Source organism: Actinomadura gamaensis (assembly GCF_042652125.1).
GTDB lineage: Bacteria > Actinomycetota > Actinomycetes > Streptosporangiales > Streptosporangiaceae > Spirillospora > Spirillospora gamaensis.
Genome location: NZ_JBHSIT010000010.1, coordinates 224,319 through 280,919, shown reverse-complemented (window position 1 = coordinate 280,919; position 56,601 = coordinate 224,319). Strand labels below are relative to the sequence as shown.

The window sequence follows — 56,601 nt, the reverse complement described above, 5'->3', positions numbered from 1 at the left end:
CTCCGCCAATCCTATTCGCACGCGGAACTCTGATCCCTGATGACAGGGGAGTTTCGGTAGTCGGCTCCCGTGCTGCTTCAGCGCGAGGCGTCGAAATTGCTACGGCTGTCGCGCGTGAACTCGTCCGGCGGAACATTACGGTCATCGCGGGCCTGGCCCAGGGGATCGATACTGCAGCACATCGCTCCGCGTTGGACTCGGGCGGTCGCACGGTGGCGGTAATCGGCACGGGAATTAATAAGTCTTATCCTGCCGCCAATCGCGATCTACATTACGAGATATCCATGGCTGGACTGCTGCTATCTCAGTTTTGGCCGGATGCTCCTCCTCAGAAGCACACGTTTTTGCGGAGGAACGAGACGATGTCCGGTTATGGGATTGCCACGGTCGTCGTAGAGGCAGGAGAGGCTAGCGGTACTCGCTATCAGGCCAGAAAGGCGATCGAACATGGGCGACCGGTGATCCTTACTGATCTCGTGGTCGAGCGGAATGAGTGGGCTAAGGCACTGGTGGGTCGTCCAGGTGTCCGAGTCGCGACTGGCCTGGATGACGTCATGGATGCTGTTGACGGTCTCATCAAAACACACGACGCTGTCGGCGGTGCTCTTCAAAGGCTGGCTTCGACTTGACCTCGTATTCGCCGCTAACCCTCGCGCAGCTAAAAAATACCCTGGTCTCTCATGCGGGCGGCTTCCTGAAAAATCCTGTTCGCATGGAAGGGGTGACATGCCGTGTCTGTAGTACCCCGTGGCCTTCAGGTCCCTACTGTGATAGGTGCTCGGCGCACCGGCAGGTTCCAGGGGTCGCTGACCTTGTCTGCTCGGTAACTTATGCACTGGGTGGGCAGCAATCGGGATACCTGATGCGGCAATATAAGAGCCAGATCAGGGTGCCTGAGCATGCAGCGACCATGGCGGCTCTGGCGGTTATCGCTAGCATGCACCGTCAGTGCTGTGAGCGGAGAATTCAAGCTTCGATCACGCATTGGGCATGCGTTCCTTCGCTTCCGGCCAAGCCGGGCGTACATCCTTTTAGAAGGTATGCTGAAATCATCGCTGGCGGACTGGGTGAAGTGGGACTGAGGGCGGCGGCCGGGGTGAAGGAGCCACGCGCACTCAACGCTGATCACTTCCGGGCGGAACGGCAGCTTGCACGTGATTCTCACGTATTGCTCCTGGACGACACCTGGGCTGCGGGCGGTCACTCTCAGTCCGCTGCGCTAGCACTGCGTCGCGTGGGCGCCCGCCGAGTTTCGATTCTTACCATTTCCCGTTGGATAAATCCTGGATATGGCATCAATGGGCGGTTTATCAAAGACTATCTCCAAAGAGATTTCGATCCAGATGTCTGTCCTTGGACCGGTGAATCATGTCCTTCATGATCTACTGCGATCCATGCCTTCTTGACCATCCCTCCTCTGCTGCTGACCTGTTCTGGCATCTCATCCGGGGTCATGCTTCGAGGTAGGCGAGGATGTGGCGAACCCGTGGGGGCGTTCCAGTAGGGGCGAAGTTTCAGCTCCGTCCAGATGACGTAGCCGGACGTCGAGGAAGAAGTTGTCGACCGCTGTGGCGCTCTGGGCGCTCCCGTTCCCGTTGGGTTGCTTGGTCAGTCCAGGGACGTGTCTCCGAGGGCTTCCAGCAGGCCGCGGAGGGTGGCGGCCAGGTGGTCGCGTTCTTCCGGGGGAAGGGACGCGAGGAGGCGTTCGCCTTGGCGGATGTGGGCGGGGAAGACCTCGTCCACGACCTCGTGGCCGCGCGGGGTGAGGCGGGCCTTGACGGAGCGGCGGTCGGCGTCGTCGCGGATGCGTTCGATCAGGCCGCGCTTCTCCAGCCGGTCCATCCGCTTGGTGATCGCGCCGGAGCTGACGAGGGCCGCCTTGATCAGTGCGCCGGCCGTCAGCTCGTAGGGCGGGCCGGAGCGGCGCAGGGTCGCCAGGACGTCGAACTCCCACACCTCCAGGTCGTGTTCGGCCAGGTAGGCGCGCTGCTCGCGGTCCAGCACGCGGGCCAGCCGCCCGATCCGTCCCACGATGCCGGTCGGCCAGGGGTCCAGGTCGGGACGTTCGGCGCGCCACAGCTCCAGCACCGCGTCGACGGCGTCCGCCATCCTGCCTCCAATTAGTACACTGGTAAGAGACTTGACAGTAAGAGAATAGCAGGGCAGAGTCTCGCGGTACTTGTGATCTTGGAGGTCTGCGATGTCCCTGTTCGTTCCCGACTACCCCGCACCCCGCTACCAGCGCGAGACCGGCGAGCTCAGCGCCACCTTCCGCCGCGCCGACAGCGCCCCCGACTTCCACGCCGCGCCCGCCGGCGGCGAGGGCACCGGAACCGACTACCGCTACCTCGCCACCCAGCAGTCCACGGACGGCGACTACGGCCTCTACCGCGTCGACATGGGCCCCGAGCCCGGCGGCCCGGGCATGCACTTCCACAAGGCCATGTCGGAGTCGTTCTTCATCCTGTCCGGCGAGATGCGCGTCCACGACGGCGACAAGTGGATCACCGCCACGTCCGGCGACTTCCTGTACGTCCCGCCGGGCGGGCTGCACGCCTTCCGCAACGAGTCCGGCGAGCCCGCGTCCATGCTGATGATCTTCGCGCCGGGCGCCCCGCGCGAGCGCTACTTCGAGGACATCTCCGAGATCGGCGACCTCACCGACGCCGAACGCGCCGAATGGTTCGTCCGCCACGACAGCTTCTTCGTGAACTGACGTGCCGGAACGCTCCTGGCGATGCTGACCGGGTGCGGCGGCTCGGGCGGGCATCCGGCCGCCGCGTCACCCTCTCTTCCGGAAGGTTGCGATGTCCACCGATCTGTACGGCGTGCGCGTTCTCGATGTCAGGCCGGACGAGGCGCGGGTCCGGTTCCGGGTCTTCGTCGTGTACTACGACACGGGCTCGCGCACCCATGCGCCGCTGTCCGACGACCCGAGCCTGTTCTTCCAGTTTCTGTGGGAGGCGGCCCGTCACGCGGACGGCGGGACGGCGCCGAACGCGCTGCGGGACGTCACCACCGAGCAGCGCCTCGACCGAAACTGGGTCGAGACATACGCCCACCGGTACGTGCGGCGGGTCGTGCGGGTCGCCGCCCGTAACGATCCGGTGAGCGACTGGTCCGGCCTCATGGACTTCTACTACGACCGCGGCGGCCGGTGGGCCGACGAGGAACGCCTCGTCCAGGGGGACTTCGACGTCGAGGTCACCGACGCCCGGCTCCTCGACCCGCTGGTTCCCGGGCTGGCGTGGGGCAGCGCGGCGTACCCGCTGGAAGCCGACCAGGTACTCGAAGCGGACGCGCCGACCGTTCTCGACCTGCGCACGCCCGCGGTGGTCCTCGAACCCTTCGACGGCGCCTACGATGCGGGCACGCCCAGCGACCTGGCGTTCTCGGACGACGGCGAGTACCTCGCGGTCACCAGCCAGGAGTGCGAGCTGGTGGTGTTCCGCACCGCCGACTGGAGCGAGCAGGCGCGCGTCTCCGACAGCCCGCTGTGGGGCCAGGACATCCAGTGGGTGCCGGGGCGCCACGTGATCACCAAGCGCGTCATCGAGGGCGGCGGCGACCTGGACGACGAGGCGGCGGTCGAGGCGTACGACCTCCGCACCGGCGCGACCGTCCCGATCGATCCGCAGCCGCGCGAGTACCGCTCGCGCACCGGGAGATACCGGGCGGACGGCTCGTCCGGCGGCACGGTCCATCTGCTGACCCGGGACGCCGGGCCGCGGCGGGTGCACGTCCCCGGCTGGGCCTCGGGCATCTCGTTCACCGGGGACGAGACGCGGATGTTCGTCGGCGGGGGAACCGAGATCCACGCCGTCGATCCGGAGAGCGGGACCCTGCTGCGCACCCTCACCGGTGTCGAGGGCGCGAGCGGTCTGGCCGTCCGGCCGGACGGGGCGTACCTGACGACCTTCAGCGGGGCGGACGGCGTCGGCGAGCGCGACCGGCTCGACCTGTGGCGGGTCTCGGACGGGGCGCTGCTCATGCGCTGCCGCTCCGGCGGCTACTACGTGGCCGGACGGTCCTGGTCGCCCGACGGCACGATGTTCGCCGCCGCCGTCATCACGGGAAACGACGGCTACGACGGCGAAGTCCGCATCTACCGGCCCGGCCCGCCGATGGACGCCTGACCCGTCCGCTGTTGAACTCCTGAGTCCGCCGCCGTCGAACACCTGACCCGTCCGCCGTTGGACGCTTGAACCGTCCGCCGTTGGATGCTTGAACCGTCCGCGCGCGCCGGGCGGACGCGCGTCAACGACGCAACCGCTCCGCCGCAGGTCGGGGCTCGGGTCCGGGGAGTGTCGGAGGGGTGGGTTAGCGTGCCGTCATGGCCTCGCCTTACATCGAGATCCCGGTCGGAGAGCGGCTCGTCAAGGTATCCAATCCGGACAAGGTCTACTTTCCGGAGCACGGGTACACCAAGCGGCAGCTCGTGGAGTACTTCATCGCGGTCGGGGACGGCATCCTGCGCGCCACGCGCGACCGTCCCACGACGCTCGAACGCTGGCCGGGCGGCGTGTTCGAGGGCGCGAAGATGGCCACCCGCGAGGACTACGCGCGCGGCCAGGCGGGGTTCGGCGCGGGCAAGTCCGACGCGTTCTACCAGAAGCGCATCCCGAAGGGCGCGCCCGAATGGGTGCAGACCGCCCGGATCGCCTTTCCGAGCGGACGGTCCGCCGACGAGGTCAAGCCGACCGAGGTCGCCACGATCGCGTGGGCGGCGAACCTCGGCACGCTGACCTTCCACCCCTGGCCCGTCCGCGGCGACGACGTCGACCACCCGGACGAGCTGCGCATCGACCTCGACCCGCAGCCCGGCACCGACTTCGCCGACGCCGTCCGGGTCGCGCTCGGCCCGGCCCGCGACCTGCTCGGCGAGCTCGGCTACACCGGCTACGTCAAGACGTCCGGCAAGGGCGGCGTGCACATCTACGTCCGGATCGAGCCGCGCTGGACGTTCACCGAGGTCAGGCGGGCCGCGCTCGCGTTCGGACGCGAGATCGAGCGGCGCGTCCCCGCCGAGGTCACCACCAGGTGGTGGAAGGAGGAGCGCGGCGAGCAGGTCTTCATCGACTTCAACCAGAACGCCCGCGACCGGACGATCGCGTCCGCCTACAGCGTCCGCCCGCTGCCGTACGCGCCGGTGTCGGCCCCGCTGACCTGGGACGAGCTGCCCGACGCCGACCCGCACGACTTCACCATCGCCACCATGCCCGAGCGCTTCGCCAAGGTCGGCGACCCGCACGCCGACATGGACGCCGCGTCCTTCTCCCTAGAACCCCTCCTGGAGATGGCCGACCGCGACGAGCACGACCACGGCCTCGGCGACGCCCCCTACCCGCCCAACTACCCGAAGATGGAAGGTGAGCCCAAGCGCGTCCAGCCCAGCAAGGCCCGCGACGACTGAACCTGCCGGAAGTGGAGGTCAGGCGGCGGCCGCGGCGGTGAGCAGGGCCAGTTTCGCGGCGCTGTCGGTGCCCGGATCGGGGTGGTAGATGACGAGTTTCTGGCCCCTCCCGCCGCTGACGCCGAGCCGTTCCCGGTTGAGGACGAGCCCGCCCACGCGCGGGTGGTCCAGCCGGACCGGCGCGCCCTCGCAGACCGACACGTCGTGCCGCGCCCAGAGCCGGACGAAGTCGGGGCTGACCTCGGCGAGCCCGTCCACGAGCTCGGCGAAGCGCGGGTCGTCGGTCGCCGTGCCGACGGTCTCGCGGAACCCGGCGACGAGGCTCGCGACGGACCTCTCCCAGTCCGGGTAGAGCGTCCGCTCGGCGGGGTCGAGGAACGCGGCGCGCAGCCGGTTCACCCCGACCGCGAGGCGCGGTGACAGCGCGGTCGCCAGCGGGTTGGCGGCCAGCACGTCGAGGTGGCGGCTCTCGACGAACGCCGGAAGCGGCAGCGTCGCGACGAGCTTGACCATGCCCTCGGGCACGTCCTCCGCGCGAGGACGGCGGCGTCTCGGACGGTCGGCGGCGAGGCTCAGCAGGTAGGCGGTCGCGTCGTCGTCCAGCCGCAGCGCGCGGGCGATCGCCTCCAGCACCTGCGGGGACGGGTTGCGGTCGCGGCCCTGCTCCAGCCGCAGGTAGTAGTCGGCGCTGATCCCGGCGAGCAGCGCGACCTCCTCGCGCCGCAGCCCCGGGACGCGCCGCACCCCCGACACCGGCAGGCCCACCTGGTCCGGGGTGACGAGATCCCGGCGGGCCCGGACGTACTCGCCCAGCGCGTTCCGTTCGCCGATCACCGCTCCACTGTATGCGCCGGGCCGTACCGCGAGCCTGGTCCTGTCACCCCCAGGATCGGCCGGGTCCTGGCTGGTGCGGGCCCCGGAACGCAGCGTGGTGCCCGAGCCGCGGCCCCCGTCGCGGACGAGCACACTCGGGAGTTCTTTCATGACCACATACCTGCTGGTGCACGGCGCCTGGCACGGCGGACGGGCCTGGGAGCGGGTCGTCCCGCTGCTGGAGGACGCCGGGCACCGCGTGTTCGCGCCGTCCCTGACCGGGCTCGGCGACCGCGCCCACCTGGCGTCCCCGGACGTCGGCCTCGACACCCACGTGGACGACATCGCGGACGAGATCGTCCGGAACGACCTGTCCGGCGTCGTCCTGGTCGGCCACAGCTACGGCGGGATGGTGATCTCCGGCGCGGCCCACCGCGTCCCGGACCGGATCGGCCGCCTCGTCTTCCTCGACGCGATGGTCCCGGTCGACGGCGAGACCGTGATCGACGTGATGCCCGAGACCCGGAAGGCGGTCGAGCAGGCCGTGGACGGCTGGCGCGTCCCGCCGCTGCCCGAACTGCCCCCGCCGCTCGGCCTGTTCGGCGTCACCGACCCGGCGGACGTCGCGTGGCTGCGCGGCCTGCTGTCCGACCAGCCGGTCCGCTGCCTCGACCGGCCGGTGCGGATGGACGACCCGGCCGCGGACGCGATCCCGCGCACGCACATCCACTGCGTCGGCCCCCGGCCCGCCAAGATCGTCCGCCGTCCGCTCCCCGAGGTCGAGCCCGACGGGACCCCGCCTCAGGTCTGGACTCTCGACACCGGCCACGACTGCATGGTCACCGAACCGGCCGCGCTCGCCGACCTCCTCCTCAAGCTCGCCTGAGCCGCAGCGGCGCCGAGGTTCGGGCGAGGGGCGCGAGAACACCGGGCGCCCGTCTCCGGCGCCCCTTGCGGGCCCCGGTCCCGCCCCTTGCGGGCCCCGGGTCCGCCCCTTGCGGGCCCCGGGTCCGCCGCTCGCCTGGACGTTTCGCGGCGGTTTCGGAGGTAACTGGGGCTTGACATGGGCGTTCGCGCTTTCCTAGCCTTCGGGCATTGTTTGACAGGCACAGACGAAGACCACCTGTCGGTGGCTTCGCCGTGCCCTCCCAGCGCTGACGTACCCCCGACGGGCAGTGACCCCGAAGGCAGGTCGTATGGCGCACCACCCCCTCGTCCGCGGCGTCCGTGACGTCGCAGCGCTCATCGACGGACACGGCAGGATCACCGGGCGCGCCCGGCTGGTCTGGATCCTCGTGTTCGGCGGCCTCTTCCTGGACGCCTACTCCAACGCCGCGCTCAGCGCCGGCCTGGCGCCCATGACCAAGCAGATGCACCTGAGCAGCGACCAGGTGTCCCTGCTGACCGCGACCGCGCCCGCGCTCGCCATCGTCTTCAACCCGGTCGGCGGCTGGCTGGCCAGCCGGATCGGGCGCGTCCCGCCGCTGCTCGCCGCCAAGCTGTTCGCGCTCGGCGGCGCCCTGCTCGCCGCGTTCGCGGGCGACTTCACGACGGTCTGGTTCGGTCGCGTGCTGGTCGGCGTCGCCTACGGCATCGACTTCGCCGTCGCGATGGCGCTGCTCGCCGAGTACACCCCCGCGAGCCTGAGCGGACGGCTGAACCTCTGGCAGGGCGTCTGGTACATCGCCTCGACCGGGAACCTCGCGCTGACGCTGATCTTCTTCGAGTTCGACACCGGCGCGGACATCTGGCGCTGGTCGGTCGGGTCGGCGGGCGTGTTCGCCGCGGCGCTGTTCGTCCTCCAGCTCAGGTTCCTGGTGGAGAGCCCGTCGTGGCTGGCCACCCGGGGACGCGTCGCCGACGCCGTCCGGAACCTGGACCGGCTGTACGGGATCAAGGCCGAGGCGGGCGAGCCGGAGGACCCGGCGGACGCCCCTGCGGCGGCGAAGCCGGTGGGGTTCCGGCAGGCGGGGGTGCTGTTCCGGGGCCGCTACCTGAGCCGGACGGTGCTGTCCTCGGTCATCTCGCTCGACCAGGCCATGCAGTACTTCGCGGTGGGCTGGTACCTGCCGGTGATCAGCCTGGCGATCTTCGGGGAGTCGTTCGAGAAGGCCACCCTCGGCTCGATGACCTTCAACGCGTTCGGCATCGCGGGCGGGCTCCTGTCGGCCTACGCCGGCCGCCGGATGGGCCTGCGGCTCAGCTCGGCGGCGGGGTTCGCGGTCGTGCTCGTCGTGCTCGTCGTCATGGGCCTCACCTTCGGGCACGTGCCGACCTGGTTCGCCTTCATCCTGCCGGTGCTGTTCATCTTCGGGCACTCCGCCGGGCCGGGCGCGAACGGCAAGTCGATCGCCGCGCTGTCCTACCGCAGCGAGGTGCGCGCGCTCGGCACCGGCGTCACCGGCATGATCGGCAGCTTCGGCAGCGTCGTCGGCCTGTACCTGTTCCCGCAGATCAAGGACGGTCTCGGGCTCGGGCACACCTTTCTTGTCCTCGCCGTGGTGCCGCTCAGCGGGCTCATTACCTGCCTTCTGATCAAGTGGGAGCCGACCAGGGCCGCCGCCGAGGACGAGCAGCCCCTCGTCGGCGGCGCCGCCGCGGCGCCCGCCGCGCGCTGAGCCCGCTCGCCCGCCCTTCAGAGCTGCTCGCCCGCTTCAGAGCCGCTCGCTCGAGAACCGCCGCCGGCCCAGCCGGGGCCGGCGGCCCCACCCCACGAAGGAGGGGTCCGATGACGTCGCACACCACCGCGGGACCGGGCCGCCGGCCCGGCGTGCTGGCCGTCGACGAGGGCACCACCGGGACCCGGGCGGGGGTCGTCCGGCCGGACGGCTCGGTGGCGCACGTCGCCTACCGCCCGATCGGCGTGGACCATCCGGACCGCGACTCGGTCGAGCAGGACGCCGCCGAGATCTGGACCGCGACCCTCGCGGTCTGCCGGGACGCCCTGGCCGCCGCGCACGCCGACGGGACCGAGGTCACCGCCGTCGCGCTGTCCACCCAGCGCGCGACCGCCGTGCTCTGGGACCGCGAGTCGGGCCGCCCGCTCACCCCGGCCGTCGTCTGGCAGGACCGCCGCCACGCGGGCGACCTGCTCGCGCTGGAGGCCGAGTGGGACGCCGACCTGCTGGCCCGGACGGGCCGTCCGGTCGGCAGCCGCTCGCCGTTCCTGTGGGCGGCGCGGCAGATCGCCGCGAACCCGCGGGTCGCTGAGGCCGCGAAGGACGGCCGCCTGCTGTTCGGCACCGTCGACACCTGGCTCGCCTGGAACCTCACCGGCGGCCGGGTCTACGCGACGACCGCCACGAACGCCTGCTCCACCGGCGGCTACCTGCTGCGCGAGCACGCCTGGCACACCGGCTGGATCGAGCGGCTCGGCTTCCCGGTCGAGCTGCTGCCCGAGCTGCGCGCCGACGACGAGGGCATGGGCGTGACCGACGCGTCCGTGCTCGGGCTGGCCGTGCCGGTCGCGGCGTCCATGGGCGACCAGCACGCGGCGCTGATCGCGCTCGGCGGCCTGGACGCGGGCGACGCCATGTGCATGTACGGCACGGGCACGTTCGCCGACGCCGCGACCGGCACCGGGATCTTCCCGCCCGTCCCCGGCGTGGACGGCGTCCTCGCCCAGGTCGGACGGCGCGAGGGCGGCACGTCCCAGTTCAGCCTGGAGGCGTACTGCTCCACGACCGGCTCGGCGCTGCGCTGGCTCTGCGAGGACCTCCGGTTCTTCCGGACCCCGGCGGAGATCGGCGAGCTGGCCGCGAAGGCGGAGTCGTCCGCGGGCGCGTGGTTCGTGCCCGCGCTCGCCGGGGTCCGCACCCCGGCGTGGCGGCCCAACGCGACGGCCGCGCTGACCGGCCTGACCCTCGCGACCGGGCGCGCCGAGCTGGCGCGGGCCGTCCTGGAGGGCATCGCGCACTCGGTGTGCGACCTCGTGGACGGCGTGACCGCCACCACCGGCTCGCCGCTGCGCCGCATCCGCGTCGGCGGCGGCGTCGCCGGAAGCGACACGCTCATGCGGATCCAGGCCGACCTGATCGGGCTGCCGCTGGAGCGCGTCGCGGACTCGGCGACGGCGAGCCTGCGCGGCACCGCCTACCTGGCCGGGGCCCGGCAGGGCCTCTGGCCGTCGCTCCAGACCATCGTGGAGGCGCAGCCGGTCGGCCGCGTCTTCGAACCCTCGCTCGACCCGGCGGAGCGGGAGGCGAGGCGGGCCGCGTGGCGCGCCGTCCTCGCCCCGCGCCTCGCCGGGCCGGGCGGCGAGCAGCAGACCGGCTGACGCGCCTCCCGAGCGTCCCCCGGCACCACGGAACCACCAGGAGTCAATGTGATCACCATGCCCGCCCGCAGGCCGAGCCGGAAGGCGGCGGCCACCCGCGCCCGCCCGCTGGCGCTGGACCGCGCGTCCGCGCTGCGCCGGCTGGCCGACGAACGCTTCGACCTGCTGGTCGTCGGCGGCGGCGTGACCGGCGCCTACACCGCGCTGGACGCGGTGTCGCGCGGGCTGCGGGTCGCGCTGGTCGAGAAGGACGACTTCGCGTCCGGCACCTCGTCCAAGTCGTCGAAGATGGTGCACGGCGGCCTGCGCTACATCGAGCAGGGCAACCTGGGGCTCGTCCGGCACTCGCTGCTGGAGCGGCAGCGGTTCCGGAAGAACGCGCCGCACCTGGTGCACCGGCTGCCGTTCCTGTTCCCGCTGCTCAAGCAGGACGGCGTGTTCGACCCGCGGCTGGCCAAGGCGTTCGAGGGCCTGCTGTGGACCTACGACCTGCTCGGCGGCTGGCGGATCGGGAGGCTGCACCAGCGGCTGACCGTGAACGAGGTGCTCGCGCACGCGCCGACGCTGCGCGCCGACCACCTGACCGGTGGCCTGATGTACTTCGACAGCCGCGCCGACGACGCCCGGCTGACGCTGACGATCGTCCGGACGGCCGCCGCGCTCGGCGCGACCGTGCTGAACGGCACGAAGGTCGAGCGGATCACGACCGACGCGTCCGGGCGGGTGACCGGCGCGCGCGTCGCCGCGGACGGCGAGGAGTTCGACATCCGCGCCTCGGCGGTCGTGAACGCGACCGGCGTGTGGAGCGACACCCTCGACGCGATGGCCGAGTCCGGGCACGCGCCGCAGGTCCGGCCCGCCAAGGGCGTCCACATCGTGGTGCCGTGGTCGAAGCTGCGCATCGACTGCACGGTGACCGTGCCGATCCCGGGCCGCGCGCGCCGCGCCACCTGCACCCGCTGGGGCGACTCCGTCGTCCTCGGCACGACCGACAACGACTACAAGGGCTCGGTCGAGGACGTCCTGTGCACCCGGGAGGAGATGGACTTCCTCCTGGACGGCGCGAACACCGCCTTCGACGTCCGGCTCACCCCGGACGACGTGGTCGGCAGCATCGGCGGCCTCCGCCCGCTGGTCGGCGGCAAGGAGGGCGCGACCCTCGACATGAGCCGCGACCACCGGATCACGGTCGGCGCGGGCGGCATGGTCACCGTCACCGGCGGCAAGCTCACCACCAGCCGCCACATGGGCGAGCTCGTCGTGGACCGGGTCATGGAGGTGCTCGGCCGCAAGGGCCGCAGCCGCACCGTGAACCTGCCGCTGCTCGGCGGCGCGGGCTACGACGCCGAGGCGGTCGCCGCGTCCGGCGGGATCGCCGCGCACCTCGGCGAGCGGTACGGCACCGAGGCGCGGTTCGTGCACGACCTGATCGCCGACGACGCCGCGCTCGCCGAGCCGGTCGTCCCCGGCATGCCCTACACGAAGGCCGAGGTCGTGTACGCGGCCCGCTGCGAGCTGGCCCGGTCGGTGGACGACGTCCTGTCCCGCCGCACCCGCGCCCGCCTGTTCGGCCGGGACGCCTCCGCCGAGGCCGCGCCGGTCGTCGGCGAGCTGCTCGGCGCCGAGCTCGGCCTCACCCCGCAGCAGATCGACGCGCAGGTGGCGGAGTACCGCGCCGCCGTCGCCCACGAGAAGTCCGTCCTCCTCGAAGGAGTCGCAGCATGATCAGCCGTCAGACCATCACCCACCCGTTCAACCGCGGCGACTACGTGGTGGGCGCGCCGAGCCCGTCCAGGTGGGCGCGGAACACCGAGGTCGGCGACGGCCCGGCGGCGCTCCAGGGCGAGGTCGTGACCGTCCCCGAGGACGTGCTGGCCGAGCTGCGCGGCGCGGCCGAGTGCGTGCACACCGCGCGGGACGAGGTCGTGCGCCGCACCCGCGACTGGTGGGCCGGATCCATGATCGGCGAGACCGAGGGCCGCCCCGCGACCCCGGACGCGGTGATCGTGGAGGCCGCCGACGCGGACCAGGTCGCGGCCGTCCTGCGGATCTGCCACGAGCACGGCATCCCGGTCACGCCGTCCGCCGGACGCAGCAACGTCACCGGCGCGGCCCTGCCCGTCTTCGGCGGCGTCGTGCTGGACCTGTGCGGCCTCAACCGGATCACCGGCTTCGACCGGGAGTCGATGATCGTCGAGGTCGAGGCCGGCATGTTCGGCGACCTGTTCGAGAAGCAGTTGCAGGAGGAGTTCGGGGCGACCACGGGGCACTGGCCGTCCGCGTTCGCGATCTCCACGGTCGGCGGCTGGATCGCCTGCCGGGGCGCGGGCCAGCTCTCCACCCGCTACGGCAAGATCGAGGACATGGTCGTCGGCGTGGACGTCGTGCACGCCGACGGCACCCGCGCCACCTACGGCGACTACCCGCGCGCCGCGACCGGCCCGGACCTGCGGCAGCTGTTCATCGGCTCCGAGGGCACGCTCGGCGTGATCGTGTCGGCGCGGCTGCGCGTCCACCCGCTGCCCGAGTACGCGAACGCGGTCGCCTACGGGTTCGCGACGTTCGCCGAAGGCCTGGACGCCTGCCGCAAGATCCTCCAGCGCGGCGCGACCCCGGCCGTCCTGCGGCTCTACGACAGGCTGGAGAGCGGCGTCCACTTCGGCCACCCGGACACGAACCTGCTGCTCATCGCGGACGAGGGCGACCCCGAGCTGATCGACGCCGGGCTCCGGATCAGCGCCGAGGTCTGCCGGGACACCGGCGGCGCCGAGCTGGACGGCAAGGCCGTGTTCGAGCGCTGGCTGGACGAGCGGATGCTGGTCGGCAAGTCCGCCGACGGCTTCACGCCCGGGCCGGGCTTCGTCGCCGACACGCTGGAGATGGCCGCGTCCTGGACGGCCCTCCCGGCCGTCTACGACGACGTGGTGGCCGCGATCCAGGGCGTTCCGGGCACGCTCGCCGCGTCCGCGCACCAGTCCCACGCCTACACCGACGGCGCGTGCGTGTACTTCTCGCTGCGCGGCGACGTGGACCCGGACAAGCGCCGCGACTGGTACCGCGCGGTCTGGGACGCCGCCAACGAGGTGCTGATCCGGCACGGCAGCGCGATCAGCCACCACCACGGCTGCGGGCTGCTCCGCGGCCCCTACCTGGCGGACGCCCTGGGCGCGGGTTTCGCGACGTTCACCGCGGTCAAGGCCGCCCTGGACCCGGCCGGGATCCTCAACCCTGGCAAGCTGGGACTTCCCAGCCGTTTCGGCACCTCACCGCTGAGCTGATGTGCTGACCGATATCCGCCACGGGGGCAGATCATGAACTCCAGCAGGCCGGCCGCCTCGTCCGTCGTCGCCCGGACGCTGCCCCGGCTCGCCGCGGCCCTGCACGAGGTGCCGGTGATCGCGTCCGTCGTCGGCACCCAGCGGGTGCGCGGCTTCCTGGACGCCCCCGCGCGCGTGTGCATCCTCGCGTCCGTCCCGGTCGGGCAGCTCGGCGGGGTGCTCGCCACGCTGCGCGGCGCGGACAAGACCGTCTTCGTCAACGTGGACAGCTGCCCCGGTCTCGCCCAGGACCGGGGCGCCCTGGAGTTCCTGCGCGACAACGGCGCGCAGGGCGCGGTCAGCACCCGCCTCTCGCTGGTCGAGAAGGGCCACTCGCTGGACCTGTTCACGATGATGAAGGTCTTCGTCACCGACCGGTCCAACCTGCGGCGCAGCCTCGACGCGGTCGCCCGCGGCAAGCCGGACCTGGTCGAGGTCATGCCCGCGCCGATCGCGGCGCGGCTCGACCCGGAGGCCAAGCGCCTGCTCAGCCCGTACGTCGCGGCCGGCTTCGTGGAGACCGAGCGCGACGCCGCCGCCGCGCTCGCGCTCGGCGCGGCGGCCGTGGCGACCTCCGATCCCCGCCTCTGGCAGCTGCGCCGCGACCGGCTCGCGGCCGCTGTCGCTCCTACCGAGAAAGCCTCCCCATGACCTTCGTCGTCGTCGCCCGCTACCGCACCGGCCCCGGAGAGCGGGACGCCCTGCTCCCGCTGCTGGACGAGATGGCCCGCGAGTCCCGGAAGGAACCCGGCAACCTCGCCTACCGCGTCCACACCGGCACCCAGGAACCGGACCTCATCGTCCTCTACGAGGAGTACGAGTCCGAGGACGCCTTCCAGGCCCACTGCGACTCCGAGCACTTCAAGCGCATCGTCCTGGACCAGGTCGCCCCGCGGCTCGAAAGCCGCGAGGTCCACCGCCTGGCCCCGCGCGAGGAGGGCCGATGAGGACGAAGGCCGCGGTCCTGCGGGAGGTTTCGCGTCCGCGCCCTTACTCCGGGAGCGCCCCGCTGGGGATCGAGGAGATCGAGGTCGGGGAGCCGCGCGGGGGAGAGGTGCTCGTGCGGATCGCGGCGGCCGGGCTCTGCCACTCCGACCTCTCGGTCGTGAACGGCGACCGCGTGCGTCCACTGCCGATGGCGCTCGGGCACGAGGCGGTCGGCGTGGTCGAGCGCGTCGGGCCGGGCGTGCGCGGGCTGACCGAGGGGCAGCACGTCTGCCTGGTGTTCGTGCCGAGCTGCGGACGCTGCAAGCGCTGCGACGAGGGGCGTCCGGCGCTGTGCGCGAGCGCGGCGGCGGCGAACGGCTCGGGCGGGCTGCTGCACGGGCCGTCCCTGCTGCGGGACGCGTCGGGCGGCCTCGTCCACCATCACCTGGGCGTCTCGGCGTTCGCGCAGCACGCCGTCGTCGCGGAGGAGTCGGCCGTGCCGATCCCGGACGACGTGCCGTTCGAGGTGGCGGCGCTGTTCGGCTGCGCCGTCCTCACCGGGGCGGGCGCGGTCGTGAACACCGCGGCCGTCCGGCCCGGCCAGTCCGCGGCGGTCTACGGCCTCGGCGGCGTGGGCCTCTCGGCCGTGCTCGGCGCGGTCGCGGCCGGCGCGTTCCCGATCATCGCCGTGGACCCGGTGCCCGCCAAGCGCGAGCTGGCGCTGAAGCTCGGCGCGCACCACGCCTACGCCCCGGACGAGGCGGAGGCCGCGGTCCGCGACCTCACCGGCGGCGGCGCGGACGTCGCGGTCGAGGCCGTCGGCAGCGCGCGGGTCATGGCGGACGCCCTGCGCGCCGTGGACCGGGGCGGCAGGGTCGTCTCGGTCGGCCTGCCCGCGCCCGACCGCACCCTGGACGCCGTCCAGGCGCTCGCGTTCGCGGGGGAGGGCAAGTCGCTGCTCGGCTCGTACATGGGCGACGCCGTCCCGCGCCGCGACATCCCGCGCTTCATCGACCTGTGGCGCGCGGGACGGATGCCGGTGGACCTCCTGCACAGCGGTTCGCTCCCGCTGGCCGACATCAACGGGGCCTTGGAGGCGCTGGCTGCGGGGGACGCCGTCCGGCAGATCGTCCTTCCGTGACCGGCGGGGCCGCCGCGCCGCCGCACTGCCCGGAGAAGCCGGGTGAGCGGTCACCCGGCGCGACGGTACGGACGGCACGCCGCGGGACGGTCGGCACGCCGCGGGACGGTCGGCTACCGGGCGGGGCGGTACCGCGCGCCGAGGACGCCGGAGCTGTAGGCGCCCGAGCCGGTCAGCTCCAGCGCCATCCCGCCGGGGACGCCGTCGAACAGCCGCGCCCCGTGCCCCCGGACGACCGGGAAGATCATCAGCGACAGCTCGTCCAGCACCCCGGCGGCCAGCAGCGACCGGACGAGCCGGGGGCTGCCGGGCACCTGGATGTTCCTCCCCGGACGCGCCTTCAGCTCCCGCACGGCCTCGACCACGTCCCCGCCGACCAGCTCGGACCCGCTCCACTCGACCGTGTCGAGCGTCGAGGACGCCACGTACTTCGGCGTGCGGTTGAGGAACGCCGCCATCGGGTTGCCGTCGCCCTGCGGCGGCCACAGCTCGGCGAACTCCAGGTAGGTGCGGCGGCCGAGCAGGACGGCGTCGGCCTCCGCGATCCCCTCGGCCATCACCGCGCCCATCTCGGGCACGAAGTAGGGGCCGGACCACTCCGACGGTGCGTCCGTCACGCCGTCCAGGGTCGTCATCAGTCCGGCAGTGACCTTGCGCATGGGAGTCTCCTCCGTCGGCGGACGCTGGACACGCCCTGGCAACGTACCCGCGCGCCGTCCGGAGGCCGGGGAGAACACGCCAGATGTCCGGAAGGGCCGCATCCGGGCCCCGGCCCGCGGGGCGCGGGGCGCGGCGGCGGAGAATGGGCGGGTGAGTGATCGACAGCGGGTCCTGTATCTGATGTGCTTCGGTTCGCCCGGCTCGCGGTACGCGCCCGAGGGGGTGCGGGCCGCGCAGGACGCGGGCTGGACGGTGTGCGTGATGACCAGCCCCAAGGGACGCGAGTTCGTGGACGTCGAGCGCGTCGAGGCCATGACCGGGTTCCCCGTCCGGTCGGAGTACAAGCAGCCGGACGAACCCGACGCCTTCCCGAGCGCCGACGCCTTCCTCGCGGCGCCCATCACCGTCACGTCCGTGAACAAGTGGGCCGCGGGCATCGGCGACACCGTCCCGCTCGGCTACCTGATCGAGGGCTACGGCCTGAACATCCCCACGGTGGCGATGCCCTACAGCAACCACGCGCACATGGCGCATCCGGTCTTCAACCGCTCCCTGCGAGCGCTCGAATCCTTCAACGTGACCGTCCTGCTGGGCGACGGCACGGAGGACGACCGGGGCCGCCCGAACCTCCTGCCGCCCGACCGCTTCCCCTGGCGGGCCGGCCTGGCCGCCCTCGAACACGCCATGCGTCCCTAGCGCTTCCGGAGCGTCTCGGACGGCGACTCCCCGAACCGTTCCTTGTAGTGGGTCGCGAAGCGGCTCTTGTGCAGGTAGCCGGCCGACGTCGCGACCGCCGCGACGACGCCGGGCTTGGGCTCGGCGGCGAGGAGCGCGGCGCGCGCGTGGTCGAGCCGGACGTCCCGCAGGAACTGGACCGGCGTGACGCCCCACTCGGCGCGGCAGACGGCCTGGAGCTGGCGGACCCCGATGCCCGCCGCGGCGGCGATGTCGGTCACGCCGATCGGCTCGCGGTGGTGCGCCCGCACCCAGTCCTCGATGAAGGCGGCGAGGTGGTGGCGGCGGCGTCCGCGCGGGGGCTGCGCCAGGGCGCCCGTCGCGCCGTGCGGCAGGCCGAGCAGGACGGCGTTGAGCAGCGACTCCTCCAGCGCGCGGGCCAGCAGCGGATGCGGCGGCCCGGCGGCGGCGATCTCGTCCAGGATGTGGCAGACGTGCCGCCACGTCCGCGCGACGAGCGGCGCCGGCATGACCGGCTCGCCGTCGTCCGGGTGGATCTCCAGGGCGGGCTGGTCGGGACGGCCGAGGAAGGCGGCCAGGTGCCGGGTGAGCCGGGCGGTGCTGGTGGCCATGACGAGGCAGCCCCGCCACGGGTGCGGGCTCATCCGCATGCCCTCGTCCCGGGACAGGACGAGGAGCCCGTCGGCGGTCTCCTTCCGGCCGGACCGGCGGTACTCCACGTCCATCGGGGCCTGCGGGGCGCACATCGCGAACTCGGCCTCGACGGGCGGGGTGTCGACGATCACCCCGCCGCCGCCGTAGCGGACCCACACGAGGTTGACCTCGCCGACGCCGACGGCGTTGACCATCCCGTCCAGGGGCGCTCCGGGCTCCCTGAGCTGGAGGTCGTGGCCGACGGCGTACGGCTCGACCCGGTCGTGCAGGACCTCGGCGCTGGAACTCACGACGCGCCGGTAGCGCGACAGCGGGGGACTGTACGGCTGGGGACCGGACGGCGAGGGAGGGGCGGCGGCGGTCGGGCTCATGTCGGGTCGCTCCCGGGGCTGGACGCGGCGGCGGACGGACGGACGCCGAGGTCGGCCAGGCGCGGCAGCACCTCGGCGGCGAAGTAGCCGAGCTCGTCGGCGTAGTCGAGGAAGGACAGGGCGATCCCGTCGAATCCGGCGGCGGCGAACTCCGCGAGGGCCGCGGCGACGTCGTCCGGGTCGCCCACCAGCGGGCAGCTGCCGTGGCCCGCGGCGAACCGGCTGCGGTAGGTGGCGAGCATCTCGGGCGTGAAGGACCGGGCGTGCAGCCCCTGAAGGCGCATCACCTCGTCCACGGCGGGCCAGTCGGCGTTCTCGTCGGCGTAGTAGGCCAGCCGGTCCTCGGCCTCCGCGCGCGTGGGACGGCACACCACGTGCCCGAGGGTGAAGACGCCCACGGACCGTCCGAGGGAGGCGGCGTCGGCCTTGATGGCCTTGACGACGTCCGCGCCGTCCTCCGGTCCGCCGACGACGGTGAACGCGTGGTCGGCGTTGCGCGCGGCGAACGACCGTCCCTGCGGGGACGACCCGGCGTTCATCGTGAGGACCCGCCGTCCGTCGTGCGGCTTGGGCGCGCCGACCACGCCGCGGAGCCGGAAGAAGCGGCCGTCGTGGTCGAACGGCTCCTCGCTCGTCCAGATGCGCTGGACGATCTCCCACCATTCCTGCGCGTAGGCGTACCGCGTGTCGTGGTCGGCGGGGAGGGTGAGGCCGAACATCTCGTATTCGGGGGCGTGCCAGCCGGCGACGATGTTCAGCCCGGCGCGTCCCTTTCCGAGCTGGTCGAGCGTGGCCAGCTGCTTGGCCGCGACGACCGGGTGGTGGAAAGCGGTGTGGACCGTGCTGAAAACCCGGATTCGCTTCGTGCCGGCGAGCAACCCTGAAGCCCACACCAGCGGGTCCAGGACGCTGCGGTGAAAAGCCGTTTCCGATCCCCAGTCGGTCCAGCGCGCGACGGGAAGGAGGAAATCGAGTCCCGCCCGGTCGGCGAGGGTCGCGAGACGCAGATTGTTGTCCCAGGTCGCGTGCCACCGTTCGGGAACGGTGGTGATGGCAAGCCCGGACTCGGTGTTGGGAGAGAACAGCCCCAGCTGGAATCGCATGACGTCCCGCCTTCCTCCACTCATGGAGCCTCCAGTATCGGAAGCGGACACGGGTGGGGAAGGCGGGACGCACTGGCCGGAAGGTGTCAGCGCCGGCGCGTTTGAAATCCGGCGGTGCGGACCGTCCGATTCATCCGGGCACGGAAAAGGTGCCCAGCGCGAGTTCGTCGATTCGCGCGTCAGGGCCGTCGCCGCCGGAGGGATGCGCCTCCGCTGTGGCGTACACGGTGACATGGGCGGGTTCGCGCCTCCGTTCGTGTGCCCTGCTCGTCAACCGCTGGATGGTGTCGACGAGATGGGTTCCGCAACTTCCCGAGGTCCAGGAGTCCGCGCCGTCGAGGCCCGGCTCCGTGCTGACCTGGACCCGGAACCGCGACGGGTGGCCGCACCCGCGTTCCGGGCAGGTCCGGTCCTCGGCGGGCCGGAACGCGCCGCCGGACATCAGCGGGCCCCCTTCCGCGTGCGGGCCCTTCTCGCGCGGACGGGCGCCTTCGCCTGGTCGAGGCCGCCGCGCCACGGCAGCACGCGGATCAGGATCTCCAGGATCCGCAGGTTGCGCTCGACATCGCCGCGGACGTGGGTCCGCCACGCGATCAGTCCGATCAGGAAGATCAGTCCCAGGTAGACGATGACGGGGCCGGCGGCGGTCCAGACCAGGATCGTCGTCGTCGGGGCGCCGGCGCGGGCGTCGGGCATCCCGAAAAGCGTTTCGGATCCGGCGGAGAAGGGGTGGGCCGTGACCATGAGGACGTGACTAGTACACTCGCGCACGAACGTGCCTCCGTGACGTACTCGTAAAAGACTCCAGTCGCGGCGGTGCGTGGAGGGTCGGCACTCCTCGACGGCGCCTGTTGCAGCAGGGGCCGGAGTGCCGGCCCTTCGACGTCGGGGCCGCGGAGGCCGCTCTCGTTGGGAGCGACGGAGTTGATAATGCCGTACGAGGCCCGCCAGATCAATCTGGAAAGCGAAGTCGGTCCGCGCGTTACGGATATGACATGCCCGCCCGGTTTATGCAATATGTGTAACTAGTTCTATTTGTCGTGCGTGGCGGGATTACCGGCTGGTCAGAACCCGCGGCGGGCACTAGTCCCATCGGGCCAGTGAATTGCCGGGATGTAGCTAGATCTAGCCTCCTGTGTCCGGTTTGCTCGGTGTCCGGTTTGCTCGGTGTTCGGTTCGCCTGCGTCCCGTCCACGCGAGGAGGCCCCGGCGTTGTCCGCCGGGGCCTCGCACGCAGAAGGGTCAGTCGGTCAGCCGATCAGAAGAACTTCTTCTCCTGGTGGGGGAGGTTCGCCTTCGGGCCGCGCCAGGGGGCCGTCGGGGCGGGGGCGAGCTGCGAGGTCACGCCGTTCGGGGCCAGGACGACCGGGACGGTGATGGAGCTGCCCGCGAGGTCCACGGTCACGTTCGCGCCCGTGGGCGTCTCGGTCGTGTTGTCGACGTCGGTGCCCGCGATGACCAGGCCGAGGCGGTGGCCCGGCTTGAGGACGTACTCCTGGCTGAGCGTCTTCCAGCCGATGGAGTAGTACTTCCCGGACGTCAGCGGCGTCGGGTGGCTCAGCGACGTGCGGTTCCAGGCGTCCATCCAGCCGCGCGCGACCACGTTCAGCGGGGTGGTGGCCGTGGTGGTCCGCGTGTCGAGGTAGCAGGCGCTGTCGTCGGCGGTGCTCTCGCCGAAGCAGCTCCGGGTGGTGAGCGTCTTGATGCCCGAGCCGGCGCCGAGGTAGTCGACGCGCGTGTCGGTGCCGTAGTCGACCAGCAGGACGGTCAGGTCGGACGTCGGCTTGTCCGTCTTGACGCGGAGGCGCGCCTGCGGCGTGCCCGAGATGCGGACGGCCTTGGGCACCGGACCCGACACGTACGCCAGGCGGTACGGCTTGGCGGTCGTCGGGTCGGACGCCAGGTCGGACTCGGTGTACCCGCCGTTGTCCGGGCCGGGCAGGTCGGTGAAGGTGCCGGTGCCGCCGGGCTTGGCCGGCTTCAGGCCGAGCGAGCCGTCCTTGCCGGGACGCAGCGGGACGGTCCGCGCGCCGGGCGCGGGCCAGTCGGCCTGCGTGATCCACTGGTCCGGGCCGACCTCGACGTCCGCGCGCGGCTGCTTGAGCACGTCGTTCGGGATCTTCTGCAGCTCGTGGTCGAACCACTTGTGCAGCGTGTTCACCCAGTCCTGGCGGCGGATGTCGAACGGGTCGACGTGGCCGCGCTGGTGGAGCCAGACCTTGCGGGCGACGCCCTGCTTCTTCAGCCCCTGCCACCACTCGGCGAACTGGTTGTCCTTCACGTTGAAGTCGTTCACGCCGTGGATCGCGAACACGCTGGCGTGGACGTTCCGGACGTCCGCGAACGAGCCGTGCCGGTAGTTCGTCGTGTTCCAGTACGCGTTGTAGTTGCCGGTCTCGTCGTCCTGCGCCTTCGCCAGGTAGTCGCGGACGGCCGCGCACTTGGCGGGCGGGTCGGTGTCGACGGTCTGGGCCAGGCCGTCCTGCTCGCCGGTCCAGTACTTGGTGCCGTTCATCCGGCTGTAGTCGTACCAGCTGCTGATCGCCGAGATCGGGACGATCGTGTCGAGGCCCTTCACGCCGGTCGCCGCCACGCCGTTGGCGAGCGTCCCGTCGTAGGACTTGCCGATCATGCCGGTGTGGCCCGTCGTCCAGGACGCCTTGACGGGCTTGCCGTCGGCCGTGAACGCCTTCGCCCGGCCGTTCAGCCAGTCGACGACGGCCTTGCCGCCGAGGACGTCGGTCGGGCCGCCGCTGGTCGGGCAGCCGTCCGAGCGGGTCGTCCCGACCATGTCCACGGCGAGGAACGCGTACCCGCGCGGCACGAAGTAGTTGTCGTAGAAGAGCGGGAAGGAGATCGGGTTCCCGTTCGCGTCGTACTTCTTCTTCTGACCCTCGTTGCCGCGCCCGAGGTTGTCGTAGTAGGGGCTCTCGTCCATGATGACCGGCACCTTGAGCCCGTGGTCGGACTCGCGCGGCCGGACGATGTCCACGTTCACCCGGTCGGGCCTGCCGTCGTGGTCGGAGTCGAGACCCGTCTGCACGTACACGTGCTCGCGGATCGCGTCCTTGTACGAGAACACCGGCTGCGTCACGCCGTTCCTCACCACGATCCGCGGCGTGGTCGTGCGCGTCGCCGCGTCCGCCGCGTTCGCGGCGGGCAGCGCGCCCGCCGCGACGACGGCTGCGCCGGTCAGCGCCGCGATCGTCGCGCTCCGGCGCGTCCTTGCGAGGGGCCGCCTGGCCAATCCGCACCTCCGTGATCAACGGTGATCTCTTCGGTGCCACACGTTCCTCGCGGTGGACGCGCCGGTAAACGTCGCGGTCCGACGACTTCCGGCGGGTTTTGGGCACTAGTTGCCCTTGCGTGCCGCCGAATCGGCGCCCTCGCCTCAGGGCCGGCCGCTCGGCGCCGGCGGGCCGGCGGGCCGGCGCCGCCGGGCCGGTGCCGTCCGGTCAGTGGTGCCCGTGGCGGCGGCCCGGTCTGCCGAGCCGGCCGGCGTGCACCGGACGGGGCGGGCGGCGTGGATACTCAGGGGGCCGGCCGTCGATGTGCCGGGCTGCGGGAGGGTGGGCGGAGTGCGCGGCCAGACCGGGTGACTCGGAGACCGCTTTTCCCGCCCGGCCCGCCGAGGACAGCGGGGTCGTGACGTCCTCCAGCGACCTGCCCTCGGCGTCCACGCCCAGCGTCAGCTCGATGAACGCGCCGGTGCACATGATCAGCGCGGCGAGGAGGTAGCCGACGAACAGCCGCCCCCGGCTGGTGCCGTCCCCGATCAGCGCGCCGTACAGGACCGGGCCGAGCGCGCCGACGCTCTGCGCGATCGCGAAGAACACCGCGATCGCCTGCGCCCGCACCTCCACCGGGAACAGCTCGCTCACCGTCAGGTAGGCCGAGCTCGCGCCCGCCGAGGCGAAGAAGAAGATGACGCACCACATGATCGTCTGCGTGGTCGCGTTCAGCACGCCGATGTAGAACAGCCACGCCGAGGCCGCCAGCAGCAGCCCGGACAGCAGGTACGTGCCCGAGATCATCTTCCTGCGGCCGACCGTGTCGAACAGCGGGCCGAGCACCAGCGGGCCGGTCAGGTTCCCGATCGCGAACGCGATCAGGTACCACGGCGCGGCGGACGCGGCGACCCCGTAGATCTTGGTGAGCACCAGCGTGTAGGTGAAGAAGATCGCGTTGTACAGGAAGGACTGCGTGATCATCAGGCTCGCGCCGAGCACCGACCGCGACGGGTACTGCGAGAACAGCACCTTCAGCAGCGCCAGGTAGCCGTGGTGCGTGGTCGGGTGGATCTCGATCGCGCGGTCGGCGGGCACGTTCGCCAGCTTCCGTCCCGATTGCCGGACCTCGCCCTCGATGTAGGCGATGGACGCCTCGGCCTCCCGCTCCCGCCCGTGCATCACCTGCCACCGCGGGCTCTCCGGCAGGTGCCGCCGGACGAACAGGATCACGATCGCGAGCACGGGGCCGAGCAGGAACCCGAGCCGCCAGCCGACGTCGGTCGGCAGCGCGTTGAGGAACAGCAGCGTGCCGAGCGTGCCGAGGATCGCTCCGCCCCAGTAGGTGCCGCTGATCCCGATGTCCACCCGGCCCCGGTACCGGGCCGGGATCAGCTCGTCGATGGCCGAGTGCATCGCGGAGTACTCGCCCCCGATGCCCATGCCCGCGACGAACCGCGTGGCGTACATGTAGGCCAGCCAGCCGATGTTCGAGCCGAGCGTCAGCGCGGTCAGGCCGCTGCCCGTCAGGTAGACCGCCAGCGTCACCATGAACAGCTTCCGGCGGCCCATCCGGTCGGCGAGGCTGCCGAAGAACAGCGCCCCGACCACCTCGCCGACCAGGTAGACCGTGGCGAGCGCGCCCACCTGGGTGGACGACATGCCGAGCGCGGCGGACTCGCTGAGCGTGCCCGCCACCGCGCTGGCGACCGTGATCTCCAGCCCCTCCAGCACCCAGGCGGTGCCGAGCGCGATCACCATCCGGGTGTGGAAGGGCGACCACGGCAGCCGGTCGATCCGCGCCGGGATCAGGCTGCGGATCGTGCGCGGCCGCTCCGAGTATGTCGGCGTCCCCATGCGATTCCCCCCGTTCTCAGCACTTTTCGGGGGGTTATGCCTTTACGTACCCAAGGTGCGAAGCCTCTCACTCACTGTCATGGATCTTGAAGGTCTGGATCATCCGTTGGGGGTGGCGCCTTCGGCGGTGCCCTCGGCGGTTCGGGCGGATGAGGCGGATGGGGCGGTTCCGGCGGTTCGGGCGGTGAGGGCGCGGTTGACGCCGGAGAGGACGGCATGGACGGACGCCGTCAGCACCGAGGTGTCGCGGCCCGCCCCCCAGCAGACCGCGTCTCCCACCTTGACCTGCGCGTACGCGACGGCGTGCGCGCGCTGGCCGGGCTCGACCGCGTGCTCGACGTAGTGCAGGACGTCCAGCTCGACGCCCGCCCGGGAGAGCGCCGCGGCCAGCGCGTCCAGGGGGCCGAGGCCGGAACCGGTGTGCTCGCGGCCGTCGATCGCGCAGGTGAAGGCGTGGAAGCCGGGGCCGGTGCTCTCCGTCCGCCAGTCGGAGAGGCGGACCGGGCCGTCCTCGTGCCGGTCGAGGTAGGCGGCGCGGAACAGCTCCCACAGGTCCTTGGACGTGGCCTCCTCGCCGGTCGCGTCCGTGTGCCGCTGGACGATCCGGGAGAACTCCGCCTGCATCGGACGCGGCAGGTCGAGCCCGTGGTCGGCCTTCAGCAGGTAGGCGATCCCGCCCTTCCCGGACTGGCTGTTGACCCGGATGACCGCCTCGTAGTCGCGTCCCACGTCCTTCGGGTCGATCGGCAGGTACGGGACGTCCCAGCGCTCGGGGTCGGCGCCCGCCGCGCGGCGCTCGAAACCCTTCTTGATCGCGTCCTGGTGGGTGCCGGAGAACGCCGTGTAGACCAGGTCGCCGCCGTACGGGTGCCGCTCGTGCACGCGGATCCGGTTGCAGTGCTCGACCGTCGCGCGGATCTCGTCGATGTCGGAGAAGTCGATCATCGGGTCCACGCCCTGCGCGTGCAGGTTCAGCGCGAGCGTGACGAGGTCGACGTTGCCGGTGCGCTCGCCGTTGCCGAACAGGCAGCCCTCGACGCGCTGCGCCCCGGCCAGCATCGCCAGCTCCGCGCACGCCACGCCGGTGCCGCGGTCGTTGTGCGGGTGGACCGACAGGATCACCCCGTCCCGCCGGGCCAGGTTGAGGTGCATGTACTCGATCTGGTCGGCGTACACGTTCGGGGTGGCGATCTCCACGGTCGCGGGCAGGTTCAGCGTGACGGGGCGCTCCGGGGCGGCGTCCCAGCGCTCGGACACCGCGTCGCAGATCTCCAGCGCGTAGTCGATCTCGGTCAGGTTGAACGTCTCGGGGGAGAACTGAAGCCGCACGCCGGGCCGGTCGCCGACCAGGCGCGCCAGGTGGTCCGCGGCGTCCAGGATGAGCGCGCGCAGCTCGCCCCGGTCCCGGCCGAGCACGACGTTCCGCCAGGTGGGCGCGGTCGCGGTGTACAGGTGGACGACCGCCCGCGGCATCCCCTCGATGGACGCGACGGTCCGCTCGATCAGGTCGCGCCGCGCCGGGGTGAACACGACGGGCGTGACGTCGGCCGGCACGGCGTCGTGCTCCACCAGGTGCCGGACGAACGCGAAGTCGGTCTCGCTGGCCGACGGGTACCCGATCTCGATCTCCTTGAAGCCCATCGCCACCAGGAGGTCGAAGAACCGCCGCTTGCGGCCCGGATCCATGGGCTCGGCGAGCGCCTGGTTGCCGTCCCGCAGGTCGACGGGCACCCACAGGGGCGCCGCCTCCAGGCGCCGGGTGGGCCAGAGGCGCTCGGCGGGCTCGGGCAGCGCCACGCGCTCGTGCGCGGGCCGGTACCGGTGCGATCGCATCGCGCTGCGCCGCTGCGGGTTCCAGGCGGGCGCGCCCTCGGGGACGTCCCCGGCAGGCGTGCGCAGCGAGGCGAACCGGGTCGTCGTTTCGGAAGATGTCTCACCCGCGACGTTCTCGGACGAGACGGTCTCATCGGGTTCGGAGTTCAGGGGGACGTTCACGAAGCTTCCTCGGGCCGTTGCGAGACGACCGGCACGGCGGAACCCCGCGGCGGGGGCGCCGGTCTCGGTCAGGCCCCGCCGCGGCGGCCGAGAAGAAGCGGCTTCCGCGGGAGCATGCCGGTAGGCTAACCACACCTCAGCTCCTCAGACAACCTGACAGGTGGCCCTCCCGATGACGCTCGGCCCGCTCCGTCCCAGCCCGCTCGTCGAACAGGCGGCCGCTCACCTGCGCGAACAGATCGCGGACGGGCAGTGGCCGGTCGGGACGAAACTCCCCGGTGAGACGACGCTCGCCAAGGAGCTGGGCGTGGGGCGCTCGACCGTCCGCGAGGCGATCCGCGCCCTCGCGGGGGCGGGCCTCGTGCGCGCGCGTCAGGGCGCGGGCGTCTTCGTCATCGCCACCGAGCCCGACGAGGACTGGACGGCCCGACTGCGCCGCGCGTCCGTCGCCGACGTCTACGAGATCCGCATGATGATCGAGGTCCGCGCCGCCGAACTGGCCGCCGTCCGCCGCACCGCCGGCGACCTGGCCGATCTCGACGCCGCGCTCGCCGCCCGCAACGCCGCCGTCGCGTCCGCGCCCGACGAGGAACTCGTCGACAGCGACATCGCCCTGCACCGCACCGCCGTCCGCGCCGCCCACAACCCGCTGCTGACCGACCTGTTCGACCAGTTCGTCCCCGTCCTGCGCGAGGGGCTGCTCGACCTGGTCCGGCTCATCGACGTCCGCACCGCCGACGCCGACCACGGCCGCGAGGCGCACGGCGCCCTCGTGGACGCCATCCGCGACCGCGACCCCGCCGCGGCGGGCGCCGTCATCGCCGCCGAGCTCGACCGCACCGTCGCCCGCCTCGGCGCCGGCTCGTGACATCCTGAAGATCATGCCCGACCGGGAGAACCATGCGGAAAAGGAGTTGCCCGAGGTCAGGGGGCGCCGCGTAAGGTGATCGGCATGGCGACGCGCCTCATTGTCTAGCTGACGACACCGCTTCCACGCCACACGTGTGTCCTCAGCCAGTCTCGGAGCGTCCTTCCCATGATCACCCTTCGCGGTGTCGAGCTGCGCGCCGGTGCGCGCACGCTGCTCGCCGATGTCAGCGCCCACGTCTCTGCCGCTGACCGGATCGGCCTGGTCGGCCGGAACGGCGCCGGCAAGACCACCCTGCTCAGGGCCCTCGCCGGGGCCGCCGCCCCCGCCGCCGGGACCATCACCCGCACCGGTCCCGCCGGCTACCTGCCGCAGGACCCGGCCGCCGCCGATCCCGCGCAGTCCGTCACCGGCCGCATCCTGTCGGCGCGGCGGCTCGACGAGGCCGTCCGGGCGCTGCGCGCGGCCGAGGACGCCATGGCGTCCGGCGACGCCGGGGCCCTCGACCGGTACGCGCGGGCGGAGGCCGAGTTCGTCGCGCGCGGCGGGTACGCGGCCGAGGCCGAGGCGGCGCGCATCGCCGCGGGCCTCGGGATCGGCGACCGGCTCCTCGCGCAGCCGCTCGGCACCCTGTCCGGCGGGCAGCGCCGCCGCGTGGAGCTCGCGCGGGTGCTGTTCGGCGAGGACGGCGTCCTCCTGCTGGACGAGCCGACCAACCACCTGGACGCCGACTCGGTGACGTGGCTGCGCGGGTTCCTGGCGTCCCACGCGGGCGGCCTGGTCCTGATCAGCCACGACACCGGCCTGCTCGCGGCGACCGTGAACCGCGTCTGGCGGATCGACCCGGACGCCGCGTCCCTGGAGGTCCACAACACCGGCTGGGACACCTACCTCGCCGACGCGGACGCCGAGGAGCGCCGCCGCGCCCGGCTCCGCGCCGCCGCCGAGCGCAAGGCCGCCGCGCTGCACGCGCAGGCCGACCGGATGCGCGCCCGCTCGTCCACCGCGACCCGCGCCAAGGACATGGCCCGCCGCGCCGACCGGATGCTCGCGGCCGTCGAACCCGCCCGGCGCGCCGAGAGGGTCGCGCGGATCAGGCTGCCCGAGCCCGCCCCCTCCGGCCGGACGCCGCTCGGCGCGATCAGCCTGACCAGGTCCTACGGCGACCTGCGCGTGCTGAGCGGCGTCGATCTCGCCGTGGACCGGGGGAGCAGGCTGGTCGTCCTCGGCCTGAACGGGGCGGGGAAGACGACGCTGCTGAAGATCCTCGCGGGCCGGGAGCGCCCCGACTCCGGACGGGTCGTCCACGGTCACGGCCTGCGGCTCGGCTACTTCGCGCAGGAGCACGACACGCTCGACCCGGCGCTCTCGGTCGCGTCCAACCTGGCCGCCGCCGCGCCGCACCTGAGCGACGCCGAGGCGCGCGGCATCCTCGGCTCGTTCCTGTTCAGCGGCGACGACACGGACAAACCGGCGGGCGTCCTGTCGGGCGGCGAGAAGACCCGGCTCGCGCTGGCGGGGCTGGTCGCCTCGTCCGCCAACGTGCTCCTGCTGGACGAGCCGACCAACAACCTGGACCCGGAGTCCCGCGCCGAGGTCCTGCGCGCCGTCGCCGGGTACCGGGGCGCGATCGTCATGGTCACGCACGACCCGGCGGCGGTCGAGGCCCTGCGTCCCGACCGCGTCCTCGTCCTCCCGGACGCCACCGAGGACCTCTGGACGCCCGACTACGCCGACCTGGTCACCCTCGCCTGACCCGGCGCGCGCGCCCGCGCGGTGGACGCGGCCGTCCACCGCGCGGGCGGGCGGATACCGCGGGCGGGCGGATCCTGCGCGGGCGGGCGGATCAGGTCTCGATCAGGCAGGCCTTCTCGCGGGTGTAGGCGAGGACGGAGTCGTGGCCGTAGCCGCTGTCCTTGACGCCCTCCAGGGGGAACATGACCTTGCGGAAGGTGTTCACCCAGACCGTCCCGGTCTCCAGGCGGCGGAACATGCGCTGGGCGGTGCCGAGGTCGGTCGTCCAGACGCCCGCCGCGAGCCCGTAGGACGAGTCGTTGGCGATCGCGACGGCCTCGTCCTCGGTGTCGAAGGGCAGCACGACGGCGACCGGGCCGAAGATCTCCTCCTGGCAGATGCGCAGGCCGTTGTCCTCGGTCGCGAACAGCGTCGGCTCGACCCAGTAGCCGCCCGCGAACCGCTCGTCCCCGACCGCCTCGGGCCCGGAGCGTCCGCCGAACACCAGTTCCGCGCCCTCCTTCTGGCCGATCTCCAGGTAGGACGTGACGCGCTCGAACTGCTCCCGCGACACGATCGGCCCCATGGTCGTCTCGGCGGACATCGGGTCGCCGAGCCTGATCGTGGCCGCGATCTCCTTCATCCGGCGCAGCATCTCGGCGTACACCGGCCGCTGGACGAGGATGCGCGAGCCGCCGTAGCAGATCTGCCCGGCGTTCGCGGTGAAGATCGCCTGCGTCGTGACGCCGGTGGCGGCCTTGTCCAGGTCGGCGTCCGCGAACACGATGTTGGGGGACTTGCCGCCGAGTTCGAGCGCGAGCGGCTTCAGCGCGTCCGCCGACGCCTTGGTGATCAGCTGCGCGGTGCCGACCGACCCGGTCAGGCTGATCTTGTTGACCCCGCGGTGCCGGACGAGCGGGTCGCCGATCTCCTCGCCGAGCCCGGACACCACGTTCAGCGTTCCGGCGGGCAGCACGTCCTTGAGCAGCTCGGCCAGCCGCAGCGACGACACCGTGGCCTGCTCGGCGGGCTTGATGATCACCGTGTTCCCGGCCGCCAGCGCGAACGCCGCCTTGGCGGAGAACGTCGAGATGGGGGAGTTCCACGGGATGATCCCGAGCGTCACCCCGTACGGCTCGCGGCGCGTCAGCCCGAGGCTGCCCGGCCCGAAGTCGACCGAGCGCCCCTCGACGGCGGCGGCGCACTCGGCCGCCGCGTTCGTCCACAGGTACGCCATGCCGGGCAGGTCGCGCCTGGCGGTCTCGTTGATCGTCCGGCCGTTGTCGCGCGTCTCCAGCTCGGCCAGCTCCCGCGCGTGCTCGGCGAACACCCCGGCGACCTTCCGCAGGTAGTGCGCCCGGCCCGCGGCGGGCAGCCCCGACCATTTCGGGAACGCCGCGCGCGCCGCGGCGACGGCGGCCTCCGCGTCCTCGCTCCCGCTGCGCGGGATCCGGGCCCACACCTCCCCGGTCGCCGGGTCCACGCTGTCGAGCGTCCGCCCGTCCGCCGCCGCGCGCAGCTCCCCGCCGATCAGGTTCCGGTACTCCCGCAAGCCGTCCACCATCGCCGTCCCTCCCGGTCGTCGGCAAACAAGCGTACGCTTGGTAGCTCGCGGAAGGGAACCCCGCCCCTCCGGTCCGCGTCCGCGCTCGCGTCGGCGTCGGCGGCGCGCGGAGCGGAGGGCGCGGGCCGGAGGGGGGCTTCGGGGTCAGGAGGAGAGCCGGGCCAGCGACGCGGGCAGGTCGCCGTCGTGGACGACCGTCAGGCGGCGCGTCGCGCGCGTGACGGCCACGTAGAGGTCGTGGCCGCCGCGCGGGCGCTCGGTGGTGATGCCCGCCGGGTCCACGACGATCACCGCGTCGAACTCCAGCCCCTTGGACTCCTCGGCGGTGAGGACGACCACCGGCGCGTCCAGAGCCTCGGGCGTCGCCCCGGCCGGCGCCTCCGGCAGCGCGGCCCGGACGGCGGCGTGCCGCGCCAGCGACGAGATCACCGCGAGCCGTCCCTCCCCGTCGCGGCCGGTCGCGATGGCCGCGAACTCCTCGGCGACCAGGCCCGGGAGCGCCCCGGGGTCCGCCCGGACGGCGCGCGGCGGGGGACCGTCGTCCCGCACGGGCGCGGGCGGCGTCTGGGACGGGTCCACCGACGCCAGCACGTCCGCGGCCACGTCCATGATCGCGGCGGGCGTCCGGTAGTTGACCATGAGGCGCTGCTCGCGCCAGCGCCCCGGCACGTACCGGTCGAGCATGTCGCCCCAGCCGCGCGCGCCCGCCGGGCTGCCCGTCTGCGCGGTGTCGCCGACGACCGTGATCGAGCGGGTCGGGACGCGGCGCATGACCGTGCGCCACGCCATTTCGGACAGCTCCTGCGCCTCGTCCACGATGACGTGCCCGTACGCCCACCGGCGGTCGGCGGCGGCGCGCTGCGCGGTGGTGCGGTGCGGGCCGTCGTCGTGATGCCGGTCGGCGATGTCGGAGGCGTCCAAGAGGGACGTCCACCAGCCCTCGGTCATCTGGATGACCTCGGCCGCGTACCGCTCCTCCTCGGCGCGCCGCGCGGCGGCGGCACGCTGCCGGGCGCGCTCGGCCGGGTCGTCGTGGCCGAGCCACTCGGCGGCCTCGTCGAGCAGCGGAACGTCCTCGACGGTCCAGTCCGCCTCGCCCGGCTCGCGGTACAGCAGCCCGGTTTCGGACGGGCTGAAACCGGCCGTCGCGCCGAGGCGGGCGAGCGCGTCCCGGTCCGCGAACAGCTCGGTGAGCAGCGCCTGCGGCGTCAGCTCCGGCCACAGCTCGTCGATCGCCTTCCGGACGGGCGGGAGCTGCCAGAGTTCGGCCTTGGCGAGCTTCATGTCCGCCTCGTCCAGGAGCGGGGTCTCCTCGGCGTCCTCGTTCAGCTCCTTCAGCCACCCGGGGACGCCGCCGCTGTCGGCGATGAGCGCCTCCAGCGGCTCCTCGATCATCCGCTCGTACTGCTCGGCGCGGTCGGTCGCGAGCGCCTCCAGCATCTCGTGGACGAACACGCGCCGCTGGACGTTGTGCGGCGCGCGCAGCGACCGGGCCGTCCGCTGCGCGTGCGCGCAGGCGTCGGCGTCCACGTGCAGGATCAGGTCGTCGAGCGGGACGGACAGGCCGTCCTCCGGGGCGCGCTCGTGGTCGCGCACGGCCGCCTCGATCAGCTCGGCCATGCGATGGTCGCCCTTGACGACCGCGACGTCCGGAACGTCGTGCACCGTGGCGCGGACGCCGGGATACAGGTCGCCCACCGTGGTGAGCACGACGTCGGTCTCGCCGAGCCCGGGCAGCACCTGCTCGATGTAGCGCAGGAACGTCGGGTTCGGCCCGACGATCAGGATGCCCCGGCGTTCCAGCACGTCACGGTGGGTGTAGAGGAGGTACGCGGCGCGGTGCAGCGCCGCGACGGTCTTCCCGGTGCCCGGCCCGCCCTGCACGACCAGAACCCCGTGCAGGCCCGACCGGATCACCTCGTCCTGCTCCTGCTGGATGGTCGCGACGACATCGCTCATCCGGCCCGTCCGGCCGCGCCGGAGCGTCGCGAGCAGCGCCGCCTCGCCGACGACGCTGCGGCGCGCGTCCTCGGCCAGGCCGTCCAGGTCGAACACCTCGTCGTCCACCCGGACGACCTCGCGGCGGCGCGTGTGCAGGTGGCGGCGGCGCGCGAGGCTGCCCGGCGAGGACGGCGTGGCGGTGTAGAACGGGCGCGCGGCGGCGGCGCGCCAGTCGATCAGCAGCGGCTCGCGGTCCTCGTCGCGCAGCCCGATGCGTCCGATGTAGAACGTGTCGGACGGTTCGCCCGGCCTGTCCGGACGATGGTCGATCCGTCCGAAGCACAACCCGTGCTCCACTCCGAGCAGCCGCGACAGCGTCCGCGCCGCCTCGTCCGTCGCGACCGACTTCTCCAACTGGGCCTGGAGCCCGCCGCCGCCCCCGCTGAGCGGCCCCTGGCGCAAGGCCCGCTCCGCGGCATCGCGCTCCGCGTCGAGGCGCGCGTACATGTACCCGACACGCTCCCCTTCTTCGCGGAGCGCCACCCGCAAGGCCTCCGCCCCCGCACCCGCCTCCGCATCGTCCATGGCCGCGCTCTCCGCGGCCGTCTCGTCCGGGTCGTACGTTGTCGCGTCGTCGTTCACGTCGATAGCCGCCGTCCCGCTCTGGTCGTGCCCTGCGCTCTTGTCGTCCCCGGCTCCGGTTCGGCGCCGCCCGCCGCGTCCGCACCGTCCTCACCGGTCGGCTTGACGTGGCGGGCTTGACCGTGTCCACATCTCTTGCTATCCTGGTTTCCAGGATGGGATGAGTGCGTTCAGTTGAGCCAAGGCCTGAGAGTTTAACACCTCCGCCGACTCCTGCGCCCCTCATTCCGCCCCTCGAAGATCGTTTCTCGTCCTCCGCCGTACGCCCACCCGTCACACGCCCGGCACGGCGCGGTCATGACCACTCGGGACGCTGTCCGACGATCACCCGTCGGACCCTCCCGAAGAGGTCTCCATGCCCGAAGCTCCTCACACCGCGGCTTCGTCCCCCCTCGCCCGCGCCGTCGGACGCCGGTCCCTGCTGGTCGGATCGCTCGCGCTCGGCGCCGCCGGCGCGCTGACCGTCCCCGCCGCGGCGGCCCCCGCCCGCCCGGGCCGCCGCCTCCCCGGCGACCCGTTCACGCTCGGCGTCGCGTCCGGCGACCCGGACCACGACGGGTTCGTCCTCTGGACGCGCCTGGCCGTCGACCCGCACGCCGCGGGCGGCCTCGGCGGCATGCCCTCCCGCACGTTCCGCGTCGAGTGGCAGGTCGCCGCCGACGACCGGTTCCGGCGCATCGTCCGCCACGGCGTGGCGCAGGCGCGCCCGCAGTCCGCGCACAGCGTCCACGTCGAGCTGAGCGGCCTCCCCGCCGGACGCGAGTACTGGTACCGCTTCCGCGTGGACGGCCACGTCTCCCCGGCCGGCCGCACCCGCACCGCGCCCCACCCGTTCTCCTTCGGCGAGCCCCTCACCATGGGCTTCGTCTCGTGCTCCCAGTTCGAGCACGGCTACTTCACCTCCTACCGCCGCCTCGCCGAGGACGAGCCCGACCTCATCCTCCACCTGGGCGACTACCAGTACGAGTACAAGAAGGGCGACTACACGATCCCCGGCGGCAACCCCCGCGACCACGAGGGCCCCGAGACCGTCTCCCTCGCCGACTACCGCCACCGCTACGCCCAGTACAGGAGCGACCCGGACCTCCGCGCCGCGCACGCCGCCGCCCCCTGGCTCGTCGTCTTCGACGACCACGAGGTCGAGAACAACTGGGCCGGGACCGTCCCCGAGGAGGGCTCCGACACCCCCTCGACCGCCGCGTTCCTCAAGCGCCGCGCCGCCGCGTTCCAGGCGTACTACGAGAACATGCCGCTACGCCGCACCTCGCTCCCGCACGGCCCCGGCATGCAGCTCTACCGCCGGATCCGCTGGGGACGCCTCGCCAACTTCCACATGCTCGACACCCGCCAGTTCCGCGACGACCAGGCCTGCGGCGACGGCTACAAGAACTGCGCCGCCGCGGACGACCCGTCCCGCACCATCACCGGCGGCGTTCAGGAGAAGTGGCTGATCGAGGGCTTCCGCCGCTCCGCCGCCCGCTGGGACATCCTCGGCCAGCAGGTCTTCTTCGGCCAGCGCGACCGGGACGCCGGCCCCCTCAAGGTCACCAGCATGGACGCCTGGGACGGCTACACCGCGTCCCGCGAGCGCATCACCCGCGGCTGGGTCGACGCCCGCGTCCGCAACGCCGTCGTCCTCACCGGCGACGTCCACGCCCACTGGGCCGGCGACCTCGAACTCGACTACGACGACCCGTCCGCCCGCCCCGTCGGGAGCGAACTGGTCTGCTCCTCCGTCACCACCGGCGGCGACGGCGCCGACGGCGACGGCACCCACCCCTGGTTCAAGCACAACCCGGCCCTGAAGTTCTACTCCAACCAGCGCGGCTACGTCCTCACCCGCATCGACCGCGCCCAGATGAAGGCCGACTTCAAGACCGTCCCCACCGTCCGCACCCCCGGCGCCGCCGCCTCCACCAAGGCCACCTACGTCATCGAGGACCGCGTCCCCGGCCTCCACCAGACCTACCTCCGCCCCTACACCAAGCCCGGGACCCTGACCGCCACCCCCGACCTGGACCGCCAGACCGTCGAAGCCGAAACCGCCCCCTGACCCCCTCCGGCGGTCGCTCCCCAAAGCGACCGCCGCCCCACGCCCCGCACGTTCACGAGCTCAGCTTCTTGAACATGTGGACGTCTTCGTGGCCGCCCGGGATGCCCAGGGTGCGGCCCGTTTCGACGTAGCCGTGGCGCTGGTAGAAGCCGGGGGCCTGGAAGGTGAACGAGGAGACGGTCACGCGGTCGCATCCGCGTCGGCGGGCCTCGGCTTCGGCGGCCGACAGGAGCTTCGACCCCCAGCCGTCCCGGCGACTGTCCTCGCGGACCCACAGCATGCTGATGCCGCACAGCCCGGCCCACGTCCAGGCCGCCAGCCCGCCCACGATCTCCTCCGCGTCGTCCAGCGCCTTCACGGAGAAGTGGCTCTGGTCGGCGGCGGTGGTTCCGGTCGCGGCGAAGTTGTACGCGTCGAGCCCGGCGTCGAGGATGCCGATCAGCTCCGGGTCGCGGTCGCCGGTGATCAGTCTGGGGGACATGCGGGGCATCCTAGGCCGGTTCGGCGGGGGGTAGCCCTACCCGGGAGGTGGGGGGAGGCGGGATCGTGCCGGATGGGTGATCGCCGGGAGGCTGGGAGCGGGGGAGGCACTCGGCTTCCCCGGTGACTCAGTGGGGGCGTGTTCGTGCAGAGGGTTCAGGGGTTGCGGTCGTCCGGGCGGCGTGTTGCGGGGGCCGTGGTCGCCGGCGGGGTGATGGCGGGGGTGCTCGCGCCGTCCGTTGCCGGTGCGGCCCAGGGCGGGGACGGCGTTCAGCGGGGGCTGGACGCGTTCGTCCGCGTGGACGGGGTGCCCGGAGCGGTGGCGACCGTGACGGGACGGGACGGGCGGACGCGCGTGTACGGCGCCGGGGTCGGTGACCTCGCCACGGGGGCGAGGATGCCGAAGGACGGGCAGGTGCGGATCGGCAGCGCCACCAAGACGTTCGTCGCCGTGGTGGTGCTCCAGCTGGTCGAGGAGGGCAGGGTCCGGCTGGACGAGAAGGTCGAGAAGTACCTGCCGGGGCTCCTGCGCGGGAAGGGCGTCGACGGGAACGCGATCACCGTCCGGCAGCTCCTCCAGCACACCAGCGGGCTCCCCGACTTCGAGAGCGACGTCACCGACGACCTGCTCCAGCGCCGCTACCTGGCGCCGCGGCAGACCCTGGCGATCGCCCTGCGGCACGGCGCGGTCTTCCCGCCCGGGACGAAGTGGAGCTACAGCAACACCAACTACCTGGTGGCCGGGATGATCGTCGAGAAGGTCGCGCGCCGTTCGCTCGGCGCCGAGCTGGACCGGCGCGTCATCCGGCGAGCCGGGTTGAAGCACACCTACTTCCCGGCCGCCGCCGAGACGGCCATCCGGGGACGGCATCCCGAGGGCTACCGCAAGGTCGGCTCGGACACCGCCCTGCACGACGTCACGGAGATCGACCCGTCGGCGGCCTGGGCGGCGGGCGCGATGGTCTCCACGACGTCCGATCTCGACCGCTTCTACTCGCTCCTGCTGCGACCGGGCCGGCTCCTCAAGAAGGCCCAGCTCAGGCAGATGCGCACCACCGTCCCCATCAAGGGCAGCACGGCCCGCTACGGGCTCGGGCTGATCAGCTGGCCGCTCTCGTGCGGCGGACGCTACTGGAGCCACAGCGGCTCCATCCCCGGCTTCTCGACGTGGGCCGCGGCCACCGACGACGGCCGCGCCGCCACCGTCGCGCTGAACGTCGATCCGGACAGCAACGAAGCGTCCTGGCAGCGCCTCGCCCGGTTCGCGGACGACGCCCTCTGCCGCTGAACCGCGATCCGGGACGCAGGGTCGCGCCGGCCGCGTGCGGCGGAGCGCGGTCGGTGTGGCCGAGCACGGTCGGAATGCGGCCGCGCGCGGGCAACCGCCGGCCGGGCGCGGGCAGGTGCGGGCGAGCGCGGTCAGGGTGTGGCCGGGCGCGGGCAGGTGCGGGCGGAGCGTGGGCAGGTGCGGGCGAGCGTGGGCAGGTGCGCGGCGGTTCTACGATCTCTGGCATGACGACGAGACTGGTGCAGGTCAATATGAAGGCGCTCGACGCGGCCGCGCTCGGACGGTTCTGGGCGGAGGCGCTCGGCTGGGCCAGCGATGACGAGGAGTACGGCAGCAGCCTGATGCCCGTCGGTTTCAGCTATCCCGATCCGACCGCCGTCTGCATCGATCTCATCAACCATCCGGAACGCAAGACGGTCAAGAACCGGGTGCACGTCGATCTGGCGACGACCTCGGCGGAGCACCAGGCGGAGCTGGTCGCGCGGCTCCGGGAGCTCGGCGCGACGCCCGCCGACGTCGGGCAGGGCGACGTCCCCTGGACGGTCCTGGCCGACCCGGAGGGCAACGAGTTCTGCGTGCTGGAGCCTCGGGAGATCTACCGGGACACCGGGCCGATCGCCGCGGTGGTCGTGGACTGTGCGGACCCGCGCGCCCTGGCCGGTTTCTGGGAGGGCGCGATGGACTGGACGCTGCACACCGCCACCGACGACCAGGCGACGCTGCGCTCGTCCAAGGGCGTCGGGCCGTACCTGGAGTTCGTCCGGACGCCCGACCGCAAGACCGTGTGGAACCGCGTCCACCTCGACGTCGCCCCTTACCCGGGGGACGACATGGCGGCGGAGGAGGAGCGCCTGCGCGGGCTCGGGGCGGGCGATCCCGGCATCGACCAGTCCGGCCTGCACTGGCGGGTCCTCACCGACCCCGAGGGCAACGAGTTCTGCCTGCTCACCTCTCGCTGACCTCGTGCGACGGCGCCGAGCGGTTCCGCGGGACCGCTCGGCGCCGCACTCGTCCGGCAGATGGAATAGAGCGCCGGACGGCGGTGCTGTCGCTGGACGAGACCGTGGTGACGAGGAGCGGGCATGGCGCGAATCATGACGACGGACGAGCGGGAGCGGTTCCTGGCCGAGGAGCGGGTCGGGGTGCTCAGCGTGACGGCGGAGTACGGGCGGGCTCCGCTGGCCGTTCCGATCTGGTACCTGTACGAGCCGGGCGGGGAGATCCGGTTCATCACCGGGGGACAGAGCCGGAAGATGCGGCTCGTCCGGGCGGCGGGCCGCGTGACCGTGACCGTCCAGGAGGAGCGGCCGCCCTACCGGTACGTGACCGTGGAAGGCGACGTCACCGGGTACGAGGAGCCGGCCGACCCGGCGGACCGGCAGGCCGTCGCCCGGCGGTACCTCGGCGAGGACGGGGCCGCGGCGTACCTCGCGTCCACCGAGCATCTGGCGGACGCGGCCGTCCTCGTGCGCGTGCGACCGCAGCGGTGGCTCTCGCGGGCCGTCTGACCGTCGAGAGATCGGGCCCTCGGCGGTGATCGCCCGTCCTGGACCGGAGTGCGGTGGGCTGGGTCAGGGTTTGCGGAACGATCGTCCGGCTGCGGCGTCCGGGGTTTCGAAGATCGCCTCCAGGTCGTAGTCGACGGGGACTTCGAGCTGCTCGTAGGTGCAGGACTCGGGCGTGCGGTCCGGGCGCCAGCGGCGGAACTGGGCCATGTGGCGGAAGCGGTCGCCCTCCATCGCCTGGTAGGCGACCTCGATCACCAGTTCCGGACGGAGCGGGACCCACGAGAGGTCCTTCTTGCCCGTCCAGCGGGAGACGGCGCCGGGCATGCGGTCGACGGTGGCCTCGTCCTGCTCGGCCCAGCCCGCCCACGGATGCTCGGAGAGATCGTCCAGGCGGTACGGCTTCAGCTCGTCGACCAGCTCGGCGCGGCGTTTCATGGGGAAGGACCCGCAGACGCCGACATGCTGGAGGCGGCCCTCGGCGTTGTAGAGGCCGAGCAGCAGCGAACCCACGATCGGGCCGGACTTGTGCCAGCGGAAACCGGCGAGCACGCAGTCGGCCGTGCGCTCGTGCTTGACCTTGAACAGGGCGCGCTTGTCCGGCTGGTAGGGGATGTCGAGGGGCTTGGCGATCACGCCGTCCAGCCCGGCGCCCTCGAACTCGGTGAACCAGCGCTCGGCCAGCTCGCGCGAGTCGGTCGCGGGCGTCACGTGGACGGGCGGCGCGACGGCCGAGAGCGCGTCGAGCAGCCGCCGCCGGCGCTCGCCGAGCGGGACGTCCATCAGCGACTCGCCGCCCAGCGCCAGCAGGTCGAACGCCACGAACGACGCGGGCGTCCGCTCCGCGAGCAGCTTGATGCGCGACGCCGCCGGATGGATGCGCTGCTGCAGCGTGTCGAAGTCGAGCCGCGTGCCCTTGCGCAGGACGATCTCGCCGTCCACCACGCAGCGCTCGGGCAGCTCCTTCTTCACCGCCTCGACCAGCTCGGGGAAGTACCTGGTCAGCGGGCGCTCGCCGCGGCTGGACAGCTCGACCTCGTCGCCGTCGCGGAAGATCACGCAGCGGAAGCCGTCCCACTTCGGCTCGTACAGCAGGTCGCCCTCGGGCATGGTCTTGACGGCCTTCGCCAGCATCGGCGACAACGGCGGGCTGATCGGCAGGTCCATGGCCCCATCATGACCGCCGCCACCGACAGAACGATCGGCCGGGGCTCCCACTAGGGTGGCTCGTCATGCGCCGACTGCTGCCCGAACCCGCAGGTCAGACCGATCCTTACGCGGCATACTCGGACGTTCCGCCGATGCGCGTCGGGATGGTGGTGAGCGCCGACGGCTCGGTCACCGACCCCGACGGCTGGACGGACGGCCTCGGCGGCGACGCCGATTTCCGAGTGTTCCGGACGCTCCGGGCGCTGGCCGACGCGATCCTCGTCGGGGCCGCGACCGTCCGCACCGGCCGCCTCGGCCCGGCCCGCCTCCGGCCCGACCTGCGGGAACGGCGCGGCGGGCCGCCCGCGCCGATCGTCGTGGTGAGCCGCTCCCTCGACCTGCCCTGGGATCTGCCGCTCTTCACCGCCGCCGAAACGCCGACCCTTGTGGTCACGCCGTCCGAGGGGAGCGTGCCGTCCGGAATCCGCGTCGTGCGCGCGCCCGACCTGCGCGGTGCCGTCGCCGAGCTGCGCGACGGCCTCGGCCTGCGCCGCCTGCTCTGCGAGGGCGGGCCAGGGCTCACGACCGCGCTGCTCCGCGAGGGCCTGGTGGACGAGCTCTGCCTCAACATCGCGCCGACGCTCCTCGGCTCACGCTTCCACACCGGGCTGCTGTCCAGGCTGGACGCGCCGGTGGACCTCGACCTCACCGCGGTCCACGAAGACGAAGGCGTCCTCTTCCTCCGGTACCGCGTCCGGACGACCTCCTGATCACCGACCGTGGCGCAATCTTCACGAAACAGTCATGAACCCGAGGGGAAAGCGCGACACTCGAGGTGGGGTGGAACGACACGCGGAGGGGAGCCGGAGTGGAGTTCGCCGCGCTCGTGGCATGGATACTGGCGGCCGGCGCAGGCGCGTACCTGCTGGTGCGCTGGCTGGCGGCTGGCGGGCTGCGCGGCCAGCCCGCCAAGGTGACGCGCTTCCCGAAGGCGGTGCTCATCGGGCATCCGCTCTCGGCCGTCACCGGCCTCGGCGCGTGGGTCGCGTTCGTCGTGACCGGCCGCGCCTGGTGCGCCTGGCTCGCCTTCGCGATCCTGCTCGCCGTCGCCTTCCAGGGCGTCATGCTCTTCACCCGCTGGCTGGTGGGCGTCGGCGGCGGCGGACGCCACGCCCGCGGCGCCGACCAGCCCTTCCCCGCCACGGCCGTGGCCCTGCACGGCCTCGTCGCCGTCACCACCTTCGTCCTCGTCCTCCTCGCTGCCCTCACCACCCCCCACCCCTGACCCACCCCGCCGCCCGCGCTCCGCGCAGCGTGCAACGCGCTGCGCTGCACGCTGCACGGGTAGTGCGCTGCGCGCTGCGCCGGCACGTTGCGCTGCGCGTTGCGCTGCGCCGGGCGCGCTGCAGCTCCCGCGGGGCGGGGGGCGTTGCGCGGGATGGCGGGCGCGATGTGTGCGAGGTGCCGGGAGGGGTCAGGTGCGGCGGAGGACGGTGAGGGAGTGGTCGACGATCTCCAGTTCGTCGCGGGGTTTCACGCGGGGGCGTTCGCCGACGGTGCCGGGCGCGGCGGTGTCGAGGGCGACCTCCCAGCGCTCGCCGAACTCGGGGCCGGGCACGGTGAACTCGACCGCGGACGAGTGCGCGTTGACGAGCAGCAGGAACGAGTCGTCGCGGACGCGGCGTCCGCGCGCGTCCGGCTCGGTGATCGCCTCGCCGTTCAGGTAGACCGCGAGGGACTTGGCGAAACCGGCGTTCCAGTCGTCGTCGGTCATCGGCTCCCCGGACGGCGTGAGCCACGCGATGTCGGCGTCGTGGCCGTCCGCGCCCGCGTGGACGCCGCGGAAGAACCGCCGCCGCCGGAACACCGGATGCTCGTGCCGCAGCTGCGACACCACGCGGACGAACTCCAGCATGTCCGCGGCCTGTTCCGCCGCGTCCCAGTCGATCCAGGCCAGCTCGCCGTCCTGGCAGTAGGCGTTGTTGTTGCCCTGCTGCGTCCTCCCCAGTTCGTCGCCGTGCGACAGCATGGGCACGCCCTGTGACAGGAACAGCGTCGCGAGGAAGTTGCGCCGCTGCCGCGCCCGCAGCTCGGTCACCGCCGGGTCGTCGGTCGGGCCCTCGACGCCGCAGTTCCAGGAGCGGTTGTCGTCGGTGCCGTCCCGGTTGTCCTCGCCGTTCGCCTCGTTGTGCTTGCGCTCGTAGGACACGAGGTCGGCCAGCGTGAACCCGTCGTGGCAGGTCACGAAGTTCACCGACGCGAACGGACGGCGCGCGCTGTGCTCGTACAGGTCGGACGATCCGGTCAGCCGCGACGCGAACTCCGGCAGCGTCTCGAACGAGCCGCGCCAGAAGTCGCGGACGGCGTCGCGGTACTTGCCGTTCCATTCGCTCCACAGCGGCGGGAAGTTGCCGACCTGGTAGCCGCCCTCGCCCACGTCCCACGGTTCGGCGATCAGCTTGACCTGCGAGACCACCGGGTCCTGCTGGACGAGGTCGAAGAACGCCGCCAGCCGGTCCACGTCGTGCAGCTCCCGGGCCAGCGCGCTCGCGAGGTCGAACCGGAACCCGTCCACGTGCATTTCGAGGATCCAGTAGCGCAGCGAATCCATGATGAGCTGCAAGGCGTGCGGGCTACGGACGTTCAGCGAGTTCCCGCACCCGGTGTAGTCGAGGTGGTAACGGCGGTCGTCGTCCCGCAGCCGGTAATAGGACGCGTTGTCGATGCCCCGGAACGACAACGTCGGCCCGAGCTGGTCGCCTTCCGCCGTGTGGTTGTAGACGACGTCCAGAATGACCTCGATGCCCGCCTGGTGCAGTGTCCGGACCATCGCCTTGAATTCGAGGACCTGCTCCCCGCACTGCCCGGACGACGAATAGGCGTTGTGCGGCGCGAGAAAACCGATCGTGTTGTAACCCCAGTAGTTCGTCAGGCCCCGCGCGACCGTCGCGTGCTCGGGCACGAACTGGTGCACCGGCATCAGCTCGACGGCGGTCACCCCGAGATCGATCAGATGGTCGATCATCACCGGATGCGCCAGCCCCGCGTACGTGCCGCGCTGCGCCTCCGGAATCCCCGGATGCCGCATCGTCAGGCCGCGCACGTGCGCCTCGTAGACGACCGTCCGGTGGTACGGCGTGCGCGGCGGCCGGTCGTCCGCCCAGTCGAAGAACGGGTTGATCACCACGTTCTTCGGCATGTACGGCGCCGAGTCGTCGGTGTTCAGCTCGTCCGGGACCCCGAAGCGGTACGAGAACAGCGCCTCGTGCCACCGCACCCCGCCCTCGACGGCCTTCCCGTACGGGTCGAGCAGCAGCTTGGACGGGTTGCACCGGTGCCCGGCCTCCGGCGCGTACGGCCCGTCCACCCGGTACCCGTACCGCTGCCCCGGCCCGACCCCCGGCAGGTACCCGTGCCAGACGAACCCGTCCACCTCGGGCAGGACGATCCGCTCCTCGCGGCCGTCCACGCCGAACAGGCAGACCTCGACCCGCCGCGCCACCTCGGAGAACACCGCGAAGTTGGTGCCCGACCCGTCCCAGGTCGCGCCCAACGGATAAGCGTCTCCCGGCCAGACCTCCCGCATCGCCGACCCACTCCTCGACCGCGACTTGCGCGTTCCCGTCCATCCTCACCTACCCACCACCAAACCACCCCCTTTCCGGACGGACGGTGCGACACGGCGGCCACCGCTCAGTTCGCCCGCCCCGGACCGGGCCGCCGCGCCAGTACTTCGGGCACCCGGTCGAGGGAACGCGCCAGGTCCACCAGGCCCTGGTCGATATGGCCGAGCAGCCGGTACGTCGTCGCATGGCGGTTCGCGAGCGGCCTGTCGTGAACGGGTTCGTAGTGCATGACCCGGTTCCTGAACAGGAGCATCGTGAAGAGGGGATGGTGAAGGTCCCGGCGGGAGCCCCGATAGGCGGGGAACGCCTGATGGAGCGTGGGCACCCAGAAGTGGCGGTCGGCGGTCGTGCTCAGCAGCGACACCCAGAAGCCGAAGGTCAGCTCGGCGACGACGTCGTCGGCGAGGACCGGACGGCGTCCGGCGCGGGCGCGGCGTGCCTTGCGTTGGGCGTCCTCGACCTTGCGGCGGGATTCGGGACGCAGCGGCGCTGCGTGCCACCAGTCGTCCCGTCCGTGGTGTTCGCGGAGCCTGTCGTGCAGCGAGTTGCGCAGGCCGATCTCGAGGCAGTGGAGCGGACCGTAGAAGGCCGACGATATCTCGATGTTCCAGGAGTAGAGGCGGACGGCGCTCTCGACGTCCCCGTCCGTCGCGGTGAGATACGGCCTCAGCCGGGACATGGAGAAGGATCGGCAAAGCCAGGCGGGGGGCGGGGCGTTCATCGCGTGCTCCGGAGGACAGGGGGGCGGGGGAGTGCTATCGTGGACGTCGTAAGCCCCGGGTCCGCCTCTGCTCTGCATGCCGCCCGGGGCACAGTTCTTTTTCCGGCGAGGCCGCCGCTGCGGCCTCGCCGTTTTTTGTGCTGAGAAAACCCTACAGCGAAGAAAGATGTGCCAGTGGAAGTGCAATTCCCGATTTAGTGGGTTAAAGGGGGAGTTGCCAGATGGTTTCTTCGGCGGCGGTTCTTTCCGTGGGACGCATGCCCAGCTTGGTCGCCACGGAGCGGGAGGGGGCGTTGTCGGGGTGGATCGCGGCGGTGATCCGGTGGACGTTGTGGGCCTTCAGCCAGGCGATGAGGGCGGCGGCGGCCTCGGTGGCGAAGCCGAAGCCCTGGTAGGGCATGCCGATGACCCAGGCGATCGAGGTCTCGGTGGGGGTGACCGTGGCCTGGACGGTGCCGAGGGGCTGGGCGTCGCGGAGCCGGCGGACGACCCAGTTGAGCCAGCCCTCCTGGTGGAAGGGCGACGGCCCCTGGGAGAGGCGGGCGTAGCGGGCCCGCAGGTCGGGCAGAGGGAGCGGTTCGCCGCCGATGTAGTCGTGCAGGCGCGGGTCGTCGAGGACCTCGGCCATCTCGTCCGCGTGGTGGACGGTCAGGGGCTCCAGGACGAGGCGGCGGGTGCGGAGGGGTTCCGCTAGCGGGCCGAACACCCGGACGAGGTTACGCGGTCGTCCAATGCCGGTGGTGCGTTTACGGCGTTCGCTTCGCTGGACGGCCGGGCCGCCGGACATGGGCGGGCGTTGCTACGGGGGTTGCGGAGCGGGGCGCAGACGGGTGGCCCAGGGACCCTCCGGGTGTTCGCGGGGAGCCAGCCACAGCCAGGGCTGGGTGCGGCGGAAGTCGAGGGTCGTTCCCGGCTGCCAGGGGAACAGGTCGTTGCCGTCCGGCCAGACGACCTGGAGGTAGGGCAGGGGCGGGCGGCGGTAGAAGGAGACAGCGCCGGGGAAGGCGGTGCGGTACCAGACGGGCTCGACGGTGCGGAAGGACGCCGGGTGGCCGCGGGCGGCCTCCGGGAGGATCTCGCCGTCCCGCGGCGCGGTGCCTTCGGCGGCGCGGCGGCCGAGGGTGTTGAGCGTCTCCTCCATCTCGTAGACGTCGCCGCCGAACATGGCGAGTTCCGGGGCGCGGAAGCTGTGCCAGAGGCCGATGCTGTAGACCCAGCCGGGCGTGTGCTCCTCCGGCTGGACGAGGACGACGCTGAACCCGTACTGGGCGATGTGCACGATCGTCCGCAGGTTGAAGGTGTCCAGACGGTCGCGGTCACCGTAGTCGTGGTCGAGTACGCAGTGGCACTCGGGACGGCCGTCGGGCATGCCGCAAGCTTACGATCATTTCCGGGCGGTGGTCGTCCGTGCGCGGTCGGTTCCCGGGACCGGGACGGCGGACGGGTCGGACAGGACGGCGTCGCGGCCCGTCTGGAGCGCGCCGTGCAGCGCCGCCTCGGGCCCGAGGACGCCCCGGGTGACGGCCGGTTGCAGGCCGGGGACGAGCGCGCGGCGTCCGGCGGTCTGCTCGGCGATGCCGGGGGCCAGCCACGGCTCCCAGGTCGCGAGGTAGCCGCCGAGGATCACCTCGCCGGCGTCGGCGAGCGCGGAGACGCCGAGGATCGCGGCGCCGACGGCGCGGCCCGCCTCGCGGACGGCGGCGACGGCGCGTTCGTCCCCGGCGTGGAGGCGGCGGTCGAGTTCGGCGAGGGCCTCGCCGGAACCGGGCGAGGGAATTCCGGCCGCGCGGGTCAGCGGTTCGGGGCCCGCATAGACGGCGAGGCAGCCGCGGGCGCCGCAGGCGCACGGCGGGCCGTCCAGGGCCAGCGGCATGTGGCCGATCTCGCCCGCCGTGCCGTGGCTGCCCGCGTGGACGCGGCCGTCCACCAGGAGCCCGCCGCCGACGCCCGTGTCCGCCTTGATGTAGGCGACCGTGCCCGGGTGCCGGACGCCGCGCGCGGCCAGCGCCCGGTACTCGGCGAGCGCGGCGACGTTCGCGTCGTTCACGACGTCGATCGGGGGCGGGTCGTCCAGCCGGGCGGCGACGAGCGCGCGCAGGTCGGTGGACGGCCAGCCGAAGTCGATCGCGGCGGCGACCGTGTCGCCGGTGATCGGCCCCGCCATCGCGATCGCCACCCGGACGGTCCGGCCGGGGACGCGTTCGGCGTCCACGGCCGCGGCTATCGCGGTGGCCAGCGCGCCCGCGTCGCCGAAGGACGCCCGGTGCGGGACGGACGTCTGGTGCAGCGTCCCGCCCGCGAGGTCGGCCGCCAGGACGTCCAGCCTTTCGAGCGACACGCGCACCGCGACGATCGTGACCCGGCCGGACGCCAGCCGCACCGGCCGCCGAGGCCGCCCCCGCCCCCCGCCGGGAGCGCCCAAGGTGGGGAAGGGGGACTCGGCTACCAGGCCGCGGGCGATGAGGTCGGCGACGAGGGCCGTGACGGATGCCGGGACGAGGCCGGTGCCGCGGGCGAGTTCCGTCCGGGAGCAGGGGCCGTGCGCGTCGAGGTGGCGCAGCACCAGCGAGAGGTTGTGGCGCCGCACGCCCTGCGTTCTGGCCGGACCGGTCATGCCGCAGATTCTCCCCGCTGCTCGGGCGCTCGCGCCGTCCCTCCTGCTCATCACTATATTTCAAGCCTTGAAATAATTGAGACCCAGGGACATACTCCGAGCGGGGCGTCCGCAGGCCCCCGGTTCGAGGAGGCAGTCATGGATCAGCGGGTCACGGTCGGCACCGCCGCGGGGAAGGTCGCCGGGGAGCGGCGCGAGGACGGCTCGGCGCGGTTCCTCGGCATCCCGTTCGCGCAGGCGCCGGTCGGCGGCCTGCGGTTCGCCGCGCCCGTCCCGCCGGAGCCGTGGGACGGCACGCGCCCCGCCACCGCGTACGGCCCGACCGCGCAGCGCCGCCCGTTCGGGGAGGTCACGACGATCCCCGAGCCGACGATCCCGGGCGCGGAGATCCTCAACCTGAACGTCTTCACGCCCGACCCGTCCGCGTCCCTGCCGGTGCTGGTGTGGATCCACGGCGGCGGGTTCGTCGCGGGCTGCAGCGCGAGCCCCTGGTACGACGGGTCCGCGTTCGCGCGCGACGGCGTGGTGCTCGTGTCGGTCGGCTACCGGCTCGGCGTCGAGGGGTTCCTGCACCTCGCGGACGCGCCGGACAACCGGGGCGTGCTCGACTGGATCGCCGCGCTGCGCTGGGTCCGGGAGAACATCGCGAACTTCGGCGGCGACCCGTCGAAGGTGACGATCGCGGGGCAGTCGGCGGGCGGCGGCGCGGTGCAGACGCTCATGGCGACGCCGTCCGCGCACGGCCTCTTCCGCGCCGCGATCTCCGTCTCGGGCGCGGTCATGCGGCCGCAGAGCCGCGCCGCCGGGCACGCCGTGGCCGAGCGCTTCACCCGCCGGACGGGCGTCCCGGCGACCGCCGCCGCGCTCCGCGACGTCAGCGACGCCAGGCTGCTCGAACTCCAGGACGCGCTGACCGCGCCCGAGCCGGGCGAGCCGCCGAAGGTCGAGCTGCTCACCGCCCCCTTCGCGGACGGCGAGCTGGTTCCCGAGCCCGTCCCGGACGCCTTCGCGACCGGGACGGCCGCCGCCGTCCCGCTCCTGCTGGGCTTCACCCGCCACGAGTTCAACATGGTCGCCGAGAAGGTCGTGCCGGACCTGCCCGCCGAGCTGGTCGGGCCGTCCGTCGCGGGCCTCGGGCTCCCGGCGTCCTCGGTCGAGGGGTACCTCGCGCTGCACGAGGGCGCGCGTCCGGTGTCGGTGGTCGGGCAGGCGCTGACCGACTCCCTCTTCCGCGAGCCCAGCCTCGCGATCACCGATCGGCGCGCCGAACGCGGCCTGCCCACCTGGCTCTACCAGTTCGAGTGGACGGCCCCGGCCGGCCAGGCGTTCCACTGCCTCGACCTGCCGTTCGCGTTCGACCTGCTCCGGGCCGAGGGCGTCGCGCGCGTCGCCGGGGAGGACCCGCCGCAGCCGCTCGCCGACGCCGTCCACGGCGCGTGGGTCGCGTTCGTCCGCGACCTCGACCCCGGCCCGGGCTGGCCCCGCTACACCCCGGACCGCCGCGCCACGATGGTCTGGGACGCGGCGCCCCGCGTGGTGGACGGCCACCTCGACGCCGTCCGCGCGCTCTGGCACCCGCGTGTGTCCTGAACGCGCCTTCCCCGTTCGTCGGTAGGGCGGAACGACCGAACGAGGAAGGATGGAGCCATGCACAAGGTCATTTCGGCGGACGGGACGCCCATCGCGTACGAGGCGTCCGGCGAGGGCCCGGTCGTCATCGTGGTCGGCGGCGCGTTCAACGACCGGATGACGGCGCTGCCCCTCGCGGACGCGCTGGACGGGACGCTCACCGTCGTCCGCTATGACCGCCGGGGCCGCGGCGACAGCGGCGACAACGCGGCCGCTGGCGACGGCGGCGGGACGATCACCGGCGACGACCGCGCGAACGCGGCGGCGCGCGAGGTGGAGGATCTGCGGGCGCTCGTGGACGCCGTCGGCGGGACGCCCGCGCTGTACGGGATGTCGTCCGGCGGGGCGCTCGCGCTCCGCGCGGCGGCCGACGGCGTGCCGGTGTCGCGGATCGCGCTGTACGAGGTCCCGTTCGTCCCGGACGACCGGAGCGCGCAGGCCAGGGAGACCGCCGAGGCCGTGAGCGCGCTCCTGGCGGAGGGACGGCGCGCGGACGCCGTCGTCGCGTTCATGTCCGGCATCGGGATGCCGCCCGAGATGGCCGAGGGCATGCGGCACGCGCCGATGTTCCCCGCCCTGGAGGCGATCGCGCACACCCTCGACCACGACGCCGCCGCCATGGGCGCGTTCACCGCGGGCAGCGTGATCCCGGAGGACGTGGCGCGCGCCGTCCGCGTTCCGACGCTCGCGATCTTCGGTGAGGCGAGCCCGCCGTGGACGGCCGAAACCGCGCGCCGCCTGGCCGCCCTCGTCCCGGACGGACGCGTCGCCTCCCTCCCCGGCCAGTCCCACGACGTCGCGCCCGAGGCCCTCGCCCCCGTCCTCGCCGAGTTCGTCAGGGCCCGATGACCCCAGAGGTCCCAGCCACCCCCGCGACCTCCGCGGAAGCCCCGGCCGCCCCCGCGGCGCCCGCGGAAGCTCCGGCCGCGTCCGCTTGCCCCGCGGACGTCCCGCGCGCGCCCGCGTGCCGCGCGGGGGTGTCGGACGCGCCCGCGCGGCCTGCGGAGGTTCCGGATGTGGTTGGGCGGGCGTTTCGCGATGAATGGGGGCAGATCGTGGCGACGCTCATCGCGGTCACCGGCGACTGGGACCTCGCCGAGGAGTGCGCCCAGGACGCGTTCGCGCGCGCCGTCGAGCGCTGGCCGCGCGACGGCGTTCCGGAGCGTCCGGGCGCGTGGCTCACGCGCACCGCCCGCAACCGCGCGACCGACGTGTTGCGGCGGCGCGCGGTCGGCGCGGCCAAGCTCCGCGAACTCGCCGAGACCATGACCGAGAACGAAGAGCACGAGATACCGGACGAGCGGCTGCGGCTGATCTTCGTGTGCTGCCATCCCGCGCTGGCGCCGGAGGCGCGGGTGGCGCTCGCGCTGCGCACGCTGGCCGGGCTGACCACGGCCGAGATCGCGCGCGCGTTCCTCGTCCCCGAGGCGACGATGGCCAAGCGCCTGACCCGGGCGAAGCGGAAGATCCGGGACGCGGGCGTCCCGTTCCGGGTGCCGCCGCCCGAGGACCTGCCAGAGCGGACGAGCGCGGTCCTGGGCGTCCTGTACCTGCTGTTCAGCGAGGGGTACGCGGCGACCGGCGGCGAGAACCTCGTCCGCGAGGAGCTCTGCGCCGAGGCGATCCGGCTGGCCCGCGTCCTCGTGCGGCTGCTCCCGGACGAACCGGAGGCGCGCGCCCTGCTCGCCCTGATGCTCCTCCACGACGCCCGCCGCGAGACCAGGCAGGACGAGTCGGGCGACCTCGTCCTCCTCGACGAGCAGGACCGGAGCCGCTGGGACCGGGCCGAGATCGAGGAGGGCGTCGCCCTCCTGGCCGGGCTCCGAGGACACGAGGGACCGTACGGGCTGCAGGCCGCGATCGCCGCCTGCCACGCCACCGCGCCCACCCCCGAGCAGACCGACTGGAAGCGCGTCGCGGCGCTGTACGCGTCGCTCGCGAGGCGCGTCCCGTCGCCGGTCGTCGAGCTGAACAGGGCGGTCGCGGTGGCCATGGCGTACGGGGCGTCCGCCGGGCTCGCCCTCGTGGACGACCTGGACGCGCGCGGCGTCCTGCCCGCCCACCACCTCCTGCCCGCCACGCGCGCCGACCTGCTCCGCCGCCTCGGCCGCCGGGACGAGGCCGCGGACGCCTACCGGGCGGCCCTGCGGCTCGCGCCGACCGAGGCCGAACGCCGCTTCCTCGCCCGCCGCCTCACCGAGATCGCCGCGGGCGAATAATCGGGAGTGTGGAGTTCATGCTGATGTTCTGTAGCGACGCGTCCACCGGCCTGACCGACGAGGAGGTCGAGGAGGCGGCCCGGGCGGGCTGCGCCGAGTGGACCGAGGAGATGGTCCGCCTCGGCTACCTGCGCGGCGGCGCGGGGCTGCGGCCCGCGAACGAGGCGGCGACGGTGAAGGTGCGCGAGGAGGACGTCCTGGTCACCGACGGCCCGTTCGCCGAGACCCGCGACCAGATCGGCGGCTTCACGCTGATCGACGCCCCGGACCGCGACGCCGCGCTGGACGCCGCCGCCCGGCACCCGTGGGCGCGGATCGGCCAGGTCGAGGTCCGCCCGATCTGGAACGGCCCTCAGAACACGTAGGGGACGATCCGCCACCGCACCCGGCGGCGGTACTCGTCCCAGTAGGGGCCGTACTTGGCGGCGCAGCGCCGGTCGTCGCGTCCGGTCCGGTCGACCAGCAGGATCGCGAGGAAGATCGGGTAGAAGTACGGCAGCAGGCGGCCGGGCCCGGCGGGCAGGCTCCAGGTCAGCGCGGCGACGAGCTCCGGCAGGTAGTGGAAGTGCCGCGCGAGCCCCCACCAGCCCGAGACGAGCAGCAGGCTGTCGTGCGTCCGCCCGTCATCGGTGGTGTAGCGGGCGCGGATCAGCTCGGGCGGGCGGCCCCAGACGCGGGTCCGGCCGTCCGTGCGGCGGGTGCGCTGCCGCTGCCGGTCGGCGTCGTAGTTGACCCAGATCGCGCCGAGCCCGACGACGAGCAGCGCGACGGCGGCGGGCGCGGGGATGTCGCGCGGGTTCGCCGTCAGGTACTGCGCGGCGAGCGTGTAGACGCCGGGCAGCCAGGTCGTGACGCCCCAGCACAGGTAGTAGCCGAACCGGTCGTGCATCACGTCCAGGCTGGCGAAGTAGCCGCCCTCCCAGACGAAGAACTTCACGATGTAGACGACCTGGAGGAGCACCGAGACGGCGAGCGCGTTGGTGAGGTGGCCGGTCGTGTGGTGCTGGTAGCCCGCGAACGAGACGACGAGCAGGCTCCAGCCCATCATCCCGAACCGGCAGTTGAACAGCTGCTTCAGGTCGATCCCGAACACCGAGGGATGGAGTTCGACGCCCCAGAAGTAGTCCATGACGAGCGTCCGGTTCGCCCCGGCGTCCGCGCTGGACGGCGCGTACCGCCCCTTCAGGTAGAGCAGCCAGCACAGGACGAGGCAGCTCGCGCACATCGTGATGAGCAGTTCCCCGAACCGCGCGTAGAGGACGCCCGGCGAGAACCAGTGCAGCCCGTACGAGCCGGCGAGGAAGGCCGCGTGCGTGACGGCCCACGCGGCGACGCCGTTCAGCCGGTACCGGGGGCGCTGCCCGGCGGGCGTCACCGGGCCGTGGTCGTGGCGGCCGGGCAGGAACCGCAGCAGCAGCGCCTCGAACGCGAGGAATCCGACGATGATCCCGGCCGCCGTCCAGGTCGGCGCGGGGAAGTGGTCGCCGATGACGTCCCAGCCGTCCGCGGTGGTGAGGCGCCACAGCGATCCGCCGAGGTAGCGGCACGTCTCCCACAGGACGACCACGGTCGGCGGCGTCAGGACGACCAGCGCGAGCGGCCACAGGAAACCGCGCAGGAACTCGGCCCGGCGACTCTCCAGCGAACCCGTCCAGGCCGGCATCGGCGGCACCTCGCGATCGTGGCGGCGAAGGCGATCGTGGCGAACGATCCTCGTGAAGGCGATCGTCGTGAAGGCGATCGTGGTGAAGGCGATCGTGGTGAAGGCGATCGCGGCGGAGGCGATCGCCGTCCCTGCCAGCTTCCCTCATCGGCCACATCCGGTCCACCCGGTCACAGGCCCACCCGGAAGATCGGGCGGCGCGCCGGGGTTCACCGGACATGGGAGACACGAACCGGTACGTCCTGCACGACGGCGTGGTGACCGTCGAGGGAGCGCTCGGCCTGGAACGCGGGCCGGGCTGGGTGCGGCCCTGGCGGCTGCCGCCCGAGGACCTGGACCTGCACCATCCCGACCTGGTCGTGCGCGCCGCGAACCCGAGCGGTGTCCGGCTGCGCTGGCGCACGTCCGCGACGCGCGTCGCCGTCGAGGTCGAGCCCGTCGTGGTCGGCGGCGAGCAGGTGGACGAGCTCCGGTACGACCTGTTCGTCGACGGCGGGCCGCACTCCTCGCTCGTCACCGGCATGGACGCGCGCGTCGTGGCCTTCGAGGGGCTGCCGTCCGGGCCGAAGGACCTCGAGCTGTGGCTTCCGCACCGTCCGGCCCTGAAGATCGGGACCGTCACCGCCCCGGACGGCACGATCGAGCCGCCCGCGCCGGACGACCGCCCGCGCTGGGTCGTCTACGGCAGCAGCATCACCCACGGCATGACGGCCGGACCCGCCGGGACCTGGCCCGCCGTCGCCGCGCGGCTGCTCGGCCGCCACCTCACCAGCCTCGGGTTCGGCGGCCAGTGCCACCTCGACCCGCTCGTGGCGCGCGCGATCGCCGGCCTGCCCGCCGACCACATCACCCTCAAGCTCGGCATCAACGTGCACAACCGCGCGTCGATGCGGGAGCGCGCGTTCCTGCCCGCCGTCCACGGCTTCCTCGCCACGCTGCGCGAGCGCCGCCCGGACGTGCCGATCACGGTCGTCTCGCCGATCCTCAGCCCGGAGCGCGAGACGAGCACGCGGACCGTCCGCGAGGAGGACGACGGAACGATCGTCGAGGCGCACGGCGACCTCACCCTGGAGGCGATCCGCGACGTGCTCGCCGAGGCCGTCCGCGTGCGGCGGGCGCGCGGCGACCGCCATCTCACCTACCTGGACGGCCGCGAGCTGTTCGGCCGGGACGACCTCGCGCACCTCCCCGACGGCCTCCACCCGGACGCCGAGGGCCTGCGCCGCATGGGCGAACGCTACGCCGCCCTCGCCCGCGCGGCCGGCTGATCCGGGCGCCCTGCGCGCCATGGCGGAATGGATCTTGCCGGGGTTTAATGGCGGCACGGGGCCGTTGGGGTAGTCCGAGCCGAGATCGGTGGAGTCCGAGCCAGAAGAGACCGGGGTCGGAGGGCGGATGCGCGGCCTATGAGTGCGGACGGTCGGACGGTCGTCGGACGGGTCGTCTCGCCCCTGCTGGTGGGGCGGGACGAGGAGATGGCGCGGCTGGTGGCCGCGGTGCGGCGGCCCCCGGCGGTCGCCGTGGTGACCGGTGAGGCGGGCATCGGCAAGACCCGCCTGGTCGCCGAGATGGCCGCCCGCCCGGAGCTTGCGGGCCGGCGGATCCTGGCCGGGACGTGCCGCCGGATCCGCGAGCCGTTCCCGCTCGGCCCGATCGTCGAGGCGCTCCGCGACACCGGGCCGGCGCTCGCCGAGGCGGGCCTGTCGCGGGTCGCGGGCGCGCTGCGTCCGCTGCTGCCCGAGCTGGAGGACGTCCTGCCGCCCGCGCCGCAGCCGCTCGGCGACCGGCTCGCCGAGCGGCACCGGATCTTCCGCGGCCTGGCCGAGGTGTGCGCCGCGCTCGGCCCGGCCGTCCTGGTCGTGGAGGACGCGCACTGGGCGGACGGGCAGACGCTGGAGTTCCTCGACTACCTGCTGTCCGCGCCGCCGCCCGCGCTGTCGGTCGTGGTCACCTACCGGGGCGAGGACGCGGGCCCGGACCTGCGGCTCGTCTCGGCGCGCCCGGCCGCCGAGGTGACCCGCGAGCGGATCGAGCTCGCCCCGCTGGACGTCGCCCGCACCCGCGAGCTGGCGCAGGCGATCCTGGAGGCCGACCGCATCACCGACGAGCTCGCCGCCTACCTGTGCGAGCGCGGATCGGGCGTGCCGCTCGCCGTCCAGGAGCTGCTGGCGCTGCTGCGGCAGCGCGGGACGCTCGCCTGGCGGCACGGCCGCTGGGCCCGCCGGACGGTCGCCGAGCTGGACGTCCCGGTGCGCGTCCGCGACTCGGTGCTGGAACGCGTCGCGCGGCTGTCGGACGGCGCCCGCGCGGTCGCCGAGGCCGCCGCCGTCCTCATGACCGGCGTGCCGCAGTCCGTCCTGCTGGACGCCGCCCGGGGCGGCACCCCGGACGGCCTGGACGAGGCCGTCGAGTCCGGGCTGATCGCCGAGCGCGGCGGCGGCTTCGGGTTCCGGCACGTCCTCGCCGCGCAGGCGGTGTACGAGGAGATCCCCGCCGCGCGCCGCCGCGACCTGCACGGCCGCGCCGCCGACGCGGTCCGGCACCTGGACCGGGTGCCGCTCGGCGTCCTCGCCCACCACCTGCGCGAGTCCGGGCGCGTGCGGGAGTGGGTGGACGTCGCCGTCCGGGCCGCCGAGCAGGCGATGGAGCTGCGCGACGACGCCGAGGCGTTCCGGCTGCTGGACGGCGTGCTGCGGGACGCCGAGCTCGGGCCGGTCCGGCGGGCGGAGCTGACCGTCCGGCTGGGCGAGGCGGCGTTCGAGCTGCTGCACGTCCCGGACCTGCGGCCGGTGTTCGCCCGCGCGCTGGACGCCGACCTGCCCCGCCGGCTCCGCGCCGAGCTCCGGTTCCGGCTCGGCCTGCACCTGGACTCGGTCGGCCTCGACCCGCACGAGAAGTGGGCGACCGTCCGCGAGTCGGTGGAGGACCTGGACGGGCGTCCGGACCTCGCCGCGTGGGCGATGCTCGCGCTCGGCATGCCGACCGAGCCGACCGGCCTCGCGGTGGCCGAACGCGCGCGCTGGATGGACCGCGCGGTCGCGACCGTCCCGCGGATCGAGGAGCCCGCGCAGCGGCAGTTCGTGCTCGGCAAGGCGGCGATGGCGCGGCTCATCACCGGCGACCCGCGCTGGACCGGGCTGCGGGACCGGCTGCGCGCCGCGCCCGCCGAGATCGACTCGCGGCGCGCCAACGCGTTCTACTCGCTCGGGCTGGCCGCCGGGTACGCGGGCCACCACGAGCTCGCCCGCGACTCGCTGCGGACGGCCCTGTCGATCGGCACCGAGGTGGACCCGACCGGCGGGATCGCCTACCGTAGCCGCGCCGGGCTGCTGCTGGTGTCCTACCTGCGCGGCGAGTGGGACGGCTTGGCCGACGCCGCGCCCGAGGTCCTGGACGGCCTGAGCGACCGCACCGAGCGGATGTTCGCCGAGGCCGTCGCCGCCTGCCTGGACGTCGCGACCGGGAGCCGCCCGGACGCCGTGGCGCGGCTGCGCGAGGTCGGCGCGATGGCGATGCCGGGCGACGGGATGCTGCTCGGGATCATCGTGGAGGCGTGGCTGCGGCCCGCGACCGCGAACGGCGAGGCGGCCGCGGCGCTCGCCGACACGGCCGCGCACGTCGAGCTGTGGGAGTCGCGCGGGATGTGGGCGGTCGGCGTCCGGGCGGTTCCGGCGCTGGTCGGAGCCATGATCGCGGCGGACCGGACGGGCGCGGCGCGCGAGCTGACAGCGCGGTACACCGCCCGATTGGACGGACTTGACGCGCCACTGGCCGGATGTGCGCTACCGTACGCGCGCGGGTTGCTGGCCGCCGCCGAGGACGGCGGCGGCAGGCGCGCGGCGGCGGAGTTCGCGACGGCCGCGCGCGCGTACGACGGGCTCCCCGCGCCGTACGAGGCGGCGCGGGTGCGAGAGCACGCGGCCGGGGCGCTACGTGGGGTGGACGCCCCGGCCGCGTCCGCGCTCCTGGCCGAGGCAGCCGCCGCGTTCGGCGCCCTCGGCGCGCACCGCGACCTCGACCGCGCCGCCGGCACGGCCCGGCGCTGGGGGATCGACGTCGGGGCGCGTCCGGCCGCCCGGCGCGGCCCGCGCGGCTACGGCGGCGCGCTGTCCCCGCGCGAGCGCGAGGTCGCCGAACTCGCCGCGACGGGCCTGACCAACCGCGACATCGCGGGCCGCCTGTTCGTGTCGCCGAAGACCGTCGAGAAGCACCTCGCCTCGGCGCTGCGCAAGCTCGGCCTCCGCTCCCGCGCGGCCCTGGCCGCCCACCTCGCCGAGGGCCCGGACGCCGCCACCGGCTGACCCGCTCCCGCCCCGAAGGCACCCGGCTGACCCGTCCCGGACGCCGCCGCTGGCTGCCCCGCCCCGCCCGCACCCCCACGGGTTTCGGCCGTCCCGTCCCGCACCCCCAGCGGTTTCCGGACGCCCCGTCCCGGCCGCGAATGGGTGATCTTCC

Annotated in this window: 47 protein-coding genes (1 of these 47 cut by a window edge); 27 read left to right on the top strand and 20 right to left on the bottom strand. The window is 73.1% G+C overall.

Going from position 1 to position 56,601, the window contains the following annotated elements; genetic code table 11:
• Positions 1-629, top strand: the 3' portion of a protein-coding gene (locus ACFPCY_RS31510; RefSeq protein WP_378261209.1) for a DNA-processing protein DprA. It extends 283 nt beyond the left edge of the window; only the last 629 of its 912 coding nucleotides appear in the window; the start codon falls outside the window, past its left edge; it ends in the stop codon at positions 627-629.
• A 979-nt stretch (positions 630-1,608) separates the two neighbouring features.
• Here ACFPCY_RS31510 and ACFPCY_RS31505 read toward each other — a convergent pair.
• Positions 1,609-2,109, bottom strand: coding sequence for a MarR family winged helix-turn-helix transcriptional regulator (locus tag ACFPCY_RS31505; protein ID WP_378261207.1), 501 nt, complete (start codon positions 2,107-2,109; stop codon positions 1,609-1,611).
• A 91-nt stretch (positions 2,110-2,200) separates the two neighbouring features.
• Here ACFPCY_RS31505 and ACFPCY_RS31500 point away from each other — a divergent pair, with 91 nt between their 5' ends.
• From ACFPCY_RS31500 to ACFPCY_RS31490, 3 genes are all read left to right on the top strand, one after another.
• Entirely contained in the window at positions 2,201-2,716 is a 516-nt protein-coding gene (locus tag ACFPCY_RS31500; RefSeq protein ID WP_378261205.1) for a cupin domain-containing protein, read from the top strand.
• A gap of 91 nt (positions 2,717-2,807) precedes the next feature.
• The gene (locus tag ACFPCY_RS31495) at positions 2,808-4,136 is read left to right on the top strand and encodes a WD40 repeat domain-containing protein (RefSeq protein ID WP_378261203.1); all 1,329 of its coding nucleotides are present in this window, start codon (positions 2,808-2,810) and stop codon (positions 4,134-4,136) included.
• Positions 4,137-4,333: 197 nt separating this feature from the next.
• Positions 4,334-5,413, top strand: a complete 1,080-nt coding sequence (locus tag ACFPCY_RS31490) for a DNA polymerase domain-containing protein (RefSeq protein WP_378261201.1) — start codon at positions 4,334-4,336, stop codon at positions 5,411-5,413.
• An 18-nt stretch (positions 5,414-5,431) separates the two neighbouring features.
• On the opposite strand, the gene ACFPCY_RS31485 is transcribed toward ACFPCY_RS31490, so the two are convergent.
• Positions 5,432-6,247, bottom strand: a complete 816-nt coding sequence (locus ACFPCY_RS31485; protein WP_378261199.1) for a helix-turn-helix domain-containing protein — start codon at positions 6,245-6,247, stop codon at positions 5,432-5,434.
• A gap of 148 nt (positions 6,248-6,395) precedes the next feature.
• Here ACFPCY_RS31485 and ACFPCY_RS31480 point away from each other — a divergent pair, with 148 nt between their 5' ends.
• From ACFPCY_RS31480 to ACFPCY_RS31445, 8 genes are all read left to right on the top strand, one after another.
• The gene (locus ACFPCY_RS31480; RefSeq protein ID WP_378261197.1) at positions 6,396-7,112 is read left to right on the top strand and encodes an alpha/beta fold hydrolase; all 717 of its coding nucleotides are present in this window, start codon (positions 6,396-6,398) and stop codon (positions 7,110-7,112) included.
• 310 nt (positions 7,113-7,422) lie between these two features.
• Positions 7,423-8,844 (top strand): MFS transporter, encoded by a 1,422-nt coding sequence (locus ACFPCY_RS31475; RefSeq protein WP_378261195.1) that lies wholly within the window; start codon positions 7,423-7,425, stop codon positions 8,842-8,844.
• Positions 8,845-8,954: 110 nt separating this feature from the next.
• Positions 8,955-10,502: an FGGY family carbohydrate kinase gene (locus tag ACFPCY_RS31470; protein WP_378261193.1), complete on the top strand. Its 1,548-nt coding sequence runs from the start codon at positions 8,955-8,957 to the stop codon at positions 10,500-10,502.
• A gap of 57 nt (positions 10,503-10,559) precedes the next feature.
• Positions 10,560-12,227, top strand: coding sequence for a glycerol-3-phosphate dehydrogenase/oxidase (locus ACFPCY_RS31465; RefSeq protein ID WP_378261466.1), 1,668 nt, complete (start codon positions 10,560-10,562; stop codon positions 12,225-12,227).
• Positions 12,224-13,780, top strand: coding sequence for an FAD-binding oxidoreductase (locus tag ACFPCY_RS31460; protein ID WP_378261191.1), 1,557 nt, complete (start codon positions 12,224-12,226; stop codon positions 13,778-13,780). The genes ACFPCY_RS31465 and ACFPCY_RS31460 overlap by 4 nt, the downstream gene beginning before the upstream one ends.
• A 33-nt stretch (positions 13,781-13,813) precedes the next feature.
• Entirely contained in the window at positions 13,814-14,470 is a 657-nt protein-coding gene (locus tag ACFPCY_RS31455) for a glycerol-3-phosphate responsive antiterminator (protein WP_378261189.1), read from the top strand.
• On the top strand, positions 14,467-14,766 hold the full coding sequence (locus tag ACFPCY_RS31450) for a putative quinol monooxygenase (RefSeq protein WP_378261187.1): 300 nt from the start codon (positions 14,467-14,469) through the stop codon (positions 14,764-14,766). Before ACFPCY_RS31455 ends, ACFPCY_RS31450 begins: the two co-directional genes overlap by 4 nt.
• Positions 14,763-15,887: a zinc-binding dehydrogenase gene (locus tag ACFPCY_RS31445; protein WP_378261185.1), complete on the top strand. Its 1,125-nt coding sequence runs from the start codon at positions 14,763-14,765 to the stop codon at positions 15,885-15,887. Before ACFPCY_RS31450 ends, ACFPCY_RS31445 begins: the two co-directional genes overlap by 4 nt.
• A 113-nt stretch (positions 15,888-16,000) precedes the next feature.
• On the opposite strand, the gene ACFPCY_RS31440 is transcribed toward ACFPCY_RS31445, so the two are convergent.
• Positions 16,001-16,546 carry a dihydrofolate reductase family protein gene (locus ACFPCY_RS31440; RefSeq protein ID WP_378261183.1) on the bottom strand — a complete coding sequence of 182 codons (546 nt, stop codon included), beginning with the start codon at positions 16,544-16,546 and terminating at the stop codon, positions 16,001-16,003.
• Positions 16,547-16,697: 151 nt separating this feature from the next.
• On the opposite strand from ACFPCY_RS31440, the gene ACFPCY_RS31435 reads away from it, so the two are divergent.
• The gene (locus ACFPCY_RS31435; protein ID WP_378261181.1) at positions 16,698-17,243 is read left to right on the top strand and encodes a flavoprotein; all 546 of its coding nucleotides are present in this window, start codon (positions 16,698-16,700) and stop codon (positions 17,241-17,243) included.
• Here ACFPCY_RS31435 and ACFPCY_RS31430 read toward each other — a convergent pair.
• From ACFPCY_RS31430 to leuA, 7 genes are all read right to left on the bottom strand, one after another.
• Positions 17,240-18,268 (bottom strand): AraC family transcriptional regulator, encoded by a 1,029-nt coding sequence (locus ACFPCY_RS31430; RefSeq protein WP_378261179.1) that lies wholly within the window; start codon positions 18,266-18,268, stop codon positions 17,240-17,242. The genes ACFPCY_RS31435 and ACFPCY_RS31430 overlap by 4 nt on opposite strands.
• Complete coding sequence (locus tag ACFPCY_RS31425) at positions 18,265-19,371, bottom strand: LLM class flavin-dependent oxidoreductase (protein ID WP_378261177.1); 1,107 nt, start codon at positions 19,369-19,371, stop codon at positions 18,265-18,267. Before ACFPCY_RS31425 ends, ACFPCY_RS31430 begins: the two co-directional genes overlap by 4 nt.
• Positions 19,372-19,501: 130 nt before the next feature.
• On the bottom strand, positions 19,502-19,813 hold the full coding sequence (locus tag ACFPCY_RS31420) for a hypothetical protein (protein ID WP_378261175.1): 312 nt from the start codon (positions 19,811-19,813) through the stop codon (positions 19,502-19,504).
• Positions 19,813-20,067: a hypothetical protein gene (locus ACFPCY_RS31415; RefSeq protein WP_378261173.1), complete on the bottom strand. Its 255-nt coding sequence runs from the start codon at positions 20,065-20,067 to the stop codon at positions 19,813-19,815. The genes ACFPCY_RS31420 and ACFPCY_RS31415 overlap by 1 nt, the downstream gene beginning before the upstream one ends.
• A 562-nt stretch (positions 20,068-20,629) precedes the next feature.
• A complete protein-coding gene (locus tag ACFPCY_RS31410) occupies positions 20,630-22,618 on the bottom strand; it encodes a Xaa-Pro dipeptidyl-peptidase (RefSeq protein ID WP_378261171.1) in 1,989 nt (662 codons plus the stop codon).
• A gap of 208 nt (positions 22,619-22,826) precedes the next feature.
• Positions 22,827-24,455, bottom strand: coding sequence for an MFS transporter (locus ACFPCY_RS31405; protein ID WP_378261169.1), 1,629 nt, complete (start codon positions 24,453-24,455; stop codon positions 22,827-22,829).
• Between the two features lie 99 nt (positions 24,456-24,554).
• A complete protein-coding gene (leuA, locus tag ACFPCY_RS31400) occupies positions 24,555-26,288 on the bottom strand; it encodes a 2-isopropylmalate synthase (protein WP_378261465.1) in 1,734 nt (577 codons plus the stop codon).
• A gap of 322 nt (positions 26,289-26,610) precedes the next feature.
• Here leuA and ACFPCY_RS31395 point away from each other — a divergent pair, with 322 nt between their 5' ends.
• Positions 26,611-27,318: a FadR/GntR family transcriptional regulator gene (locus tag ACFPCY_RS31395; protein ID WP_378261167.1), complete on the top strand. Its 708-nt coding sequence runs from the start codon at positions 26,611-26,613 to the stop codon at positions 27,316-27,318.
• Positions 27,319-27,486: 168 nt separating this feature from the next.
• Positions 27,487-29,073 (top strand): ABC-F family ATP-binding cassette domain-containing protein, encoded by a 1,587-nt coding sequence (locus ACFPCY_RS31390; RefSeq protein ID WP_378261165.1) that lies wholly within the window; start codon positions 27,487-27,489, stop codon positions 29,071-29,073.
• Between the two features lie 91 nt (positions 29,074-29,164).
• Here the strand turns inward: ACFPCY_RS31390 and ACFPCY_RS31385 are convergent, their stop codons facing one another.
• A complete protein-coding gene (locus ACFPCY_RS31385; protein ID WP_378261163.1) occupies positions 29,165-30,616 on the bottom strand; it encodes an aldehyde dehydrogenase family protein in 1,452 nt (483 codons plus the stop codon).
• 144 nt (positions 30,617-30,760) lie between these two features.
• On the bottom strand, positions 30,761-33,142 hold the full coding sequence (locus tag ACFPCY_RS31380; protein ID WP_378261463.1) for a HelD family protein: 2,382 nt from the start codon (positions 33,140-33,142) through the stop codon (positions 30,761-30,763).
• Between the two features lie 412 nt (positions 33,143-33,554).
• Here ACFPCY_RS31380 and ACFPCY_RS31375 point away from each other — a divergent pair, with 412 nt between their 5' ends.
• Positions 33,555-35,252 (top strand): alkaline phosphatase D family protein, encoded by a 1,698-nt coding sequence (locus ACFPCY_RS31375; RefSeq protein WP_378261161.1) that lies wholly within the window; start codon positions 33,555-33,557, stop codon positions 35,250-35,252.
• 52 nt (positions 35,253-35,304) lie between these two features.
• Here ACFPCY_RS31375 and ACFPCY_RS31370 read toward each other — a convergent pair whose 3' ends face one another.
• Positions 35,305-35,733 (bottom strand): GNAT family N-acetyltransferase, encoded by a 429-nt coding sequence (locus ACFPCY_RS31370; RefSeq protein WP_378261159.1) that lies wholly within the window; start codon positions 35,731-35,733, stop codon positions 35,305-35,307.
• Positions 35,734-35,871: 138 nt separating this feature from the next.
• On the opposite strand from ACFPCY_RS31370, the gene ACFPCY_RS31365 reads away from it, so the two are divergent.
• The 3 genes from ACFPCY_RS31365 (at position 35,872) to ACFPCY_RS31355 (ending at position 38,528) form a co-directional block, all read left to right on the top strand.
• Positions 35,872-37,020 carry a serine hydrolase domain-containing protein gene (locus tag ACFPCY_RS31365; RefSeq protein WP_378261157.1) on the top strand — a complete coding sequence of 383 codons (1,149 nt, stop codon included), beginning with the start codon at positions 35,872-35,874 and terminating at the stop codon, positions 37,018-37,020.
• Positions 37,021-37,244: 224 nt separating this feature from the next.
• A complete protein-coding gene (locus tag ACFPCY_RS31360; protein ID WP_378261155.1) occupies positions 37,245-37,979 on the top strand; it encodes a VOC family protein in 735 nt (244 codons plus the stop codon).
• 123 nt (positions 37,980-38,102) lie between these two features.
• Positions 38,103-38,528 (top strand): pyridoxamine 5'-phosphate oxidase family protein, encoded by a 426-nt coding sequence (locus ACFPCY_RS31355; RefSeq protein WP_378261153.1) that lies wholly within the window; start codon positions 38,103-38,105, stop codon positions 38,526-38,528.
• Positions 38,529-38,591: 63 nt separating this feature from the next.
• On the opposite strand, the gene ACFPCY_RS31350 is transcribed toward ACFPCY_RS31355, so the two are convergent.
• Positions 38,592-39,692, bottom strand: coding sequence for an ATP-dependent DNA ligase (locus tag ACFPCY_RS31350; RefSeq protein WP_378261151.1), 1,101 nt, complete (start codon positions 39,690-39,692; stop codon positions 38,592-38,594).
• Positions 39,693-39,757: 65 nt separating this feature from the next.
• Here ACFPCY_RS31350 and ACFPCY_RS31345 point away from each other — a divergent pair, with 65 nt between their 5' ends.
• Positions 39,758-40,444, top strand: a complete 687-nt coding sequence (locus ACFPCY_RS31345; RefSeq protein ID WP_378261149.1) for a dihydrofolate reductase family protein — start codon at positions 39,758-39,760, stop codon at positions 40,442-40,444.
• A 98-nt stretch (positions 40,445-40,542) separates the two neighbouring features.
• Entirely contained in the window at positions 40,543-40,959 is a 417-nt protein-coding gene (locus ACFPCY_RS31340) for a hypothetical protein (RefSeq protein ID WP_378261147.1), read from the top strand.
• A 189-nt stretch (positions 40,960-41,148) separates the two neighbouring features.
• Here ACFPCY_RS31340 and glgX read toward each other — a convergent pair whose 3' ends face one another.
• From glgX to ACFPCY_RS31315, 5 genes are all read right to left on the bottom strand, one after another.
• Entirely contained in the window at positions 41,149-43,260 is a 2,112-nt protein-coding gene (glgX, locus tag ACFPCY_RS31335; RefSeq protein ID WP_378261145.1) for a glycogen debranching protein GlgX, read from the bottom strand.
• A gap of 107 nt (positions 43,261-43,367) precedes the next feature.
• Positions 43,368-43,979, bottom strand: a complete 612-nt coding sequence (locus tag ACFPCY_RS31330; RefSeq protein ID WP_378261143.1) for a hypothetical protein — start codon at positions 43,977-43,979, stop codon at positions 43,368-43,370.
• 244 nt (positions 43,980-44,223) lie between these two features.
• Positions 44,224-44,727, bottom strand: coding sequence for a GNAT family N-acetyltransferase (locus ACFPCY_RS31325; RefSeq protein ID WP_378261141.1), 504 nt, complete (start codon positions 44,725-44,727; stop codon positions 44,224-44,226).
• A gap of 93 nt (positions 44,728-44,820) precedes the next feature.
• Positions 44,821-45,390: a DUF4262 domain-containing protein gene (locus ACFPCY_RS31320; RefSeq protein ID WP_378261139.1), complete on the bottom strand. Its 570-nt coding sequence runs from the start codon at positions 45,388-45,390 to the stop codon at positions 44,821-44,823.
• A gap of 15 nt (positions 45,391-45,405) precedes the next feature.
• Positions 45,406-46,635 carry an ROK family transcriptional regulator gene (locus ACFPCY_RS31315; protein WP_378261137.1) on the bottom strand — a complete coding sequence of 410 codons (1,230 nt, stop codon included), beginning with the start codon at positions 46,633-46,635 and terminating at the stop codon, positions 45,406-45,408.
• A 138-nt stretch (positions 46,636-46,773) separates the two neighbouring features.
• Here ACFPCY_RS31315 and ACFPCY_RS31310 point away from each other — a divergent pair, with 138 nt between their 5' ends.
• The 4 genes from ACFPCY_RS31310 to ACFPCY_RS31295 all read left to right on the top strand — a co-directional run bounded on the left by ACFPCY_RS31310 (position 46,774) and on the right by ACFPCY_RS31295 (position 50,848).
• Positions 46,774-48,225: a carboxylesterase/lipase family protein gene (locus tag ACFPCY_RS31310; protein ID WP_378261135.1), complete on the top strand. Its 1,452-nt coding sequence runs from the start codon at positions 46,774-46,776 to the stop codon at positions 48,223-48,225.
• Between the two features lie 57 nt (positions 48,226-48,282).
• The gene (locus ACFPCY_RS31305; protein ID WP_378261133.1) at positions 48,283-49,113 is read left to right on the top strand and encodes an alpha/beta fold hydrolase; all 831 of its coding nucleotides are present in this window, start codon (positions 48,283-48,285) and stop codon (positions 49,111-49,113) included.
• Positions 49,114-49,319: 206 nt separating this feature from the next.
• Positions 49,320-50,483 carry an RNA polymerase sigma factor gene (locus tag ACFPCY_RS31300; protein WP_378261131.1) on the top strand — a complete coding sequence of 388 codons (1,164 nt, stop codon included), beginning with the start codon at positions 49,320-49,322 and terminating at the stop codon, positions 50,481-50,483.
• Between the two features lie 17 nt (positions 50,484-50,500).
• Positions 50,501-50,848, top strand: coding sequence for a YciI family protein (locus ACFPCY_RS31295; protein WP_378261461.1), 348 nt, complete (start codon positions 50,501-50,503; stop codon positions 50,846-50,848).
• Here ACFPCY_RS31295 and ACFPCY_RS31290 read toward each other — a convergent pair.
• Positions 50,836-52,146: a phosphatidylethanolamine N-methyltransferase family domain-containing protein gene (locus ACFPCY_RS31290; RefSeq protein ID WP_378261129.1), complete on the bottom strand. Its 1,311-nt coding sequence runs from the start codon at positions 52,144-52,146 to the stop codon at positions 50,836-50,838. The two genes, ACFPCY_RS31295 and ACFPCY_RS31290, sit on opposite strands and share 13 nt — an antisense overlap.
• Positions 52,147-52,364: 218 nt before the next feature.
• Here ACFPCY_RS31290 and ACFPCY_RS31285 point away from each other — a divergent pair, with 218 nt between their 5' ends.
• Together ACFPCY_RS31285 and ACFPCY_RS31280 are read left to right on the top strand one after the other, a co-directional pair.
• The gene (locus tag ACFPCY_RS31285; RefSeq protein ID WP_378261127.1) at positions 52,365-53,414 is read left to right on the top strand and encodes an SGNH/GDSL hydrolase family protein; all 1,050 of its coding nucleotides are present in this window, start codon (positions 52,365-52,367) and stop codon (positions 53,412-53,414) included.
• 138 nt (positions 53,415-53,552) lie between these two features.
• Positions 53,553-56,447, top strand: a complete 2,895-nt coding sequence (locus tag ACFPCY_RS31280; protein WP_378261125.1) for an ATP-binding protein — start codon at positions 53,553-53,555, stop codon at positions 56,445-56,447.
• Positions 56,448-56,601 lie beyond the last annotated feature (154 nt).

Excerpts from the sequence above, each read along its gene's own strand:
- ACFPCY_RS31305 (WP_378261133.1), top strand. The coding sequence starts at position 48,283 with ATGCACAAGGTCATTTCGGCGGACGGGACGCCCATCGCGTACGAGGCG.
- ACFPCY_RS31445 (WP_378261185.1), top strand. The coding sequence starts at position 14,763 with ATGAGGACGAAGGCCGCGGTCCTGCGGGAGGTTTCGCGTCCGCGCCCT.
- ACFPCY_RS31420 (WP_378261175.1), bottom strand. The coding sequence starts at position 19,813 with ATGTCCGGCGGCGCGTTCCGGCCCGCCGAGGACCGGACCTGCCCGGAA.
- ACFPCY_RS31490 (WP_378261201.1), top strand. The coding sequence starts at position 4,334 with ATGGCCTCGCCTTACATCGAGATCCCGGTCGGAGAGCGGCTCGTCAAG.
- ACFPCY_RS31405 (WP_378261169.1), bottom strand. The coding sequence starts at position 24,455 with ATGGGGACGCCGACATACTCGGAGCGGCCGCGCACGATCCGCAGCCTG.
- ACFPCY_RS31320 (WP_378261139.1), bottom strand. The coding sequence starts at position 45,390 with ATGCCCGACGGCCGTCCCGAGTGCCACTGCGTACTCGACCACGACTAC.
- ACFPCY_RS31390 (WP_378261165.1), top strand. The coding sequence starts at position 27,487 with ATGATCACCCTTCGCGGTGTCGAGCTGCGCGCCGGTGCGCGCACGCTG.
- ACFPCY_RS31495 (WP_378261203.1), top strand. The coding sequence starts at position 2,808 with ATGTCCACCGATCTGTACGGCGTGCGCGTTCTCGATGTCAGGCCGGAC.
- ACFPCY_RS31425 (WP_378261177.1), bottom strand. The coding sequence starts at position 19,371 with ATGCGATTCCAGCTGGGGCTGTTCTCTCCCAACACCGAGTCCGGGCTT.
- ACFPCY_RS31460 (WP_378261191.1), top strand. The coding sequence starts at position 12,224 with ATGATCAGCCGTCAGACCATCACCCACCCGTTCAACCGCGGCGACTAC.
- ACFPCY_RS31480 (WP_378261197.1), top strand. The coding sequence starts at position 6,396 with ATGACCACATACCTGCTGGTGCACGGCGCCTGGCACGGCGGACGGGCC.
- glgX (WP_378261145.1), bottom strand. The coding sequence starts at position 43,260 with ATGCGGGAGGTCTGGCCGGGAGACGCTTATCCGTTGGGCGCGACCTGG.
- ACFPCY_RS31315 (WP_378261137.1), bottom strand. The coding sequence starts at position 46,635 with ATGACCGGTCCGGCCAGAACGCAGGGCGTGCGGCGCCACAACCTCTCG.
- ACFPCY_RS31500 (WP_378261205.1), top strand. The coding sequence starts at position 2,201 with ATGTCCCTGTTCGTTCCCGACTACCCCGCACCCCGCTACCAGCGCGAG.
- ACFPCY_RS31430 (WP_378261179.1), bottom strand. The coding sequence starts at position 18,268 with ATGAGCCCGACCGCCGCCGCCCCTCCCTCGCCGTCCGGTCCCCAGCCG.
- ACFPCY_RS31455 (WP_378261189.1), top strand. The coding sequence starts at position 13,814 with ATGAACTCCAGCAGGCCGGCCGCCTCGTCCGTCGTCGCCCGGACGCTG.
- ACFPCY_RS31370 (WP_378261159.1), bottom strand. The coding sequence starts at position 35,733 with ATGTCCCCCAGACTGATCACCGGCGACCGCGACCCGGAGCTGATCGGC.
- leuA (WP_378261465.1), bottom strand. The coding sequence starts at position 26,288 with ATGCGATCGCACCGGTACCGGCCCGCGCACGAGCGCGTGGCGCTGCCC.
- ACFPCY_RS31475 (WP_378261195.1), top strand. The coding sequence starts at position 7,423 with ATGGCGCACCACCCCCTCGTCCGCGGCGTCCGTGACGTCGCAGCGCTC.
- ACFPCY_RS31440 (WP_378261183.1), bottom strand. The coding sequence starts at position 16,546 with ATGCGCAAGGTCACTGCCGGACTGATGACGACCCTGGACGGCGTGACG.
- ACFPCY_RS31380 (WP_378261463.1), bottom strand. The coding sequence starts at position 33,142 with ATGGACGATGCGGAGGCGGGTGCGGGGGCGGAGGCCTTGCGGGTGGCG.
- ACFPCY_RS31290 (WP_378261129.1), bottom strand. The coding sequence starts at position 52,146 with ATGCCGGCCTGGACGGGTTCGCTGGAGAGTCGCCGGGCCGAGTTCCTG.
- ACFPCY_RS31465 (WP_378261466.1), top strand. The coding sequence starts at position 10,560 with ATGCCCGCCCGCAGGCCGAGCCGGAAGGCGGCGGCCACCCGCGCCCGC.
- ACFPCY_RS31310 (WP_378261135.1), top strand. The coding sequence starts at position 46,774 with ATGGATCAGCGGGTCACGGTCGGCACCGCCGCGGGGAAGGTCGCCGGG.
- ACFPCY_RS31355 (WP_378261153.1), top strand. The coding sequence starts at position 38,103 with ATGGCGCGAATCATGACGACGGACGAGCGGGAGCGGTTCCTGGCCGAG.
- ACFPCY_RS31295 (WP_378261461.1), top strand. The coding sequence starts at position 50,501 with ATGCTGATGTTCTGTAGCGACGCGTCCACCGGCCTGACCGACGAGGAG.
- ACFPCY_RS31415 (WP_378261173.1), bottom strand. The coding sequence starts at position 20,067 with ATGCCCGACGCCCGCGCCGGCGCCCCGACGACGACGATCCTGGTCTGG.
- ACFPCY_RS31385 (WP_378261163.1), bottom strand. The coding sequence starts at position 30,616 with ATGGTGGACGGCTTGCGGGAGTACCGGAACCTGATCGGCGGGGAGCTG.
- ACFPCY_RS31285 (WP_378261127.1), top strand. The coding sequence starts at position 52,365 with ATGGGAGACACGAACCGGTACGTCCTGCACGACGGCGTGGTGACCGTC.
- ACFPCY_RS31360 (WP_378261155.1), top strand. The coding sequence starts at position 37,245 with ATGACGACGAGACTGGTGCAGGTCAATATGAAGGCGCTCGACGCGGCC.
- ACFPCY_RS31470 (WP_378261193.1), top strand. The coding sequence starts at position 8,955 with ATGACGTCGCACACCACCGCGGGACCGGGCCGCCGGCCCGGCGTGCTG.
- ACFPCY_RS31350 (WP_378261151.1), bottom strand. The coding sequence starts at position 39,692 with ATGGACCTGCCGATCAGCCCGCCGTTGTCGCCGATGCTGGCGAAGGCC.
- ACFPCY_RS31505 (WP_378261207.1), bottom strand. The coding sequence starts at position 2,109 with ATGGCGGACGCCGTCGACGCGGTGCTGGAGCTGTGGCGCGCCGAACGT.
- ACFPCY_RS31375 (WP_378261161.1), top strand. The coding sequence starts at position 33,555 with ATGCCCGAAGCTCCTCACACCGCGGCTTCGTCCCCCCTCGCCCGCGCC.
- ACFPCY_RS31345 (WP_378261149.1), top strand. The coding sequence starts at position 39,758 with ATGCGCCGACTGCTGCCCGAACCCGCAGGTCAGACCGATCCTTACGCG.
- ACFPCY_RS31330 (WP_378261143.1), bottom strand. The coding sequence starts at position 43,979 with ATGTCCCGGCTGAGGCCGTATCTCACCGCGACGGACGGGGACGTCGAG.
- ACFPCY_RS31450 (WP_378261187.1), top strand. The coding sequence starts at position 14,467 with ATGACCTTCGTCGTCGTCGCCCGCTACCGCACCGGCCCCGGAGAGCGG.
- ACFPCY_RS31280 (WP_378261125.1), top strand. The coding sequence starts at position 53,553 with ATGAGTGCGGACGGTCGGACGGTCGTCGGACGGGTCGTCTCGCCCCTG.